Below are 56526 nucleotides of genomic sequence, written 5' to 3'. Positions count from 1 at the left end.
TAAACGCCCTTCGGGCCCGCCTTGCCGAACGGGGTGCGGACGCCGTCGACGAAGACGACGTCCCTGACGGTACGAGGCACGATGGCTCTCCTCCAGGGTGCGGGGTGGCACTGCTGCGGGGCGCGCCTAAGCGCGCGCTTGCTACGCCCATGCTACTTATGGGTAACCATGCTGCCCAGCCCCCACGACGACAGCGGTGAACGTCACACGGGGTTGAGTACTCCCGGCCGCTGCCCGGGGCACCCGGGTCTCCCCCATGCAGGGGAACCCGGGTCTCCGCCATGCCGGGGCGGCGGCGTCTGCGCGCCGCTGAGGCAGGGCAGAGGCCCGGGGTTCGCCCGGTGCCGGGGCGCAGACGAAGGCCCCTGCTCCTGAGGGGGCAGGGGCCGGGCCGTTCGGCAAGGGGCCGGACCGTTCAAGTGGTCAGGCCAGGGGTCAGGGCTTCGCCGTGAGTGCGCGGGTCAGGAGCGGGGCGACCTGGTCGATCTGCCAGGGGCGTGCGCCGTGGGAGGCCAGCGCCGTGCGCACCGCCTCGGGCGTCGGCTCGGCCGGCGGCTCCCAGCACACCCGGCGCACCGTGTCCGGCGTGATCAGATTCTCCTGCGGCAGTCCGAGCTCCTCGGCGAGCGCCGACACCGCCGCCCGCGCCGCGGAGAGCCGGGCGGCCGCAGCCGGGTCCTTGTCCGCCCACGACCGGGGCGGCGGGGGGCCGTTCAGGGGCTGGCCCGGCTGCGGCAGCTCCGCGTCCGGAAGCGCCTTCGCCCGGTCCACCGCGGCCTGCCAGTGCTCGAGCTGCCTCCGCCCCATCCGGTGGCCAAAGCCCGGCAGCCCGGTCAGCGCGTGCACGTTCGCGGGCATGGCGAGCGCCGCCTCCACGATCGCCCCGTCGCCGAGCACCTTTCCGGGGGAGACGTCACGCCGCTGGGCCACCTTGTCCCGCGCCGTCCACAGCTCCCGCACCACCGCCATCTGACGGCGGCGGCGCACCTTGTGCATGCCGGACGTGCGGCGCCAGGGGTCCTTGCGCGGCTGCGGGGGCGGCGCCGAGGCGATCGCGTCGAATTCCTGGCGGGCCCACTCCAGCTTGCCCTGCCGGTCGAGCTCCTTCTCCAGCGCGTCGCGCAGATCGATCAGCAGCTCCACGTCGAGCGCCGCGTACCGCAGCCAGGGGTCGGGCAGCGGCCGGGTGGACCAGTCGACCGCCGAGTGGCCCTTCTCCAGCGCGTACCCGAGGACGCTCTCCACCATCGCGCCCAGCCCGACCCGCGGAAACCCCGCGAGCCGTCCGGCCAGCTCGGTGTCGAACAGCCGGGAGGGGAGCATGCCTATCTCCCGCAGGCACGGCAGGTCCTGGGTAGCCGCGTGCAGGATCCACTCCGCGCCGGCCAGCGCCTCGCCCAGCCCGGAGAGATCGGGGCAGCCTACGGGGTCGATGAGCGCCGTGCCCGCGCCCGCCCGGCGGAGCTGCACCAGATAGGCGCGCTGTCCGTAGCGGTAGCCGGACGCCCGCTCGGCGTCGACGGCCACCGGGCCGCGGCCGCGCGCGAAAGCGGCGGTCGCCTCGTCCAGCGCCTCCTGCGTGGCGATCACCGGCGGAACCCCCTCGCGGGGCTCCAGAAGGGGGATGGGGGCCTCGGCGGCTGCGACGCCGTCGTCCGGAGGAGCGCCCCCGGCGGTTCGCAGTGCTGACTCTGCTGCGGTCTCTTGGGCGTCGGTCACGTGTCAAGGGTATCTGTGAACGGGAGGCGCCCGTCGACGGAACGTTCCGTCGACGGGCGCGGGGGCGGGGGCCGGGGTCAGTGGATGATGCCCGTGCGCAGTGCCACCGCGACCATGCCGGCCCGGTCGCCGGTGCCGAGCTTGCGCGCGATGCGGGCGAGGTGGCTCTTCACGGTCAGCGCGGACAGCCCCATCGAGACGCCGATGGCCTTGTTCGACTGCCCTTCGGCGACCAGCCGCAGCACCTCGACCTCGCGGCCGGACAGCTCGCGGTAGCCGCCGGGGTGGCTGGGGGCGCCCGGGGGGCGGCGGTGCATTCGGCCGGCCGCGGCGCCGATCGGGGAGACGCCGGGGCGGGCCGGATGCCCGATGTTGGTCCGGGTGCCGGTGACGACGTAGCCCTTGACGCCTCCGGCGAGGGCGTTGCGCACGGCGCCGATGTCGTCGGCCGCGGAGAGCGCCAGGCCGTTGGGCCAGCCCGCGGCACGGGTCTCGGACAGCAGGGTCAGCCCGGAACCGTCGGGCAGGTGGACGTCGGCCACGCAGATGTCGCGCGGGTTGCCGATTCGGGGACGGGCCTCCGCGATGGACGATGCCTCGATGACGTCACGCACTCCCAGCGCCCACAGGTGACGGGTGACGGTGGAGCGGACGCGCGGGTCGGCGACGACGACCATGGCCGTCGGCTTGTTCGGGCGGTAGGCGACCAGGCTTGCGGGCTGCTCGAGAAGAACGGACACCAGGCCTCCTGGGGAAGGTGCGGGACGGGCCGGCTCGGGGATGAAGCCGGGGCGAACCGTGCAGTTAGGGTCACTGACCTCTTCGGCACCAATCCCGGCGTCCTTTAGAGAATGATCACGATTTGGTGAGTAACAATCCGGGCAATTCGGACGGGTGATCGATCATCCTACGAGGAAGCCGTCCGGAGCAGCGCGCTTGGGTGATGCGTGCGCGCCCGAGTGCCCCGCCGCCCGAGGCGTGCGCGGCGCTTGCGCCCGGCGCGCATGGCCCCCGCCGGGACGCTCACAGAGGCTTCCCGCGTGGCCTGCCCGCCCGGCTGCCCTGCATGGCCTGCTTGCCCGGCTGCCCCGCGTGGCCTGCTTGCCCGGCTGCCCGGCTGCCCGCGTCAGCGTACGGGCCGAACACCCCGGGCGAAGTCCGCGAGATCGGCCGTCGAGCGCATGCGGGCACATCGTGGCCCGGCTGCGCCCACGCGGCGGAGCCGCCCGTCGATACCGCCCCGCGCCCCGTCGGGGCGTCGCCGGACCGCGTCGGCTCCGTCTCGGCCGCCGGCCGGCTGCTCCGGGGCAGTCTCCCTCCGCGCGTCCCGCACGGCGTGGCCTCAGTGCTGCTGGGGGCCGCGCCGCTGCGGCAGGGAGACCACGCCCGTGCCGGCGTCCCCGCCGGCCGGGGCGGGCGGCAGGCCGGCGATCTGGCACAGCAGATCGCACCAGGCCGTGAGGTGGGACGCCGTGTCCGGGACGCCGTGCGGCGACTCGGCCGGTGTCCAGGACGCGCGGATCTCGATCTGCGAGGCCGGACGCCGTTCCGCGAGTCCACCGAAATAGTGAGACCCCGCGCGGGTGACGGTCCCGCTCGGCTCCCCGTACTCCAGGCCCCTTGCCTCAAGCGCCCCCGTCAGCCACGACCAGCAGACCTCCGGCAGCAGCGGATCCGCCGCCATCTCCGGCTCCAGTTCCGCGCGCACCAGCGTCACCAGCCGGAACGTCCCCCGCCAGGCGTCGTGCCCGGCCGGGTCGTACAGCAGCACCAGACGGCCGTCCGCCAGGTCCTCCTCGTCCTGGACGACCGCCGCCTCCAGGGCGTACGAGTACGGTGCCAGCCGCTGCGGGGGACGTGTCGGGTCCATTTCGATCTCCGGGCGCAGCCGCGCGGACCGCAGCGCTTCGACCGCGAGCCGGAACGCGTGCGGGACCGACCCTCCTTCGTGGTCCCCCTCGTTCTCCGCCGCGCGACCGCGCCCGCTCTCGGAGCTGTTGGAATGATCGGAAAAGTGTCCCTGAGGCGCAGCCATGCGGGGAAGAGTAGGCGGAACGGGGGCATTGCGCAGGGAAGGACACCCGGGCCGAAGCGGGCACTTCACGAGCACGTGCGAAGATTCTGGGCGTGACCGCCAACGACAGCCCATCGGGCCGGCCGCCGGGCCCGCAGACGACGACGTACGACTCGACGTTCCTCAAGGCGTGCCGGCGCGAGCCGGTGCCGCACACGCCGGTCTGGTTCATGCGGCAGGCGGGGCGTTCGCTCCCCGAGTACCTCAAGGTGCGCGAGGGCATCCCCATGCTCGAATCCTGCATGCGGCCCGAGCTTGTCAGCGAGATCACCATGCAGCCGGTGCGCCGCCACAAGGTCGACGCGGCGATCTACTTCAGCGACATCGTCGTGCCGCTCAAGGCCATCGGCGTCGACCTCGACATCAAGCCGGGCGTCGGCCCCGTCGTCGCCGAGCCGATCCGGTCGCGTGCGGACCTGGCGCGGCTGCGCGAGCTGACCCCGGAGGACGTCTGGTACGTCACCGAGGCCATCGGGCTGCTCACCGGCGAGCTGGGCGAGACCCCGCTGATCGGGTTCGCGGGAGCCCCCTTCACCCTCGCCAGCTATCTCGTGGAGGGCGGGCCGTCCCGCAACCACGAGCACACCAAGGCGCTGATGTACGGCGACCCGCAGCTGTGGGCCGATCTGCTCGACCGCCTCGCCGCGATCACCTCGTCCTTCCTGAAGGTCCAGATCGAGGCGGGCGCGTCGGCCGTCCAGCTCTTCGACTCCTGGGTCGGGGTGCTGGCCCCGGCGGACTACCGGCGATCGGTGCTGCCGGCGTCCGCCAAGGTCTTCCAGGCCGTCGCCGAGCACGGCGTCCCGCGCATTCACTTCGGCGTGGGCACCGGGGAACTCCTCGGCCTCCTCGGCGAGGCGGGGGCGGACGTCGTCGGCGTCGACTGGCGGGTGCCGCTCGACGAGGCGGCCCGCAGGGTCGGGCCCGGCAAGGCGCTCCAGGGGAACCTGGACCCGGCCGTCCTGTTCGCCACGCCCGAGGCGGTCGAGACCAAGACCCGCGAGGTCCTCGCCGCGGCGGCGGGCCTCGAGGGGCATGTCTTCAACCTCGGCCACGGCGTCCTGCCGACGACCGACGCCGACGCGCTGACCCGACTGGTCGAGTTCGTCCACACCGAGACCGCACGCTAGGGGGGCGGGAAGGCCGGGAGGCGGGCTCAGCCTGCGTCGCGCACGGCGGCGGCCGCCCGCCTCGCCGCCACCAGGACCGGGTCCCACACCGGGGAGAACGGCGGGGCGTAGCCCAGGTCCAGCGCCGTCAGCTGCTCCACGGTCATGCCTGCCGTCAGCGCCGTCGCCGCGACGTCGACGCGCTTGCCCGCGCCCTCCCGCCCCACGATCTGCACGCCGAGCAGACGCCCCGTGCGGCGTTCGGCGAGCATCTTGACGGTCATCGGGGCGGCCCCGGGGTAGTACCCGGCGCTGTTGGTCGCCTCGATGGTCGCGGTGACGTACTTCAGGCCCACCGCCTGAGCGTCCTTCTCCCGCAGCCCGGTCCGCGCGATCTCCAGGTCGCAGACCTTGCTGACGGCTGTCCCCACCACCCCCGGGAACGTGCCGTAGCCGCCGGCGACGTTCGCGCCGATCACCTGGCCGTGCTTGTTGGCGTGCGTGCCCAGGGCGATATGGCGCTCCCGCCCGGAGACCAGGTCGAGCACCTCCACACAGTCGCCGCCCGCCCAGATGTTCCCGCAGCCGCGCACCCGCATCGACAGATCGGTGAGCAGCCCTCCGTACACCCCCAGGGGCAGGCCCGCCGCGCGGGCGAGGCCGGTCTCCGGGCGTACGCCGATGCCGAGCACCACCACGTCCGCCGGGTACTCCGCGTCCTTCACGGCCACCCCGCGGGCCCGCCCGTCGTCGCCGGTGAGGATCCCGACGACCTCGGCGCCGCTCACCGTCGTGACGCCCAGATCGTCCAGTGCGCCGCGCACCAGCGCGCCCATGTCCGGGTCCAGCGTCGCCATCGGCTGCTCGCGGCGGTCGACGAGCGTCACGGTGTAGCCGCGGCGCATCAGCGCCTCCGCCATCTCGACGCCGATGTACCCCGCGCCCACGACCACGGCGCGCCTGCCGTCCCGGCCTTCGATCTCTTCGAGGGCATCCAGCAGCGCCTGACCGTCGTCCAGGGTCTGCACCCCGTGTACGCCCGGCGCGTCGATGCCCGGGATGGGCGGGCGCACGGGCCGTGCCCCGGTCGCGATGACGAGCTTGTCGTAGCCGGTCCACGTCTGCGCCCCCGTCGACAGATCACGCGCACGCACCCGCCCGGCGGCCACGTCGATCTCGGTCACCTCCGTGCGCATCCGCAGATCGATGGCGCGCTCGCGGTGCTCCTCGGGCGTACGCGCGACCAGCGCGTCGCGGTCCGCGACCGCACCGCCCACCCAGTACGGAATGCCGCACGCCGAGTACGAGCTGAACCGCCCGCGCTCGAACGCCGTGATCTCCAGCTCTTCGGGGCCCTTCAGCCGGCGTGCCCGCGATGCGGCGGACATGCCCGCCGCATCGCCGCCGACGACCACAAGCCGTTCCCATTTCCCACCACTCGTACGACGCATACGACTCATGACGCACAACCTATGCGCCGTGACCACGTCTGCACGGGGTGATCGACGGGCAGAGCGGTCTGAGAGAGTGGACCGCATGAACGCGGACACAGGCACGGCTCACGCGGATGCGGCTCATGTCGTCGTCATCGGAGGCGGCATCGCCGGGCTCGCGGCCGCGCACCGGCTCGTAGGCTCCGGTGCGAGGGTCACGCTGCTGGAGGCTGCCAGCCGCCTCGGCGGCAAGCTGCAGACGGGAGAGATCGCGGGCGCGCAGGTCGACCTGGGCGCCGAGTCCATGCTCGCCCGCCGCCCCGAGGCCGTCGAACTGGCCAGAGCCGCGGGACTCGGCGACCGGCTCCAGCCGCCCGCCACCGCCTCCGCCTCCGTCTGGACCCGCGGCGCGCTCCGCCCGATGCCCAAGGGCCATGTGATGGGCGTCCCCGGCGACCCCGCCGCGCTCGCCGGGCTGCTCTCCGCCGAGGCCGTCGACCGCATCGCCCGCGAGCCGGAGCTGCCGCCCGCCGAACTCGGCGACGACGTCGCGATCGGCGCCCTTGTGGCCGAGCGGCTCGGCCGCGAGGTCGTCGACCGGCTGGTGGAGCCGCTGCTCGGCGGGGTGTACGCGGGCGACGCGTACCGCATCTCGATGCGTGCAGCCGTCCCCCGCCTCTTCGAGGCCGCCCGCGGACACGCCTCGCTGCTCGCCGCCGTACGGGAGGTCCAGGCCGAGGCCGCCGCGGCACAGCCGGGCGCCGGCCCGGTCTTCACAGGCATCGAGGGCGGCGTCGGGCTGCTGCCGGACGCGGTGGCCGCCGCCGTCCGCGCCCACGGAGGGCGGATCCTCACCGAGACGCCCGTCGTCGACCTCGCCCGCGCCGCCGGCGGCGGCTGGCGGATCCGCACCGACGAGCGCACGTTCACCGCCGACGGCGTGGTCCTGGCCGCCCCCGCCTGGTCCGCCTCCGCGCTGCTAGCCGACGAGTCACCGGCGGCGTCCGCGGAGCTCGCCCGCGTCGAGTACGCCTCCATGGCGCTGGTCACCCTCGCCTTCCGCCGCACCGACCTGGCCGGGGCGGGTGCGGGCCGGGGACTGCCGGACGGCAGCGGCTTCCTGGTGCCGCCCGTCGACGGCCGCGCGATCAAGGCGTCCACCTTCTCCACCCGCAAGTGGGGCTGGCTCGACCGCGCCGCCCCCGACCTGTTCGTGCTGCGCACCTCCCTCGGCAGATACGGCGAGGAGGAGCAGCTCCATCGCGAGGACCATGAACTGGTCGCGGCCTCCCTGGCCGACCTCGGCGAGGCGGCCGGCCTGGCCGCCCGGCCCGTGGCCGCCGAGGTGACCCGCTGGATCGGCGGCCTTCCGCAGTACCCCGTCGGCCATCCGGCACGCGTCGCCCGCATCCGCGAGGAGGTCGCCAAGCTGCCCGGACTCCGGGTCTGCGGGGCGGTGTACGACGGCGTCGGCATCCCCGCCTGCATCGCGAGCGCCCACCGGGCGGCGGACGAGATCCTCGCCATGCCCACCCTGGCGCGGAGCGCCGGACAGGACGCGGGACAATAGCCTCATGACCGCCCCCGAAAAGATCCCGAACGCCGGCAAGAAGGCCAAGGACCTCAACGAGGTCATCCGCTACACGCTGTGGTCCGTCTTCAAGCTGCGCGACGTGCTCCCCGCCGACACCGACCGCGCGGCGTGCGCGGCCGAGGTCCAGGAGCTGTTCGACAAGCTCGCCGCCAAGGACGTCACCGTGCGCGGCGCCTACGACGTCTCCGGGCTGCGCGCCGACGCCGACCTGATGATCTGGTGGCACGCGGAGACCGCGGACGAGCTCCAGGAGGCGTACAACCTCTTCCGCCGCACCGGGCTCGGCCGGGCGCTGGAGCCGGTCTGGTCGAACATGGCGCTGCACCGCCCCGCCGAGTTCAACAAGTCGCACATCCCGGCCTTCCTGGCCGACGAGACGCCCCGCAACTACGTCTCGGTCTACCCCTTCGTGCGCTCCTACGACTGGTACCTGCTGCCGGACGAGGACCGCCGCCGGATGCTCGCCGACCACGGCAAGATGGCCCGCGGCTTCCCGGACGTACGCGCCAACACGGTGGCGTCGTTCTCGCTCGGCGACTACGAGTGGCTGCTCGCCTTCGAGGCGGACGAGCTGTACCGGATCGTCGACCTGATGCGGCATCTGCGGGGCTCCGAGGCGCGGATGCACGTCCGTGAGGAGGTTCCCTTCTTCACCGGCCGCCGCAAGTCGGTCGCGGACCTGGTGGCCGGTCTGGCCTGAGGCCGCCTGAGCCGCCCTGCGGCCGCCCAAGGCCGCTTCAAGGTCGCTTCAAGGTCGCTTGAGTCCGCCTGCGGCTGCCGCCCGAGGCCGCTCGAGGCGTGGGGAACGCGACGGCCGGGGCGTCCGCCTTCACCGGCGGCGGCCCCGGCCGTCGGCAGGCCGACGGCCTGCCGGGGAACCCGGAAGATCAGACGGCTCGCGGAACCCTCCCGGTCTCCGCGTGCTGCTCCAGCGACACCGGGTCGGGCACCGGGTGCGGCGCGCACGCAGCGCGCCGCTCCGGCGTCTTCCCGGTCAGCAGATAGCGCTCCATGTGCGCGTTGACACAGGCGTTGGCGCCGCCCCCGATGCCGTGCGTGCCCGCTCCCAGCTCGGTGACCAGCGCCGAGCCCGCCAGCCGCCGCTGCAGCTCCAGGGCACCCGCGTACGGCGTCGCCGCGTCCCGCTCCGCGGCCAGGATCAGCGTCGGCGGCAGCTCGCCTTCCCCGGCGCCCACGTCGAGCGGCCGCTGCCGCGGCTCGGACCAGTAGGCGCACGGAAGGTTCATCCAGGCGTTGTCCCAGGTCTCGAAGGGCGCCTTCAGGGCCAGTTCGCTGTTGTCGCGGTCCCACACCTCCCACTGGGTCGGCCAGGACGCGTCATTGCACTCGATGGCCGTGTAGACGGCGTTGCCGTTCTCCCGGGCCTTCGCCGTCTCCGCCTTCGGCGCGGCCTGCTCGATCAGCCGCTCGTCGTTGCCCTTGAGGAACTCCGAGAGCGCCGTCGCCCGCCGCGGCCAGTAGTCGTCGTAGTAGGCCACTCCCAGCATCGCCGCATGCAGCTGACCGGGGCCGACCGTCCCGCCCGCGGGGCGGTACGCCAGCCGGGCCCGCACCTTCTCATAGCTGCGCGCCACCTCCTCGGCCGTCGAGCCGAGTCCGTAGACGTCGTCGTGGCGGGCGGTCCAGGTGCGGAAGTCCGCCCAGCGGGCTTCGAAGGCCAGCGACTGGTCGAGGTTGTTGTGGTACCAGATCTGCCGCGGGTCGGGGTCGACCGCCGAGTCGAAGACCATACGGTGGACCCGGGAGGGGTAGAGCGTGGCGTACAGGGCGCCGACGTACGTGCCGTACGAAGCGCCCATGAACGTCAGCTTCCGCTCGCCGAGCGCCGCGCGCAGCACTTCCAGATCGCGGGCGTTGTTGAGGGAGTGGTAGTGGCGCAGCGCCGGCCCGTTCCGGTGGGCGCAGCCGCGTGCGTACGCCTTCGCCTCGGCGATCCGCTCCTTCTTGTACGAGGGGGAGGGGTGCGACGGGGCCTGGGTGGGGGCCTTGGCGAAGTCGGCGGGGTCCTGGCAGGACAGCGGAGCCGAGCGGGCCACACCGCGCGGCGCATAGCCGACCAGGTCGTATGCCTGGGCGATCCCCTTCCACTCCTTGAGCCCGCCGAGCAGAGGGAAGTACATGCTGGACGCGCCGGGGCCGCCGGGGTTGTAGACGAGGGCGCCCTGGTGCTCGGCGGGCTCGCCGCGGGCCGTGATGCGGCTGACGGTCAGTTCGATCTGCTCGCCGGCGGGGTCGGCGTAGTCGAGGGGGACCGTGACGGCGCCGCACTCCACGGTCGCGGGCAGCTTCTCGTCCTTGTGGCAGCTGCCGAAGTCGACGCCGGAGACAGCCGCGTGGGCGGCGGCGATCTCGACGCCCGCGGCCTCCGCCCAGCCTGCCGCCTCCGCTGCGGTCCGCTGTGCGGTCTGGTGTGCGGCCTCGGGAGACGAGAGGGGTGCGCTGCCCGCGGGAGTGACGGCGACGGCGGTCAGAGCCAAGGAGGTGAGGCCGGCAGCGGCCCCCTTGAGCGCGGTTGCTCTCATCGCGTTCCCTTCGTGCGGGCGGCGGCTCCGCAGCCGTGGACACGCACACAGACACACAGACGCAGAGGCCATAGACGAAAGGATCATCAGCAGAGCGGTTTGGCGAAGTAAAGCACCGCGGCCCGGTGTCGGCGTCAATGACCCCGATGCGCCGTACGCCCCGGCGCGAGCGCCGCGCGCAGGGCGGGATCGTCGAGCGCGCGCACCCCCCGTACGGCAACGGCGGTCAGCACCTCGCGCTCGCCGTCGCGGCCCTCGCGCCCGCCGCGGGAGAGCGTCCCGAGCAGCCGCTGCCCGTCGGGGGAGGCCCAGGTGCTGTACGGGTGGACCTCGATGCGGGCGATGGCCAGACAGCCCAGGGTGAGGACGAGGGGCAGCGCGAACCAGCCGAGCACCGGCGCCCCGCCGCCGGGCCCCTGAGGGAAGGTCAGTTGTGCGACCGCGGCCAGCGCGACGGTGAGGGCGGCGGCGGCCCGTACGGTCCGCACCGCCGAGGAGACCTGCGCCCGCGCGGCTTCGGGGACGGCGAGCCCGGCGCGTACGAGGCCGTCGCCGAGGGCGCGCACCGCCCCTGCGGCGCACGCGGCGGCCCGTACGGCGGCGATCCGCGCCTGGCCCGCCGGTCCGATCGCGCCGATGACCGAGCGTTCCAGGTCGTCCCCGCCCTCCGGGTCCACGACGGTGGCCCAGCCGGTGTGCGCCAGCAGCAGCCGCCGGCGGCGGTGCAGCGAGACGAGCGTGAGGTCGGCGACCCGGTGCGGCCCGCCGGCGAGGAACGCCGCCTCGTACAGGCTCAGCGGCTGCGCCCCGCCGACCGTGCCGGGCTGCCCGTCCGGCGGGGCCGGCGGGGCGGGGCGCGCGGCGTCGACGGCGGCACGGCACAGCCGTACGCAGCTCAGCCCGGCCGCGGCCCAGGCCACCAGAAGCAGCAGAACCCAGAAGACATCCCCGTATATGCCGGAGTACATGTGCGAGTTGTACGCGAGGCGTCCTTGAGTGCGCCATGGGGCGTCCGCCGCAACGGACCGAGCGTTACCGCTTCGTGACATCGCGTCGCATGGTTCAGCGAATGGTGAGCGCGGCGCGGGCTGCCCGCACGAACCTGGTCGCCCGCAGCGGCGGGCGGGCGGCGGCTCGCTCGTCATGCCACAGCGTGAGCCGGCGGCGGACCCTCACGTCCGTGACACGTCCGGAGGCCAGCAGATGCGCGGCGAAGTCGAGGGCGTCGCGGCGGTAGCCGGAACGCATCGGGCGGTTCCTCGCGTAGGCGAGGAACGCGTCGCGATAGCCGCCGCCGAGGATCTCCGGCAGCTCGGGGGCGACCTTGGCGACGACGTCGGCCCGCTTGGCGGACAGCGCGCGGCTCTGCACCCGCATCCGCCGCGAGTCGAACCCTTCGGGCGCGGGGGTCCCGGCCACCAGCGCCGACAAGACGGCGGCCTGCCCGATCCCCAACCGCACCCGCACGGCGTCGTCGGCCTCGTCGGCGGCGTTCGCGGCGTTCGCGCGGGTCGCCGGCCCCGCCGCAGTGACTCCCGTCGTGGCCCGGCCGCGGCCGCTCCCCTCCGGAGCGCCGACGCCGTCCGCCGCCCGCCGCCCGGGCGCCGGGGCGAGCACGGCGGTCGTGAACGTGCCGTGCCGCTCCGGCCGATGGGGTGGGACGCGGCCGGCCGTCCGGGCCTCACCGTCGGAGTCACAGGACCGGCCGCGCGCCGGGGCCGGTGTGCCGGGAGGGGCCGCGTCCGCGGTTCGCGTTCCTGCGGTGGCGGGGGACCGGCGGCCGGTGGGTTCCGGCGTGCTCGGGCGGTGCGTGTCCGCGGTCCGCGCCGCGCACGCGGTGGCGGGCACTCGCTGCGGTCGCGCGCCGGACTGCCGGCGTCCGGCCGCCACGGCGGCCGGGTCCGCGGGCGTCGGCGACTCGCGGTGCGAGGCGGCCGTACCCGGTGCGGCGGCGGCCGGGATCTCGGTCTCGGTCTCCGCGTCGTGCGCTCGCGGCGGCGCAGGGGTGTGCCGGGGGGTGTCCCGGGCATCCGGGTGGGCCGGGTGCGCCCCCACCCGCAGCGCTTCCCGCGCCGCGCGGGCCAGGGTGGTGCGGATCGCCGTCAGTTCCGCGGCGAGCTCCTCCTTGGGCGGAAACGCGTCGTCGCGTTCCAGCAGCACCCCGGGCGGGTCCGTGCGGGAGCGGAGTTCGGCGAGGATGTCCAGCACCTCCGGCGGCACCGGATGGGCGTGGGTGTCATGCCACACCCCGTCGCGCGCCACCCCGCCCGCGACGTGCACATACGCGATCGACTCGACCGGCAGCAGGTCCAGGGCCCGCACCGGGTCGTGGCCGAGGTTGACGTGGTTGGTGTGCAGATTGGCCACGTCGATCAGCAGCCGGACCCCCGTCCGCTCCACCAGCTCGGCGAGGAACTGCCCCTCGGTCAACTCCTCGTCCGGCCAGGAGATCAGCGCCGCGATGTTCTCCAGCGCCAGCGGCGCCGGCAGGCTGTCCTGCGCGATCCGCACGTTCTCGCACAGCACCTTCAGCGCGTCCCGGGTGCGCGGCACCGGCAGCAGATGGCCCGCCTCCAGCGCCTGCGTCGCGGTCAGCCCGCCCCCGGCCCGTACGAACGCGATGTGCTCCGTCACCAGCGGCGCGCCCAGCGCCTCGGCACGCTCCGCCAGCGCGGTGAGCCGGTGCTCGTCGGGCCGGTCCGCGCCGCCCAGCCCCAGCGAGACGCCGTGCGGCACGATCCGTGTGCCGCGGGCGCGCATCCGGGACAGCGAGCCGGGCAGATGGCCGGGGCAGACGTTCTCGGCGACCACCTCCACCCAGTCGACGCCGGGCAGCCGTTCCACCGTGTCCGCAATCTCCGGCCGCCAGCCGATTCCGATCCCGAGCTCCATCTCGTCCCCCTCCTCCACCAGGCGTTTCCGTCGGCGGTTCCTCAGAGGTCTTCGCCCAGCCGGGCCGTGCTGAATCCGAACGGGGGACGTTCAGAGGTTTATTTGAGCTTCGCCCGGAGCCCTACGGGGCTTCCGGCTGGCCGCCCCCGGCCACCGGCGGGCGGTTGGTGTTGATCGCCGTAGGCGCTCCCGGCTGGGTCGAGGGCTGCGAGGTGAACGTCTGGCCGGGCCCCGGCGTCGCCGGGTTGGGCGCGGGCGGCAGGTTCCCGTTCGGCGGCGGCGGTCCGGTGGGGCTGGCCGTCGACCCGCCGGCCTCCTCGTTGGCGATCTCGTCGAAGTCCACGCGCCCGGTCTGCTCCAGCATCGTGATGTGGTCCAGCACCGTCTGGTTCGCATCCGACGCCAGCTGCCGGATCAGAGTGTTCCGCGTGTTGTGCCGCACCTTGGCGATCAGACCGAACACCTTCCCGTGCGACTCCCGCAGAATCTGCGCGAACTTGCGCTCGTACTCGACGCCCTGCGCCGCCGACAGCTCCCGCAGCCAGCCCTGCTGCTGCTCGGTGGGCTGGTTCGGCAGCTCCACACCGAGCTTCGCCGCCACGTCGCGGGCCCGCTTGTCCAGATCGGAGTGGCCCACGACCAGATGGTCCCCCGCGTCCCGGATCGCCTGGCTCGGGGCGCGCTCCATAGCCTGCTGCCCGGCCGGCAGCTCCCACAGCCCGGCGAGCCGCACCTTCACGAGGAAGTCGCGGTCGGTGGCCGAGAGCGGCCCCCACTGTGTGGCGACGGACGAGGCGTTGAGGTGGTCCTGTCCGGTGCCGGAGCGGTCGGCGTACGACCACACGGGGAATGCCAGTGCCCCTACCGTGGCGACGAGTGCCCCGGTGATCAATGCCGTCCCGTTGATGCGCCGCAACAATGTGCCTGCCTCCATAGCCGATGCGTTATCTGGCAACCAACAGCCGACCGACGGGCGTACTCAAGCCGCTCGACGGCAATGAGAGGTACGCAATGAACCGGCCGGGCGTTCAGCGGTCGGCCGTTCCAGCAGGCAGATTTTCGAAGTGGGGTCGATCGGGCGGCCCTGTCGTTCGGAGTCCCGGCGTTGAGAGACCTGCCGTTCAAAGCCCCCGCCGTTCAAAGCCCCCGCCGTTCAGAGTCCCGGCCTTCAGCGGCGGAACGCTCGGTCGTTCAGGGGCCCGCCCAGTGCGGGATGGTCCGCTACGACCGTGCAGCTGCCGGGTGCGATCTCCGTGTATCCGGCGTCCCGCACGACCGGGAGCCGTCCGTCGGCCGTCAGCGCACGCCACCGCGCGGGCGACGCCGTGCGCACCGACAGCCGGAAGCCGTTCTCCCGCCAGATCTTGCGCTCCGCCGCAGGCAGCGCAAGCCAGGCGAGCTGCGCCCCGTGACCCGCCTGTGCCATCGCCTTGCCCGCCGACATCTCCAGCTCGGGGCTCAGCCACAGCACCGGGTCCGCGGGGTCGGGCGCGGCCGGCGGCCCGGGGTCGTCCAGCTCCGTGCCGGAGACCTGGAGCTTGGCCAGCTCCTTGGGCCAGCCGTCCAGCGGCACCGGCGGGAAGACCCGCACCTCGGCCGTCTCGCCCGTCACCGTGACCCCGTCCAGCGCCGACGCTTTGCGCCACTCGGCTCCGCGCGCCCGCCGCACTACCTTGCGGATGCGGCCGTCCTGCCAGTCGCGCACGGCCCCCGCCCATGGGCCGTCGCCCGTCGAGCGCTCATCGGCCAGGATGTGCAGCACGGCGCGGGCCCCCGTCTCCAGGGCGTCCGTTCGGGCCGGAGGCGCGGCCTTCTCGATGCGCACGACCATCGGCAGCACGAACTGCGGGGCCAGATCGCGGGCCGTCGGCTCCTGCCGGAACGGACCGCCGGGGTTCTCTGCACGGGACTCTTCGCTGCTCACGCGCCCAGTCTGCCAGCGGCGGGGCAGCGCCGACCGCCCGGCGAGATCCCGGCGAGATCCCGGTGAGAGTGGCTAACCGTCCCGCATCAGCTCGGAGACCTTCACAAACCGGTAGCCGCGGGCGCGCAGCTCCGGAACGATGCGGCGCACCGCCTCCTCGGTGGCGGGCGCGGCGCTGCGGGTGCAGTGCAGCACCACCAGCGAGCCCGGCCGCACCCCGGTCAGCACCTGCGCGGCCACCGCCTCCGGGTCCGTGGCGAAGGCGTCTCCGCCGACGACGTCCCACTGCACCGCCGTCACCTCCGCGGGCGCGAGCGCCCGCAGCGCCGCGTCGTCGTAGCAGCCTCCGGGGAACCGGAAGTAGGGCACCGTACGGCGCACCCCGATCTCCTCGAAGACGGCGGACGCGCGCCGCACGTCCTGCAGCATCCCGCCCTCGTCGACCGTCGGCAGGCCGTAGCAGGGGGAGGTGAAGGCGTAGTGGCTGTAGGAGTGGTTGCCGACCTCGAAGAGCGGGTCGCCGCCGATCGCCCGCGCCTGGTCCGGGTACTCCTCGGCCCACCGCCCCGTCATGAAGACCGTGGAGGGCACCTTCAGCGCCCGCAGCGTCTCGATGAGCCCGGGATTGTCGAAACGCTCCCCGCGCGCCGCCCGCGGTCCCTGGCCGGCGGTCATATCGGCGTCAAAGCTCAGCGCCACCACCTTGCCGGCCGCCGCCCCCCGCTCGAAGACCGCCGTGAGCCCACCGGGTCCCGGTGCGATGGTGGGGGTGGCCGGAGCCGGCGTCGCGTCGGCGGAAGGAGCCGTGGAACGAACCGGGGAGGGAGCGGGGGCGGACGCCCGGGCGGAGCCCGATGGCGCGGAGCCTCCGGCGCAGCCGGTCAGCACGGCGCCGAGAGCGGCCAGGACCGCAAGCTTTCGCATGGAATGGGTCACTGGCGAAAATTATCTGACAGTCGGTTGATTCGAGCGGATCGGCGCACTCCGCGGGCCGGCGGTTCCCCTGAGTGGCCGCGGCGGCCGCGCCCTGCGGGGCCAACCGGCGGTTTAGTAATGTGACTTCTTCGTGGATGCGGCCGCGGAGGAGACCATCGACGTACGGGAGCAGAGCCTGACCGAGGTGCGGCCGGGCCCTGCCCGGCTGCCGCGGCAGGAGCCGGGGGCGGCGGCGGGCGGCCGCGGGCGACTCGCCTCGTTTCTGGTTCCACTCCTCGTCTCCACGGCTCTGGGGCTGTGGGGCATCAGCCGTCACGGCACGATGTGGCGCGACGAATCCGTCACCTACCAGGTCGCTCACCGCAGCGTCTTTGATCTCGTAGGGCTGCTGGACAGCGCCGACGCCGTGCACGGCCTCTACTACCTCCTCATGCACGCGCTATTCGGCGTCTGGGAGGGCGGCCTGCTGACGCTGAGAATTCCGTCGGTCCTGGCGACGGCCGTCAGCGCCGGGTGCGTCGGCCTCGTCGCATGCCGTCTGGCGGGCGTGCGGGCGGGGCTGCTCAGCGGCGTCGTCTTCTGTGTGCTGCCCGAGGTGCAGATGTACGCCCAGGAGGGGCGGTCCTACGCCCTGGTCTGCGCGTTTGTCGCCTTCGCCACCTATGTGCTCGTCAGGGCTCTCACGGGGGCGTCCCGGCCCTTGTGGGCGGTCTACGGCGCGGCGCTCCTGCTCGCCTGCTGGCTCCATGAGTTCGCGGTGCTCGCACTCCTGGGGCATGGGGCCGCCGTTGCACACGCGAGCGTGTCGCGGGCGGTCCGGCGTGCGTGGACCGCGGCGGCGGCCGTCGTGGTGGCCGGAGTGGCTCCCCTGGCCGTGTTCAGCATGGGGCAGTCCGCCCAGGTCTCCTGGATCGGCAGCCCGAAGCCGGGAGAGTGGCTGGGGATCGCGGCCGTCGCCGTGCTGGCGCTGCTGTGCGCACGCCGGCTGTCGAAGTACCGGGCCCCGGGTCTGCCGCACGGGCCTCTGCTGCGCCGCCTCGCCCTGCCGCTGGCGCTCGCCCCCACGGCCGCACTCCTCCTCACCTCCCTGCACGAACCCGTGTACGTGGACCGGTACGTCCTCTACGTCAACGTCGGTCTCGCCCTGCTCGTGGGAGCGGCGGCGGACGCGGTCCTCGCGGACACCCGCACATCCTTCCCGCCGCGCACCGGCGTGGGTCGTCGCGTTGCGCTCTCGACGCTGATCGGCGGTCTGGTTCTGGCGCTCCTTCCGGTCACGCTGCAGATGCGCACACCCGACAGCCGCAAGGACGACCTGGCTGCGATCGCCGAAGCGGTCGAACGCGTCTCCGGCCGGGGGGACGGCCTCGTCTTCACCCCGGCTCGCCGGCGGGAGTGGAAGCTCTCCTATGCCGAGTCCTACGGCGGGCTCGCCGATCTCGCCCTGAAGCGAAGCCCCGAGACCTCCGGAACCCTGCAGGGCGAAGAGCACTCGGCTCCGGAGATACGGCGGCGCATGCTCTCCGCGACGCGGATCGTCGTGCTCAGCGATCCGCCGGACCAGCCCGAGGACGCGGTCGGACAGGAGCTGACCAAGCGCGAAGTCCTGCGGCATCACTTCGAGCAGTGCGCGCGCACCCGGGTGAAGGGCGCACAGGTCACGCTCTACGCCCGGCCCGGAGCGTGCGGGCCGCCGTCCTGAAGCAGGCGGCGACGGCACTCCTCCACGTCGAAGTCCGCCGGAGGGTACCGGGGGTCCAGGGCCTGGAGATGTTCCAGGAGCAGCCGGCTGATCGCCCAGTTGCGGTACCACTTGCGGTCCGAGGGCACGAGCAGCCAGGGGGCCGCCTCGGTCGAGCAGCGTTCCAGGGCGATCTCGTACGCCCTCTGGTACTGCGGCCACAGCGCGCGCTCGTCGATGTCGCCGGGGCTGAACTTCCACTGCTTGTCGGGATTGTCCAGACGGGCGAGGAGACGGCGGCGCTGCTGCTCGTAGCTGATGTGCAGAAAGACCTTGACGATCGTCACGCCGTCCTCGGCCAGGGCCTCTTCGAAGCGGTTGATCCGGCCGTAGCGCCGGGCGATCTCGCGGCGGGGCGCCAGCTCGCGCACCCGGGCGATCAGCACGTCCTCGTAGTGCGACCGGTCGAAGATGCCGATCTCACCCGGCTGGGGCAGCGCCCGGCTGACGCGCCAGAGGAACGGATGCCTCTGCTCCTCTGGCGTCGGCGTCTTGAAGGCCCTGATCCGGCAGCCCGACGGGTTGAACTGGCCGATCACATGCTTGACCGTGCCGCCCTTGCCGCTGGTGTCCATGCCCTGGAGGATCAGCAGAAGTCTGCGGCGGTCGCCGGCCGTGCTCGCCGCGTACAGCCGCTCCTGGAGCGCGGCGAGGCGCTGCCCCGCACGGTCGACGGCCTCGCGCCCGGCCGCCTTGTCCCCGGGGCCGCCCGGGGTGGCCCCGGGGTCGTACGAGGAGAGGTCGACGCGCTCGCCCACGGGAAGGCGCAGCAGTTCGCGCAGCGGGGCCCGCCGCACCCCGTCGTCGCTCGCTTTTCTGCTCTTGCTCTCCTTCGCCATGGCGTGCGCCTCCCGCGTCCGGCCCCTGTGCCGATCATGCGGCGGACGGGGCCTTCCCGCGAACGCAGAGCAGCCCGCGGACCGGTCGTCCGCGGGCTGCACCCTGTTCCGCGCCGTCAGGCGAGGGACGCCGTGAGCGTGATCACCGTACCGGTGAGGGCCTTGCTCACCGGGCAGTTCAGCTTCGCGTCCTCGGCCGCCTTGACGAAGTCCGCCTCGTCGATGCCGGGCACCTCGCCCTCGACGGTGAGGTGCACGCCGGTGATGCCGGCGCCGGGCTGGAAGGTCACCTCGGCCTTGGTGTTCAGCCGGGTCGGTTCGTTTCCGCCCTTGGTCAGGATGTTCGAGAGCGCCATGGAGTAGCAGCTGGAGTGCGCGGCGGCGATCAGCTCCTCCGGGCTGGTCTTGCCGGGGGCGTCCTCGGCACGCGCCGGCCAGGAGACGGCGTACTCCCCGAGCTTGGAGTAGTCCAGGCTGACGGTGCCCGCACCCTCCAGGAGGCTGCCTTCCCAGACCGTGTGCGCGTGACGCGTGGTGGCCATGATGCGTTCCCTTCTGACGGTAAAGGTGTTACGCACCGAACCTACTGGTCCGCGAGGGCCTTTGCGTCACGCGCCAGCGCGGTGAGACGGGAGATCGCCCTGAAGTACTTCTTGCGGTACCCGCCGTTCAGCATCTCGTCGCTGAACAGCCGGTCGAAGGGCACCCCGGAGGCCAGCACCGGCACCTCCCGGTCGTACAGCCGGTCGGCCAGCACCACCAGGCGCAGCGCGGTCGACTGATCGGGCACCGGCGTCACGTCGGTGAGGCATACGGCGCGCACGCCCTCCGTGAGCGCCCCGTACCGGCTCGGATGCACCTTCGCCAGATGCTCCAGCAGCTGCGGGAAGGCGTCGAGGGACGCGCCGTCGGCGGCGTACGCGGTCTTGGCGACGACCTCGTCGGAGTACGGGGGCGGGGCCTCGGGGAGCCCGCGGTGCCGGTAGTCCTCGCCGTCGATGCGCAGCGGCCGGAAGTGCGCGGAGAGCCCCTGGATCTCGCGGAGGAAGTCGGCGGCGGCGAACCGGCCCTCGCCGAGCTTGCCGGGCAGCGTGTTGGAGGTGGCGGCGAGTGCGACGCCCGCCTCGACCAGCTTGCCCAGCAGCGTGGAGACCAGCACCGTGTCTCCGGGGTCGTCGAGTTCGAATTCGTCGATGCACAGCAGCCGGTGCCCGCTCAGCGTGCGCACCGTCTCCTGGAAGCCCAGCGCGCCCACCAGATTGGTCAGCTCCACGAAGGTGCCGAAGGCCTTGAGGGACGGGGCCGCGGGCGTGGCGTGCCACAGGGAGGCCAGCAGATGGGTCTTGCCGACGCCGTAGCCGCCGTCCAGATAGACCCCGCGGGGGCCGGCCGGCGCCGCGGGTTTCCGCGCGAACCAGCGCCGCCTGCCCGCGCCGCTCGCATGCGCCCCGCCCAGGCCCCCGGCGAAGCCGCTCAGCACGGAGACCGCCTCGGCCTGGCTGGGCTGGGCCGGGTCGGGGACGTACGTGTCAAAGCGGACCGCGTCGAAGCGCGGCGGCGGAACCATCTCGGCCACCAGCCGGTCGGCGGGGACGAAGGGCTCGCGGGCGCACAGGGACAGCGGCGCGGCTTCACTCGCGGCGTCACTCATGGGACTCGTGGGGCTCGTGGGTGTCGTCGGCACACTTCTCACTCTATGCGCCGTGCCAGACTGCACGGATGCGACGCCTGTTCCCTGTGACCGACCAGACAGCCGAGCCGTCAGCCGGCCCGACTGCCGGCCCGGCCGCCGTCCCGTCAGCCGAACGGTCGGTCCTCGTGGACCGCGAGTGGTCCCTCGACGAGCTGGCCGACGCCTATGCGTATCCCAGGGTGGGGGAGGAGGCGATCCGGGGCGGCGCCGCCGCCGACCCCCACGCACCCGGTCCGGCCGCGGAGCCAGGGCGCCCGCGGGTCTGGCTGCGGGCCAACATGGTCTCCTCCCTGGACGGCGCCGCGCAGCACGACGGCCGCTCCCAGCCCATCTCGTCCGCCGCCGACATGCGGATCTTCGGCACCCTCCGGGGGCTCGCGGACGTGATCGTGGTGGGCGCGGAGACGGTACGCCAGGAGGGCTACCGGCCCGCGCGGGCGCGGGAAGCCTTCGCGGAGCGGCGGGCCGCCGCGGGGCAGACCCCCGCGCCCGCGATCGCCGTGGTCAGCGCCTCTCTGGATCTGGACTTCTCACTGCCGCTGTTCACCGAGCCCAAGACGCCGACCCTGGTGCTGACCGGCGCGGCCGCCCCCCGGGACCGGCTCCGCGCGGCCCGGGACGCGGGCGTGGAGACGGTGATCGCCGGGGACGGGCCGGGGATCGACCCCGCACGGGCGGTGGCGGCTCTGGCCGAGCGCGGGCTGGTGCGGCTGCTCACCGAGGGCGGTCCGAGGCTGCTGGGGCAGTTCATCGCGGCAGGGGCGCTGGACGAGCTGTGTCTGACCGTGTCCCCGATGCTCACGGCCGGTGACGCCCAGCGGATCGCCGGCGGCCCTTCGCCGACGGCGCCGGAGCGTTTCGCGCTGGCCTCGGTGCTGGAGGAGGCGGGGTTCCTTTTCACCCGCTACCGTCGCATTTGACAATCAGCGGAATTAGTCGTTCCGGTTAGCTGCGGCCGGGCACACTTACTCTCGCAGACCCCGTGGGCGCAGACCCGTGCGGGCACGGGGAAGGATGGTTTCCGCAGAAGGGCTCCTGACGTGTTCAAAAGCGTACTGATGATCGAGAAGCCCCTGACGTCCGAAGACGTGGAATTCGTCACCACCCTGCACGGAGACGAGAAGATCTCCTTCATCGTGCTGATGCAGCCGCGCGGAGATCAGGCCGACGTACTGCTGCGCGCCATCGACGACGTGGCGCTGGGCGAGCTGAAGGAGGCCGTGCACGAGGCCGACCGGCCCGAGAAGCCCGCCGAACTCGCTCTGGAGCACTCGCTCGCCGCCCTGCGCGCCGCGGGCAGCGAGGCGGTCGGGCATGTCATCGAGGACCACCCGATGGACAAGTTGAAGGCCGTCGTCGACGAGTCCCGCGCGGACGAGGTGATCGTGCTGACCGCGCCGCACTACGTGGAGGAGTTCTTCCACCGGGACTGGGCCTCGCGCGCCCGGCACAAGGTCGGCGTCCCGGTGCTCAAGCTCTTCGCGCACAGCGAATAGGCTGGGTGCCGGACCCTCGCCGTCCGCTGTCCGCACGCACCGTCCCCAGGGGAGACACACGCATGGCATCCGCCGTTCCCAGCGCCGTACCCAGCGCCATGGAGCGCCCGCACTTCATCGGCATCGGCGGCGCCGGAATGTCGGGCATCGCAAAGATCCTCGCCCAGCGCGGCGCGAAGGTCGCGGGCAGCGACGCCAAGGAGTCCGGCGCCGCCGACGCCCTGCGTGCACTGGGTGCGACCGTGCACATCGGACACGCGGCCGGACACCTCGCCGACGACGCCAGCTGCGTCGTCGTCTCCAGCGCCATCCGACCGGACAACCCCGAGCTGGTGCGCGCCGCGGAGCTGTCCGTCCCGGTCGTCCACCGCTCCGACGCCCTCGCGGGGCTGATGACCGGGCTGCGCTCCATCGCAGTGGCCGGCACCCACGGCAAGACCACCACCACGTCCATGCTGGCCGTCGCCCTGACCGAGCTGGGCCTCGACCCCTCGTACGCGATCGGCGGCGACCTGGACGGCCCCGGAACCAACGCCCGCCACGGCGCGGGCGAGATCTTCGTCGCCGAGGCGGACGAGAGCGACCGCAGCTTCCAGAAGTACGACCCCCAGGTCGCCATCGTCCTCAACGTCGAGCTGGACCACCACGCCAACTACGCCTCGATGGACGAGATCTACGAGTCCTTCGAGACCTTCGTCGGCAAGATCGTGCCCGGCGGCGCCCTGGTGATCGCCGCGGACCAGCCGGGCGCGGCCGAACTGACCGCCCGGGTGCGCCGCGGGCCGTCCGCGCCGAAGGTCGTCACCTACGGCGAGTCCGCCACGGCCGACGTACGCATCGACACGGTCACCCCGCGGGGGCTGACCAGCGAGGTCACCGTCCTCCTCGACGGCCGGCCGCTGACCTTCACCGTCTCCGTCCCCGGCCGCCACTACGCCCACAACGCCGTCGCCGCGCTCGCCGCCGGCGTCGCCCTCGGCATCCCCGCGCCCGAACTGGCCGCCGCGCTCGGCGCGTACACCGGAGTCAAGCGCCGCCTCCAGCTCAAGGGGGAGGCCGCGGGCGTCCAGGTCATCGACTCCTACGCCCACCACCCCACCGAGATGACCGCGGACCTCGAGGCCATGCGCGGCGCGGCGGCCGGCTCCCGGCTCCTCGTCGTCTTCCAGCCGCACCTGTTCTCCCGCACCCGGGAACTGGGCGCGGAGATGGGCCAGGCGCTCGCCCTCGCCGACTCCTCCCTGGTCCTCGACATCTATCCCGCCCGGGAGGACCCGATCCCCGGCATCACCAGCGACCTGATCGTCGACGCCGCCCGCGCGGCCGGGGCCGAGGTCGCCGCCTGCCGCGACAAGGCCGCCGTGGCGGGCGTCGTGGCGGGAATGACCCGGCCCGGTGATCTTGTTCTCACCATGGGCGCGGGCGACGTCACGGACCTCGGCCCGGCCATCCTGGCCCGTCTGTCGAACTGAGGAGCGCACGATGCCGTACGAGGTCGAGAAGCCCGACCACCAGTGGCGCGAGGAGCTCACCCCCGCCGAGTACCGGGTGCTGCGCCAGGCCGGCACCGAGCCCGCCTTCACCGGTGAGTACACGGACACCAAGACCGCCGGGGCGTACTCCTGCCGCGCCTGCGGCGCGGAGCTGTTCTGCTCCGACGCCAAGTTCGAGTCCCACTGCGGCTGGCCGTCCTTCTACGACCCCAAGGACTCCGACGCGGTCGAACTGATCGAGGACCGCTCCCACGGCATGGTCCGCACCGAGGTGCGCTGCGCCCGCTGCGGCTCCCACCTCGGGCATGTCTTCGAGGGCGAGGGCTATCCGACCCCGACCGACCAGCGGTACTGCATCAACTCGGTCTCCCTGCGGCTCACCCCCGACGAGGGGTGACGTCCGGCGCCTCCCGGGCCGGCCGACGGCGTGCGAACGCAACGGGGCCTCGAGTAACGCCGGGTGCGGCACATCTGGTCGCCCCCGCCCCCAGGGCTTCGCCGCCCCCAGGGCTTCGCCGCCGCCGGGCGAGGGGCGGGGCCGCACGCCGTCACTGCCCGGGAGCCGGCGCGCCCGTGGAAGAATGCGTCCGTGACACCCGCCGTCGCCTCCTCCCTCGTGGACCGTGCCCGCGCCCTTGCCGCCGACGGACGGCGGCGGCTCCTGGGCATCGCCGGAGCGCCCGGCGCGGGCAAGTCCACCCTCGCCGGCCAGATCGTCGACGCCCTGGACGGACTGGCCGCCCTCGTCCCCATGGACGGCTTCCATCTGGCCCAGAGCGAACTGGACCGGCTCGGCAGGACGGCCCGCAAGGGCGCGCCGGACACCTTCGACGCCGCCGGCTACACCGCGCTGCTCACCCGGCTGAGAACCCCCCGGGAGCCGGCGGTCTACGCGCCCGCCTTTGACCGGGAGATCGAGGAGCCGGTCGCGGGCAGCATCCGCGTCGCGGCGGACGTTCCCCTTGTGGTGACCGAGGGCAACTACCTGCTGCACGACGAAGGCGAGTGGGCCGCCGTCCGGCCCCTGCTGGACGAGGTGTGGTTCGTCGACCTCGACGACGCCGTTCGGGTACCGCGGCTGATCCGCCGTCATATGCGTTTCGGGAAGGAGCGCTCACACGCCGAGCGCTGGGTCCGCGACTCCGACGAGCCCAACGCCCGGCTGGTGAGCCGCGGCCGTGCCCGCGCCGACCTCGTGGTGCGCCCCGGCTGACGCATGCGCCCGACGAGTTTTCCACAGGGCTCGCGGCGTATCTGATCCGGCGGCAGCATGGAGCCATGTCCACAGATCCCGCAGCCCCCGCCGCCCCCGCAGACCTCTCGGGTTCGGCGGGCCCCGCCGCCCCCGCCCCCTTCACCGCCGACGAGTACCGCGCCCGGATGGCCCGCGCCGCGGAGTCCGCCGCCGAGGCGGGGCTCACGGGCCTGCTCATCGCTCCCGGACCCGACCTCGTCTATCTGACCGGCTACCGCCCTCCCACCGATCTCGAGCGGCTCACCCTGCTCGTCCTCGCCGCCGGACGCGACCCGGTGCTGGTGGTCCCGGCCCTGGAAGCCCCCGACGCCCACCAGGCCCCCGGCGCGGCGGCGTTCACCGTGCTCGACTGGACCGACGGAAAGGACCCCTACGCGCTCACGGCCCCGCTGCTCGCGCCCGACGGCCGCTTCGCGGTCAGCGACAACACCTGGGCGCTGCATCTGCTGGGCCTGCAGAGCAGACTGCCCGGCAGCGGGTACACGGCGCTGACCGACGCGCTTCCGATGCTTCGCGCCGTGAAGGACGCTCGGGAGGTGGAACTGCTCCGGGCGGCGGGCGCCGCCGCGGACGAGGCGTACGGCGAGATTCTGAAGGTGCGCTTCGCCGGGCGGGCGGAGAGCGAGGTCGCCGCCGACCTCGCCGCCCTGCTCAAGCACTTCGGGCACTCCCAGGTCGACTTCACCATCGTCGGCTCCGGACCGAACGGCGCGAATCCCCACCACGAGGCCGGCTCCCGCACCATCGCCGACGGCGACATGGTGGTCCTCGACTTCGGCGGCCTCAAGCACGGATACGGCTCCGACACCACCCGCACCGTGCACGTCGGCGAGCCGTCCGCCGAGGAGCGGCGCGTCCATGACGTCGTACGGGAGGCGCAGCAGGCGGGGTTTGAGGCGGTGCGGCCGGGGGCGGCCTGCCAGGACGTCGACCGGGCCGCCCGCCAAGTGATCGCCGACGCCGGGTACGGCGAGTACTTCCTCCACCGCACCGGCCACGGCATCGGGGTGACCACACATGAGCCGCCCTATCTGGTCGAGGGCGAAGACCGGCCGCTCGTCCCCGGCATGTGCTTCTCCATCGAGCCGGGCATCTATCTGCCGGGCCGCTTCGGCGTCCGCATCGAGGACATCGTCACGGTGACGGAGGAAGGCGGCCGCCGACTCAACACCACGGGGAGGGAGATGGCGATCGTGGAGTAGCACGGACGTGGATCAGGAACCGCCCGGGTCGTGGTGGCTCAGACGCGCCAGCATCTCGTACGGATAGGGCAGCGGGCGCTCGCTCGCCGCATCAAGTCTCGCGCGGTGCTCGGCCGACAGCTCCCAGCCCACCGCACCGAGGTTCTCCGTCAGCTGCTCGGCCGTGCGGGCTCCGATGATCGGGGCGGTGACCCCGGGCCGCTCCATCAGCCAGCGCAGGGCGATCTGGGAGGGAGTGCGGCCCGTCTCCCCGGCGACCTCGTACAGCGCGTCCAGGACCTGCCAGGTCTCCTCTGCGTCCCGCTCCCGCCAGCCCTCCCGTCCCGACTGCTCCTGGAAGCGGGCCTCGCGTGAACCGGCCGGCACGGAGGTCATTCCACGGCGGTACTTGCCGGTCAGCCAGCCGCCCGCGAGCGGGCTCCAGGGGATCACGGCGACGCCCTGCTCCTCGCACTGCGGCAGCAGTTCCCACTCGAGCTCGCGCCGGAGCAGGTTGTAGAGCGGCTGCAGACAGACATACGGCTCCCAGCCGCGGGCCCGCTGGAGGTCCAGGGAGCGCTGGAGCTGAGAGGGGGTGACATTGCTCGCGCCGACATACCGGACCTTGCCGGACGCCACCAGCGTGTCCAGCGTGGCGAGGGTCTCCTCCACCGGCGTGGTGGGATCCCAGATATGGGTCTGGTACAGATCGATGTAGTCCGTGCCGAGTCGTCTCAGGCTCGCTTCGACGGCGGCGAGGACATGCTTGCGGCTGAGCCCGCCGTCGTTCGGCGCATCGCCCATCCGGCCCCACACCTTGGTGGCGATGACGAGGCCGTCGCGCCTGCGGCCCTTGAGCCAGCGGCCGAGGATCTCCTCCGAGGCGCCGCCCGCGTACATGTCCGCGGTGTCGATGAAGGTGCCGCCCGCCTCGGTGAAGGCGTCGAGGACCCGATGGCCGCCCGCGTCGTCGGCGAAGGCCATGGTGCCCAGGCACAGCTCGCTGACGCGCACACCGGTTCTGCCGAGATTGATCTGCTTCATGGCCCCAGACCGTAGGAGGTGGAGTGCACTCGAAGGCAAGGCCGTTGCCGGCCGGTCGCCTTCCCTGTCTCAGGTCTTCGTTCTGTCTCAGGTCTCCGCCACCACGGCGCAGGACTGCGGCGGCAGCCGCAGCACCCCGTCCGCGCCCGGCGGCTCCACCGGCTCCCATGCCGCGAGGATCCGGGCCCCGCCGTCGCCGCCCCCCTCGCCGGCGCCCCGGGGCCGGGCCCCGCCGAGCGGGATCGCGGCCGGGACGTCGGCGAAGTTGAGGGCGATGCGCAGGTCGCCGCGGCGGAAGGCGAGCCAGCGCGCCTGTTCGTCGTAGGCGGTGCGGACGGCGGCCAGGTCCGGGTCGGCCAGATCGGGCTGCTCACGGCGGAGCGCGATCAGCTCACGGTGCCAGGCCAGCAGCCGGGCGTGCCCGGGCCGCTCACGCTCGGCACGGTCGAGACAGGAGCGTTCCCGGGTGGCGGGGTCCTGCGGATCGGGGATCTCCTCGGCCGCCCAGCCGTGCGCCGCGAACTCCCTGCGTCTGCCCTCCCGTACCGCGCGCGCCAGATCCGGGTCGGTGTGGTCGGTGAAGAACTGCCAGGGCGTGCGCGCCCCCCACTCCTCGCCCATGAACAGCATCGGGATGAAGGGCCCGGTCAGCACCAGCGTCGCGGCGCAGGCCATCAGCCCGGGGGAGAGCATGGCGGAGAGCCGGTCGCCGAGCGCCCGGTTGCCGATCTGGTCGTGGGTCTGGGCGTAGCCGAGGAAGCGGTGCGCGGGAGTGCGGACCACGTCGACCGGGCGGCCGTGCGTGCGGCCGCGGAAGGTCGAGTAGGCGCCGTCGTGGAAGAAGCAGCGGCTCAGGGTCTTGGCGAGCGCGGCCAGCGGGGCGCGGGCGAAATCCGCGTAGTAGCCGTGTGACTCCCCGGTCAGCGCCGTGTGCAGCGCATGGTGGAAGTCGTCGTTCCACTGGGCGTGCAGACCGAGGCCGCCCTCCTCGCGCGGGCGGGTCGTCCGGGGGTCGCACCGGTCCGACTCGGCGATCAGGAAGAGCGGCCGGTCCAGCTCCGCCGACAGCTCGTCGACGGCGGAGGACAGCTCCTCCAGAAAGGTCAGCGCGCGGCTGTCGGCGAGCGCGTGGATCGCGTCCAGCCGCAGCCCGTCGATCCGGTAGTCGCGCAGCCAGGCCAGCGCGCTCCCCAGCAGATAGGCCCGGACCTCGTCGGAGCCGGGCGCGTCGAGGTTGACTGCCGCGCCCCAGGGCGTGTGGTGGGCTTCGGTGAAGTACGGGCCGAAGGCGGGCAGATAGTTCCCGGAGGGGCCGAGGTGGTTGTGCACCACGTCCAGCACGACCCCCAGACCATGGCCATGGGCGGTGTCGACGAAGCGTTTGAGTGCCTCCGGCCCGCCGTACGGCTCGTGCACCGCCCACGGGGACACCCCTTCGTACCCCCAGCCGTGTACCCCGGGGAACGGGCAGAGGGGCATCAGCTCGACATGCGTGATGCCCAGTTCCGCGAGTTCGCCGAGGTGGTCTGCGGCCGCGTCCAGGGTGCCGGCGTGCGTCCAGGTGCCGATATGCAGCTCGTACAGCACCGAGTCCCCGGTCAGGGGCCGGCCCGCCCAGTCGCAGCGCCAGCTGTGGCCGTCCTGGTCGACCACCGCGCTGGGCCCGTCGGGACCGTCGGGCTGGCGGCGTGAGCGGGGGTCGGGCAGCACCGGCCCGCCGTCCAGGCTGAAGCCGTACCGGGCCCCCGCCGCGGCCTGCGCCTGGACGTTCCACCAGCCCTCCAGGCCGCCCGTATCGCGCTCCATCGGGAGCTCGACGCCCTCCAGCCACAGCGACACCCGCTCCTCGGCCTTCGGCGCCCACACCTCGAACAGCACAGCCGGGTCCCCTCGTCGTCGAGTCTTCGGCTTCCATCCGGCGACGGACAGCTCCATCCTGGCAAGTCCGCGGTCTTCAGGCGTGTCGTTGCGGCCATTAAGGTCACGGCCCATGACACAGCCGCCGCTTCCCGCCTTCCCGCCCGGCTTCCTCTGGGGGGCCGCCGCCTCGGCCTTCCAGACCGAGGGGGCCGCGGACGCCGATGGAAAGGGCCCCTCCGGATGGGACGCCTTCGCCGCCCGGGGCCGGATCAAGGACGGCGCCGACACCGCCCGCGCCACCGGCTTCTACGAGCGCTACCGCGAGGACGTCGCCCTCCTCGCCGGACTCGGCGCGGACGCCTTCCGTTTCTCCGTCTCCTGGCCGCGGGTGGTCCCCGGCGGCAGCGGGCCCGTCAACGCCCGCGGACTGGACTTCTACGACCGGCTGGTCGACGAGTTGTGTGCCCACGGCATCACCCCCGCCCCCACCCTCTACCACTGGGACACCCCCCTCCCGCTGGACGAGGCGGGCGGCTGGCTGGAGCGGGACACCGCCTACCGCTTCGCCGAGTACGCCCGGGCCGTCGCCGAGCGGCTCGCCGACCGCGTACCGATGTGGATCACCGTCAATGAACCGGCGGAAGTCACTCTCCTGGGTTATGCCCTGGGGGAGCACGCCCCCGGGCGGCAACTGCTCTTCGACGCCCTGCCCGCAGCCCACCACCAGCTCCTGGCGCACGGCCTCGCCGTACAGGCGCTGCGCGCCGCCGGGGCGCACGACATCGGCCTCGCCGTCTCCCACTCACCCGTGTGGGCCGCGGGCGAGGGCGAGGAGGACCGGTCGGGGGCCCGGCTCTACGACACGATTGCCAACTGGATGTACGCAGACCCCCTGCTCACCGGCCGCTACCCGGACGAGAACCTCGCCGCCCTGCTGCCCGGCCCCGTCGCCGACGACCTCGCCGTGATCGCGACCCCGCTGGACTGGTACGGGGTGAACTACTACCACCCCATGCTCGTCGGCGGCCCGTCCCGGCACGCCCTCGGAGCGTTCGCCGGAGTCGGCATGCCCCCGGAGCTCCCCTTCGGGCTGCGGGAGATCGAGACCGGGGAACGCACCGACTTCGGGTGGCCGGTGGTCCCGGACGGGCTGCGCGAACTGCTCGTCTCCCTGAAGGAACGCTTCGGCGAACGGCTGCCGCCGCTGTTCGTCACCGAGAACGGCTGCTCGTACGACGGCCTCGACGACCGGCGTCGCATCGCCTTCCTCGACGCCCATCTGCGCGCGCTCCACCAGGCGATCGAGGAGGGCGTCGACGTGCGGGGCTACTTCACCTGGTCGCTCACCGACAACATCGAGTGGGCGGAGGGCGCCTCCCAGCGCTTCGGCCTGGTGCACATCGACTACGAGACGCTCACGCGCACGCCCAAGGCCTCGTACCGCTGGTACCGGGACGTCATCAGGGAACAGAAGTCCACACGGCCGTCACGGCACTGAGCGGATCTTCCACACGAGCAGCCCGCCGAGCGCCGTAACCGCGGTCGCGGCCAGATACAGCCCCGAGTATCCGCCGGCGTACGCCACGACCGGCGCGGCCAGCGCCGGGCCCAGGACCTGTGGCGCGGAGTTCGCGACATTGATCACGCCCAGGTCCTTGGCCCGGTCGCCCGCCGTCGGCAGCACCTGCGTGATCAGCGCCTGGTCGACCGCCACATACCCCCCGAACCCCAGCCCCAGGAGCGTCGCCGCCGCCATCGCCACCGGCCAGGAGTGCCAGAACACCAGCAGCGAGGATGCCGCCGCCATCACCGCGGAGCTCACCGCCACCAGCGCCTTCCGCTTCCCCAGCCGGTCGGAGACCACTCCGCCCGCGACCGCGGTGACGACGACCCCCGCGGTGTAGAGGAGCGTCAGGATCAGCACGCCTTCGTCCGGGTCGGGGTACCCCACCGCGTCCTTGAGGAAGTACAGCAGGTACAGCGTGCCTACGGCGTTGCCCAGCATCACCAGGAAGCGGGTCAGCCAGGCCCAGCCGAAGTCCGGGTGACGCCGCGGGTCCACCCAGAAGTCGGCGAGCCGCACGGGCTGCCGCCTGCGCTGCGCAGGAGGCGCCGGCGGGTCCCGGGTCAGCAGCACGAACGGCAGCGCGCACGCCACCACCAGGACCGCCAGCAGCAGATACCCGGCCGTCAGCCCGGTTGCGGCCACGGTCACCAGCAGCGCCCCGACGACCAGTCCCAGCGTCTGCGGAATCCCGATGAAGCCCGACACCGCCGCACGCTGACGGACCGGCACCTGGTCGGGCACGACGGCGTTCGCCCCGGCGAGCATCGCGTTCAGACCGAACTGGGCCAGGCACCAGCCGACCGCCACCCCGGCCACGGTCGACTGCGCCGCCGTCGCCGCCAGGCCCGCGGCCCCGGCCAGCGCCCCGCCCAGCATCCACGGACGCCGCCGCCCGAAGCGCCCGCCCGTACGGTCGGAAAGCGCACCCGCGAGCGGATTGGCGACCACCGCCACCAGCGCACCCGCACCGGTCACCCAGCCGAGCGCGACCTCTTTGCCCACCGGGTCGATCGCCTCGATCTGCTCGGCGAGCAGCACCTGGATCGGGGTGAAGAAGGCCATGTAGAGCCCGAGATTGGCCAGCACGAGACCTGCGATCCAACCACCGCCGACACGCACCCGCGGCTCGGCGTGCAGCCCCTGCCCCCGCCCGTGCGCCGTGTCTCCTCGCGCGTCTTCGGTTGTCATGTACCGCTCGCCATCAGCTCGGGGGTGCCCGGAGCCTACGGACCCCCCTCAACGGGAGCAATACCTGATGTGCAATCAGATTCGAGCTGACGTCAGGACCATTCGGCTTGTTCTGGACACGTTCGACCCGGCGGGCCGACAATTCCCTGTGTGACGTCCTCCCATGAGTTCCAGACCGAGCCCGCCCGGCTCTCCGACGCCGAGCGCGACCGCGTCCTCGGGGTGCTCAGAGAGGGGGCGGCGCAGGGGAAGCTGTCGCACGACACCTTTGTGCACCGTATGGAGCTGGCGCTCGCGGCCCGCCACAGCGAGGAGCTGCGCGCCCTCACCGCCGATCTGGACGGTGAGAGCCGCTGGTCGCAGTGGGTGTACGGCACGGTGGGGCGGGTGTCGGCGTTCTCGGTGCGGCTGCGCCGGGCCTGGCAGGCGGAGAAGCTGCCCCCGCTGCTGCTCCCCGAGCCCGGCCCCCACCCCCTGCGCATCGGCCGCGATCCGGGCAACGGCCTCAGGCTGAGCCATGACACGGTCTCCCGGATGCACGCCGAGCTGAGCCGCCAGGGCAGCCTGTGGGTGCTGCGCGACCTCGGCTCCACCAACGGCACCACGGTCAACGGCAGCCGCGTCGTCGGCTCGGTGGTCGTCCACGACGGCGACATGGTCGGCTTCGGGAGGATGAACTTCCGTCTCACGGCGCGCTGACGGACGCGCGCTCCACCACACGCTCCAGCACGCACGATCGACTACCCGGACTGCGCCGCGGACGCCGCCCGGTCCCGCTCCCCGGCATCCCGGACCAGCAGCGCCACCGGGCGGTCCGCGAACAGCTCCCCCAGCGCGAGCGGGCCGCCGCGAAAGACGCGTCCCGGTGCGAGCGCGTCCCGCCAGCGGCCGTCCGGCAGCGGCAGCGCCGTGTCCCCCCAGCCGCCGGACCGGGCCAGCCGCCGCGACAGCCGCGTCACGGCCGTGACGACCGAGCCCTCCGCGGCCGCTTCGGCCGAACGGAGGAACGCCAGGCACAGATGGGCCGCGGGCCCCGAAGCGTACAGCGGGGCATACGACGACCCCGGGCCGAAGACCCCGGGGCGGTCCCGGCGCAGCCGCAGCGCGGCGGCGGTCAGGGCCAGCTTCTCCGCGGACAGACCGCGCGGCCGGGCCTGGTCGTCGGGCCGGGCCTGCGCGGAGGTGGGAAAGCGCGCGGGGGTGCGGTTGTCGGGATCCACAAGCGCGAGATACTCGCGCTCCGCGCCCTGGTACACCTCCGGCACCCCCGGCATCGTCAGCTGCACCAGCGTCGCGCCCAGCACATTGGCCCGTACATGCGCGTCGATCCCGCGGCGGAACAGCGCCGTCGTGCGCATCGGCGGCCCGGCCGGACCCGCCGCGACGAAGTCGGCGACCGCCTGCTCATACGCCGCGTCGGGCTCCGTCCAGCTGGTGTGCACCCCCGCCTCGCGCACCGCTTTCAGCAAGGCGTTCCGCAGCCTCTCCTCGTACGGGAAGCCGAACCCCAGGGCGGTCTGCCAGGCCGTCCACGCCAGATGCGCGTCGGGCGCCCGGCCGCCCTCCAGCCGCGCCGCCCGGACGCCGATCTTCTCTGTGAACTCCGCCCACTCGCCCGGGAACTGCGACAGCACCGCGATCGCGGCCCGCACGTCGGCGCTGCGCTTGGTGTCATGCGTGGTCAGCACCGTGCCGGAGGCGGGCCAGTCGCGAGCCGTCCGCGCACAGTGCGCATGGAAGGCGTCCGGGCCGACCGCCGGACGGCCCGGCTCGCCGCCCACCTCGTTCGCCGACAGCAGCGGCGTGTACCGATAGAACGCCAGGTCCTCCACGGACTTGGCGCGCAGCGCCGACGACGTCTGCGCGAACCGCGCCCGGAATGCCTCGTGCAGCGGCCCGTCGCCGCCCCGCCCCAACGCCAGATCGCGTACCGCGTCGACGGCCTCCGCCTCCTTGGCGACCGCGAACGCCGCCTTCGCCTGCCGGGCCGCCTCCGCCGTGAGCACCTCCGCTCCGCCCTCGCGGTACGGGCGGTAGACCGGCACCCGCACCAGCAGCTCCCGCACCGCCCGGTGCAGCGCCCACGGTGCATGGTCGCGCCGCGCGGAACCGGCGGCGCACAGGCGCTGCGCCATCCGGGTGAGCGCCGCGGCCTCCGCGGCCAGATCATGAGTGATCACCTTGTAGGCGGCACGGCGTGCCGTCGCCTCCCAGGAACCTCCCAGGTCGTCGGCCGCACCCGTGAACTCCCGGTAGCGGTGGGTCAGCTCGTCCAGCCCGTCCGGGTCGATGAACAGGCCGTCGATGCGGCGCAGCGCGTCGTACCCGGTCGTTCCGGCGACGGCCCAGCTCCCGGGCAGCCGCTCGTCCCCGGTGAGAATCTTCTCCACCACGATCCAGCAGCGACCGCCGGTCGCCCCGGCCAGCCGCCGCAGATACCCCTCCGGGTCCGCGAGACCGTCCGGGTGGTCCACCCGCAGTCCCTGGACCATCCCCTCCCGCACCAGCCGCACCACCGTGGCGTGGGTGGCGTCAAAGACCTCCGGGTCCTCCACCCGCACCCCGATCAGCTCGGAGACGGTGAAGAACCGGCGGTAGTTCAGCTCGGTGCGCGCCAGCCGCCACCAGCACAGCCGGTACCACTGGGCGTCCAGCAGCTCTCCGAGGTCCGTCAGGCCGGCGGTCCCCGTGCGCAGCGGGAAACGGTGCTCCCCGTAGTGCAGGACCTCGCCCTCCACGCGGAGCTCGCCCAGTTCGTCCCCGAGGCGACCCGCCAGGACCGGCAGCAGGATCTTTCCGCCGCCCGCCTCCCAGTCGACGTCGAACCAGCGTGCGTACGGGGAGGAGGGCCCCTCCCGGAGCACCTCCCACAGTGCGCGGTTGTGGCGCGGCACGGCGGCCATATGGTTCGGCACGATGTCCAGCACCAGCCCGAGGCCGTGCTCGTGCGCCGTTCGGGCGAGCTGCCTCAGGCCGTGCTCGCCGCCGAGTTCCTCCCGCACCCGGCCGGGGTCCACCACGTCATAGCCGTGCGCCGACCCCGGCACGGCCTCCAGCACGGGTGACAGATGCAGATGCGAGACGCCGAGGGAGGCCAGATACGGCACGGCCGCGGCCGCGGCGGAGAAGGGGAAGCCGGGCTGGAGCTGAAGCCGATAGGTGGCAGTCGGAGTATCGGTCATACAAACGTACGTACCCCGTGGGGGCGGGGCCGGCCCCGCCATCCGCCCGACCGGCCGAAGCGACCGGTCCAAGCGGTCGGCCGAAGCGGCCGGTCCAAGCGGCCGGCCCAAGCCCCCTGGGGCTGCTACGCGGGTCTGCGCAGCACCGCCAGGCTCCGCCCGGCAAGCCGCACCCGTTCCCCGGCCGCCACCTTCGGCCCCTGCCCCGGAGGAACCCCCTCCGGCTGCCCCGTGTCCACCACCACCTCCCATTGGCGGCCGTGGTTCACCGGCACGGTGAAGTCGAGATCCTGCGCGCTGGCGTTGAACATCAGCAGAAACGAGTCGTCGGAGATCCGCTCCCCGCGGGGCCCCGGCTCCGAGATGGCGTGTCCGTTAAGGAACACCGTCAGCGCCCGGGCATGCGCCGCCTGCCAGTCCCGCTGCGTCATCTCCTCCCCCTTGGGGGTGAACCAGGCGATGTCGGACAGCTCGTCATGTGTGCCCTCCACCGGGCGGCCGTGGAAGAACCGCCGCCGCCGGAAGACGGGATGGTCCCGGCGCAGCCACACCATCTGCTGGGTGAAGGCCAGCAGCGAGCCCTCCTCCCGGCTCCCCGCCTTCGGCCAGTGCACCCAGGAGAGCTCGTTGTCCTGGCAGTACGCGTTGTTGTTGCCGCGCTGGGTGCGGGCGAACTCGTCGCCGTGGCTGAGCATCGGCACGCCCTGGGAGAGCATCAGCGTGGCGATGAAGTTGCGCATCTGCCGCTCGCGCAGCGCCAGCACCATGGAGTCTTCGGTCTCGCCCTCGGCCCCGCAGTTCCAGGACCGGTTGTGGCTCTCCCCGTCGCGGTTGCCCTCGCCGTTCGCCTCGTTGTGCTTCTCGTTGTACGAGACGAGATCGTGGAGCGTGAAGCCGTCATGGCACGTGGTGAAGTTGATGGAGGCCAGCGGCCGCCGTCCGTCGTCCTGGTAGAGGTCGGAGGAGCCCGTCAGCCGTGAGGCGAACTCCGCAAGCGTCCGCGGTTCTCCGCGCCACAGGTCGCGCACCGTGTCGCGGTACTTGCCGTTCCACTCCGTCCACAGCGGCGGGAAGTTCCCCACCTGGTAGCCGCCCTCGCCGACGTCCCAGGGCTCGGCGATCAGTTTGACCTGGCTGACCACCGGGTCCTGCTGCACCAGGTCGAAGAAGGAGGACAGCCGGTCCACCTCGTGGAACTGCCGGGCGAGTGTCGCCGCGAGGTCGAAGCGGAAGCCGTCGACGTGCATCTCGGTGACCCAGTACCGCAGCGAGTCCATGATCAGCTGGAGGACGTGGGGGCTGCGCATCAGCAGCGAGTTCCCGGTCCCCGTGGTGTCGGTGTAGTAGCGGCGGTCGGCGGCCAGCCGGTAGTACGAGGCGTTGTCCAGCCCCCGGAAGGAGAGCGTGGGCCCCAGATGATTGCCCTCTGCGGTGTGGTTGTAGACCACGTCGAGGATCACCTCGATGCCCGCCTGGTGCAGCGCCTTGACCGCCTGCTTGAACTCCAGCACCTGCTCGCCGCGGTCGCCCCAGGAGGCATAGGCGTTGTGCGGGGCGAAGAAGCCGATCGTGTTGTAGCCCCAGTAGTTGCTCAGCCCCATGTCCGCCAGGCGGTTGTCGTGGACGAACTGATGCACCGGCATCAGCTCCAGCGTGGTGACGCCCAGCTCCGTCAGATGAGAGATCACCGCCGGGTGGGCCAGCCCCGCGTAGGTGCCGCGCAGCTCCTTGGGCAGCTCCGGATGGAGCATGGTCAGGCCCTTCACATGGGCCTCGTAGATCACCGTGCGGTGGTAGTCCGTGCGCGGCGGGCGATCGTCGCCCCAGTCGAAGTACGGGTTGACCACCACCGAGGTCATCGTGTGCGGCGCGGAGTCCAGATCGTTGCGCGAGTCGGGGCGGCCGAAGTGATAGCCGTACACCGACTCGTTCCAGTCGACGGACCCACAGATCGCACGTGCGTACGGGTCGAGGAGGAGCTTGGCGGAGTTGCACCGCTGCCCGCGCTCCGGGGCGTACGGGCCGTGGACGCGGAAGCCGTACCGCTGCCCCGGCATCACACCCGGCAGATACGCGTGGCGCACAAAGGCGTCGGTCTCCCGCAGCTCCACCGCCGTCTCCGAGCCGTCGTCGTACAGCAGGCACAGCTCGATACGCCGTGCGGCTTCCGAGTACACCGCGAAGTTCGTGCCGGCGCCGTCGTACGTCGCGCCCAGGGGATACGCCTGTCCCGGCCAGACCTGCATAGATATGACTCTTCCACTTCTGATCCGGGTGCTGGGGGCCCTCGGCCCGGATCGTCCCCGCAAGTATCGTCGCTCACGCCTCGATCCCGCTGCCGACAGGCGTGGACGGCGCGGTCAACATCGGTTTCCCTCCATCGCCCGGGGGTGCAATCCCTATGAATCCGCTCACGTGGGCAGACATCGCCGACGGGAAACCGGAAGCAGCTTAAGGGAGTTGGGAAACGTCCCGGTGGATACGCTGCATGGCGTCCCACAGGCGGAGTACCCTTCCTTGATCGTTGGAGGGGGCACGGAAGGCGGTGCGCGGGTGAGCTCGGGAGGGCTGGAGCTACCCCCCGGTGAAGCGGGTCACGAGGGGGGCTCCTCCGACGTACCGCCCGGGGCGGTCTCCCTCGCCAGACCGGTGGAGATCGGGGCGGAGCTGGACTGGGGCGCGGACGCCTGGAGCGAGGTGCGCACCCGCGCCCAGCGCGCGGGACGTGCGTACATCTGGCTGAATCTGGTCGAGCAGCGGCTGCGGGCGGTGGTGGCCGCGGTGCTGCGGCCGGTGTACGAACCCGTCCACGGCGACGACTGGGTGGTCGCCGCGGCAGGTCCCGCCGGGCAGGAATGGGTGCAGCGCGCGGTCGCGGTCCGCGAGGTCTCGCGGCGCAAGGGCTATCTGCTGGACCCGGCGGACGACAACGTCCTGTCGTTTCTGACGCTGCCCCAGCTGCGGGAGCTGATGGTGCAGCACTGGCCCTGCTTTGAGCCGTACTTCGACGACCGGCGGGACGTCGAGCTGGCGCTCGACGAGCTGGAGGTCGCCCGGAACATCGTCTCCCGCAACCGGGCGCTGAACGAGGCGGTGCTCGCCCAGGCGGAGCGGGCCTCGGCGCGGCTGCTGGAGATACTGGGCGGCGGGGCCGGCGTCCCCTCGGCGGACCGGCTCCCCGTCGACGCCGTGGAGGATCTCGTCGGCGACCGGTACGCGGACGTGGTCTCCGTCCACCCCGACCGGGTGCGGCTGCTGCGTCAGCTCCCCGCCGAGGACTTCTTCGGCGGCGCACGCCGCCTCGACGCGATCGGCATAGGCCTCAATCTGCTGGTGCAGAACTTCTCCGGCCGCCGGCTGGTGCGGCTGGCCGAGTCCGGCTGCCGGGTGCGGCTGCTCTTCCTCAACCCGGCGAGCAGCGCCGTCAAACGGCGCGAGCGCGAACTGGGCCTCAAAAAGGGCGAGCTGAGCCGCACGGTGGAGATGAACATCCTCCATATGCGCCGGGTCCGCGCCCGGCTGCGCGATCCGGGCGCGTTCGAGATCCAGGTCTTCGACGAAACCCCCCGCTTCACCGCCTATCTGGTGGACGGAGACGGCCCCGACGGCGTGGCGGTCGTCCAGTCCTATCTGCGCAAGGCGCGCGGGATGGAGGCGCCGGTGCTGGTCCTGCGGGGCGGCGGGCGTGCCGTGGTGCAGGCGGGCGTCGATCCCGACAACGGGCTGTTCCAGACCTATCGCGAGGAGTTCGAGTCGTTCTGGGCGGATTCGCGCCCGGTGTCCTGAGACAAGGTCGCAGCCCGGCGTTGTCAGTGGCGCGTGCCAGGGTGGAGACCGGTGGGGAACCGGCAGGGGAGCCCCACGTGCACAAGGGGGGAACATGGCCTGGCACGCTGAGCCGCTCGTCGGCTTCGACCTGGAGACGACCGGCACCGAGCCGCTCGAGGCGCGGATCGTGACGGCGGCGATCGTCGAGGTGGGGCCACGGGGCGTCGCGCGGCGTACCTGGCTGGCCGACCCGGGCGTGCGGATTCCGCCGCAGGCGTCCGCGATCCACGGCATCAGCAGTGAGCGGGCGGCGGCGGAGGGGCGGCCGGCGCGGGAGGTCGCCGACGAGATCGCGGAGGCGCTGACGGGCTGCTGGCGGCGCGGTGTGCCGGTGGTCGCGTACAACGCGGCGTTCGATCTGACGCTGCTCAGTGCGGAGTTGCGACGGCACGGGCTGCCCTCGCTCGCCGAGCGCGGATACGCGACGGCCGGGACCGGCCCGGTGATCGACCCCTACACGATCGACCGTGCCGTCGACCGCTATCGCAAGGGCAAGCGCACCCTTGAGGCCGTCTGCGCCGAGTACGGCATCCGGTTGGACGACGCCCACGAGGCGGGCGCGGACGCGCTGGCCGCCGTGCGGGTGGCTCGGGCGATAGCCGGGCGGCACAAGGCCGTGGCCGCGCTGACTCCTGCGGAGCTGCATGAACGTCAGATTCACTGGTACGCCCAGTGGGCGTCGGACTTCCAGCGCTTTCTGCGCCGCAAGGGGGACGCGGGCGCGGTGGTCGACCCGTCCTGGCCGCTGCGCGCGCTGCCGCCGTCTCCTGCTGCGCCGCCCCTCCCGGAACCGGGGCTCCGCCCCGGGCCCCGCGTCTCGGATTCCGCCGGACTTCGCCCGGGGGCGCCTGCAGGCGGGGTTTGATCGAGGCCTTGAGTCTTGGGTTCCGCCGGGTTTCGCCGGGCTCCGCTCCGGGGTGCCCGCTGGCGGGGTTTGACTTCGGGGCCCTTCGCCCTGGGGTTCCGCCCCGGGCCCCCGCGCTCCGGTCGCCGGCGGGGCCTGCCGGCCCTCCGTTCAGGCCGACCGGAGTGCCCCCGGGCGTGAGGCGCCCCGCCCCCGCATCTCCGGACCACGGACTCCCGGACCACGGACACGATCCGTGCCTCGATGTTCCCCGGCCGTCTCCTCCCGTACCTCGGCAGGTGCTCAGGGGCACCTCCAGGGAGCTGCCCCCAAGGGGCAGGAACGTGGCTCCGGTCCTCAGGCGCCGGGACGGCCCGAGCCCAGCCCGTCCGGCGCCTGAGGACGCACACGGCCTTCAGGCCACAGAGGACAGAGCCTTCAGGCTTCGCGCCGTGGGCCACGGCGCGAAGCGGTCGAGCCCCGGGCAGGGGTGTGGGGCCGCCGGTCTGGCGGCGGGGAGGCTGGGGGCTTGCCCCGGCCAGGGGAAGGGGGGCAGGGGGACGCACCCCTCGCCGCGGCAGCGGCGATGCGTCAGAAGGCGTGCCAGCGGACCCGTGTGTCGCCGTCGCGGAGGGACGCCACCCGGCGGCGGAACTCCGCCAGGGCGCGCGGGTTCGCCGGCGCGTGCTGGGCCACCCAGGCGCAGCTCGCCGTCTCACGGGCGTCGCGGAGGACCTCGCAGCCGGCCCAGTCGCGTACGTCCCATCCGTAGGCCGACACAAACGCCGCATAGGCCTCGGGAGACAGCCCGTAGCGGTCGCGGGCGAGGGCCATGACCACCAGGTCGTGCTCGCGGGCGTCCGAGGAGAAGGTCTCCAGGTCCAGCAGCACGGGGCCGTCCGGGCCCACATGGACGTTTCGGGGGAGCGCGTCGCCGTGGACCGGGCCGGGCGTCAGCCTCGGCGCGAGTCCGGCGGTCGCCGCACGGAGGCGGTCGGCCCGCTCGCGCAGATATACGGCGTCGGCCGGGTCGACCGCGTCCCCCGCAAGCCGCAGCCACCGCTCCACCCCGCCCAGCAGTTCCCGCCGCGGCAGGGCGAAGGGCGCGGCGGGCAGTGCGTGCACCCGGCGCAGCAGTACCGCCAGATCCTCCGGTGCGGCGGGGCGTACGGCGTCGGGGAGCCGGTGCCACACCGTCACCGGGCAGCCCAGGGCCTGCCGCGGCTCCGGCTCCGCCGCCCGTACCGCGGGAACGCCCGACTCCGCGAGCCAGGCGGCGACGGCGAGCTCCCGCTCGGCGCGGGGCGTCAACTCGGCGCTCCGGCCGACCTTGACGACGAGCTCACCCGTCTCGAACACGGCGTTCTCGCCGAGGGCCAGAAGCTTCGCGCCCTCCGCGGGCAGTCCGGTCGCCGTCAGCAGCCGTCGGGCCTGTGCCTCGTCCATCACGCGGCACAGTCTCGCATCGTGTCCTCCGCGTGATCGAATCCCAGAAGAAGTCTCCGAAGCGTGCCCATGTCGCCATGTTCTCCATGGCCGCCCACGGGCAGGGGGCCCGGTCCTCGAACGGCAGGGTCCTGACGCGGTGCGGTCCGGCCGGATTTCCGCGGTCCTGTTGCGTAAGCTTGTGGAGCAGATCACGGCTGTATGACGCACTTGATCCGGGCGCGTCAATCAGACAGGGTTTTCCACCGGAGGCCCCGCACGGCCTCCCGCCCCGTCGGCCTTCCGCCGCGCGCGGCCGCCGTGCCCTCCCCCACGGGGCACGGCGGCCGTCATATGGTGTGACGATGACGACGAGGTATGCGGCGCTGCTGCGCGGGATCAACGTCGGGGGCCGCAGAAAGGTCCCGATGGCCGCTCTGCGTGAGGTCCTCGCCTCACTGGGCCACACGGACGTCGGCACCTATCTGCAGAGCGGGAACGCCGTCTTCTCCAGCGAGTCCGCGGATGAGCAGGCGCTCTCGGCGGAGTTGGAGAAGGCCGTCGAGGACCGCTTCGGGTTCGACGTGGACTGCCTGGTGCGCGGCGGCGACTATCTGCGCGCGGTCATCGACGCCTGCCCGTTCCCCGCCGCCTCGCTGGAGGGGAAGCAGCTCCATGTCACCTTTCTCTCCGAGGCCGTCGACCCCGCCGGGCTCGCACCGGTCGACCCACAGGCCTTTCTCCCCGAGGAGTTCCGTCTCGGCGACAGGGCGCTGTACCTCTACCTCCCCGAGGGCATGGGCCGTTCCAAGCTCGCCGAAGCGCTTGCCAGGCCGTCCCTGTTCAAGGAGGTCACCGCCACCAGTCGCAACTGGAACACCGTGGTCAAACTGGCGGAGCTGACCGATGCCGACTGAGCCCGCGGACCCCGTCGGCGCCGCCATGGAGGCGGAGCTCAGGCTGCTCGACCCGGCCGTGCGCGTCTCGCCCCAGCAACTCGCCGAACTGCTGCACCCGGACTTCTGCGGGATCGGCGCCTCCGGCCGCACCTGGAACCGCGACACCGTCACCGCAGCCCTCACCACGCGCCTCGAATCCGCGCAACGCCCCGTCACCGCCTCGCATATGAGAGGCGTCCGGCTCGCTCCCGACGTGGTGCATCTGACCTTCGACACCGAGTCAGGAGCCCAGCGCACCCACCGCAGCTCGCTGTGGCGGCTGACGGAGGGACGCTGGCTGCTCTACTTCCACCAGGGCACGCACTTCGGCGCTCGCGCCGACGCAGGGTGAACCCGTCGCGGAACCGGCCCACGCGCAACAGGCCCACGCGCAACAGGCCGGACGGGCCCGGACTTCCGGGCCAGTCGGACCGGCCCGGACTTCCGCAGTCGGACCCTCGTGGGCCACGCCGACTTCCTCGAACTCGAGCGGACCCGCACCGGCAGCCTGCGGCTCAGCCGACCGCCGCCAGCAGATCCTCACTCCGCGCGGAGGCGTCATAGCGCCGGAGCAGCAGCCGGGCCAGCTCCGGGGCCGGGCCGAGGACGTCGGCCAGTACATCCGCCCCGGCCTCACTCGCCCCGGCGGCGATGCGGTCCGGCAGCCGGCCCGGTGCGATCACATACGGCGCGACGGCGACGCGCCGGACGCCTTCGGCGCGCAGCGCCCGTACCGCCTGCCCGGTCCGTGGAAGAGCAGCGGAGGCGAACGCAGGCCGCACGGCGCACCAACCGGTGTGCCGCAGCTCCCGCGCCATTTCAGCGATCACTGCGATCGCCTCCGGGTCGGTGGAGCCCGCCGAGGCCAGGACCAGTCCGGTGTCGGAGCGGTCGCGGGGGCCGAGGCCGGCTTCGAACAGTCGGCGCTCCAGCGCGCCGCGCAGCAGCGGCGAAGGGCCGAGCACCTCCGCCTGGCGGATGCGCAGCGCCGCCGGAGCGGCCCGCAGCACCGAGGGGATGTCCGCCTTTGCATGGAAGGCGCGGGTCAGCAGCAGCGGCAGGGCGACCACATCGCGTGCTCCCTCGTCCGCCAGCCGCTCCAGCACCCGCGGTGCGGACGGGGCGTTGAAGTCCAGAAACGCGGTCTCCACCCGCAGCCCGGGACGCAGTTCGGCAGCCTGGCGCACGAGGGCGTGCACGGTCGCGGCGTGCCGCGGATCGCGGCTGCCGTGCGCGATGACCAGCAGCACGGGTCGCCGCCCGGCAGGACTGTTGATGTGGTGGCGCATGACAGTGCCTCAGCTCCTGGCCAGCAGACCGCGGCTGCGCAGCACCCAGCGCTCCAGCGGGCTGAAGATCAGCAGGTCGATGGCGATGCCGACGATCAGGATCAGCAGGATGGCGAGGAACACGCCGGGCATGTCGAAGTTGTTCCGGCCGTTCTCCAGCAGCTGCCCCAGGCCCAGACCCAGCTCCGGCGAGGAGGCGATGATCTCCGCGGCCATCAGGGACCGCCAGGAGAACGCCCAGCCCTGCTTCAGTCCGGCCAGATAGCCGGGAAGCGCCGCCGGCATCACGATGTGCAGAGTGCCGCGCAGCCCCGTCGCGCCGAGCGTGCGCCCGGCCCGGAGATACAGCGGCGGCACCTGGTCCACACCCGACACCAGGCCGTTGGCGATCGACGGCACCGCGCCCAGAAGGATCACCGCGAACATCATCGCGTCATTGAGACCCAGCCAGATGACCGCGGGCGGCACCCAGGCCACGGACGGCAGCGACTGAAGTCCTGACAGGATCGGCCGGATCGCGGCGCGTACGAACGCCACCCGCGCCACGAGCAGTCCGAGCGGGGTGCCGATGGCCAGCGCCAGCAGAAAGCCCAGCAGACCTCGGGAGACCGAGGTCCAGACGACCTCGTGGAGCGTGCCCTGCAACCACATCTCGGACAGGCTGTCCCACACCGCGGATGGAGCGGGCAGCTTGTACTCCTCGGTGACCTTGACCCACACCAGGAGCTGCCACACCACCAGCACCAGTGCCACCGCAGTCAGCGGCGGCAGCACCTTCTTCAGCAGCACCTCGCGCACCGGTGTACGGCGCGTCTGCACCGACTCCAGCGCATCCAGGCCCGCCTCCAGACCGGCCAGATCATCGCTCTTGGCGACGGCGGCCGCGGCGGCGTCGGCACGCGTCCCGGTCGTACCCGTATCAGTGCCGGCCATGACGGCGGATCTCCCCACGCAGCTCTTCGGTGATCTCGACGGACAGCTCCGCCACCGCGGCATCCTCGATGCGGCGCGGCTGGTCGATGTCCACCGTCCACTCCCGGGCGATCCGGCCCGGCCGCGACGACAGCAGCACCACACGCTGCGCCAGCCGCACGGCCTCACGGACGTTGTGCGTCACGAACAGCACCGAGAGATCCGTCTCCCGCCAGATCCGGGTCAGCTCGTCGTGCAGCACATCCCGGGTGATCGCGTCCAGCGCCGCGAACGGCTCGTCCATCAGCAGCAGCCGGCTGTCCTGCGCCAGTGCCCGCGCCATCGCCACGCGCTGCCGCATGCCGCCCGACAGCTCGTGCACCCGCTTGCCGTACGCGCCGCCCAGCCGGACCAGCTCCAGCAGCCGTTCGGCCTCACCGCGCCGGTCCCGCTTGGGCACCCCCCGCAGCTTCAGCGCCAGCTCGACGTTCTTGCCCGCGGTCAGCCACGGGAACAGGGCATGCTCCTGGAACATCAGGGCCGGCCGGCCGTCGGTGGTGATCGAGCCGGCGCTCGGGCGGTCCAGGCCCGCCACCAGGTTCAGCAGCGTCGACTTGCCGCAGCCGGACGCCCCCAGCAGGGTGACGAACTCACCGGGCGCCACATCGAGGGAGATGTCGTCCAGGACGGGCTGCGCCCCCGCGGGCCCGGCGAAGGACTTCGAGACATGCTCGATGCGGGCCGCGTACGGAGCGGCGGCGGGAGCGAGGGCGGAGTCCGTCGTCGAACGGTCCCCGGCCCGGCGCACCGTGTCCTTCGTCAGGGTCTGCGCGGTCTGGGCCATGGTCGTCACCTCCTGAGTCCTGCTGTGGGTCGAATTGCGTACACGGCTACCGCCTGCCGACGCCGAGGCCGTCGTCGGCGACGGCGGGTCTGCCCTCTGCGGCGAGCACCTTGTTCAGCGGCCCCAGGTCGTAGATCCCGGTGATCTCGGCGAGGGCAGTCTCGTCCAGCAGCCCCGCCTGCACCGCGTGCCCGGCCTGCGCCCGCAGGGTCGCGGCCAGCGGATCGTCGGTGAAGCGGATCGAAGGCCACGCCGGGTCGATCACCTCGGCGGGCAGCGGCTTGCCGGTCAGCTTCGCCAGCCGCGCATTGGCGGACCGCTTCGCCTTCTCCGGGTTGGCGTTGATCCACTCATTGGTCTTCACCGCGCCCCGCAGCACCGCCTCCACCACATCGGGGTGCTTGTCGAGGAACTTCTGCGACACGATCACATTCGTGATCGTGAACTTCTTCCCGGGCCACAGCGAGGCCTCGTCGAGCAGCACCTTCGCGCCCTTCGCGACCAGCTGAGATGCGGTCGGCTCGGGCACCCACGCCCCGTCGACGGAGCCGGAGGCAAAGGCGTCCGGGGTCACCTTGTTGTCGGTGCGCAGCACGGAGACGTCGCCCTTGCCGCTCTGCGGGTCGACCTTCCAGCCCTGCTGGGCGATCCAGTCGAGGAATGCCACGTCCTGGGTGTTGCCCAGCTGGGGAGTGGCGATCCGCTTGCCCTTGACGTCGCCCGGGGTCCTGATCTTCTCCGGGTCGACCACCAGCTTCACCCCGCCGGAGGCCGCACCCGCCACGATCCGCAGATTCCGCCCCTTCGCCTTGGTGTAGCCGTTGATCGCGGGGGAGGGGCCGATGAAGCCGATGTCGAGGGAGCCTGCGTTCAGCGCCTCGATCTCCGAGGGGCCCGCATTGAAGCTCGCCGTGGACACCCGGGTGCCGCCCAGCTCCTTCTGGAAGAAGCCCTCCTGGTCCCCGACCAGCGCCGTGGCATGCGTCAGATTGGGGAAGTACCCGATCCGCACCGTGTCGGCCGACAGCTTCTTCCCCCGGGCGACCGGCACGGCGTCGTCGTTCTGCTGCGCCTGGGAGCCGTAGCCGCACGCGGTCAGCGCTGCGGCGAGCAGCGGCAGCGCCGCCGCGAACGCCAGAGCGCGGCGTAGGGCGACGGTGCGCGTGCGGGTGCGTCGCGGGGAGGTGCGAGGGGCTGGCACGGGAGGGGTTCCTCTCGTCGGCCCGGCTCTCACATCACCTCGGATCGCCGGGTGACGCGGCCGGGTTGGCGGCGGGTTCGGGTCTTCGACTGCGCGGCGGGCAGTACGGCGGGCAGGTCAGCGCCCACATCGCGCCACCCCGCCGGCCCCCGCGCCGAGGGCGCCTCCGCCGACGCGGCCGCCCTCCTTGGCGAAGGTCCCGAAGAAGTCGTCGGCCATCAGAAGTCCCAGCCGTCGTCATCCGCCGCCGCGGCCTCGGCGGCTTCGGCGGTGGCGGCGAAGGACGTTCCGGCCATGCCGGCCGCCAGCGTCGTGCCGTCGGCCGGATCGATCAGCAGGAACGATCCGGTGCGCCGGGAGTCCGCGTACGCGTCGATCGCCAGCGGCTCCGCGGTGCGCACCACGACCCGGCCGATGTCATTGGCGACCAGCTGCCCCGGGTCCGGATGCTGGGACAGGTCGTCCAGCGTCAGACGGGACGGGATCTCCTTCACGATCGCCTTGACCGTGCGGGTGGTGTGCTTGAGCAGCACCCGGTGGCCGACCCTGAGCGGTTCGTCCGCCACATGGCAGACGGTGGCCTCGACATCCTGGGACGTCGCCGGGGCGTCGCCGCTCGGCACGATCAGATCGCCGCGGGAGACGTCGATGTCATCCTCGAGCAGCAGCGTGACGGACTGCGGGGTCCAGGCGATGTCCACCGCCTCGCCGAGCAGGTCGATGCCCTTGATCCGGCTGGTGCGGCCGGAGGGCAGCACGGTCACCTGCTCGCCGACCCGGAACGCGCCCGCGGCGATCTGCCCCGCGTAGCCACGGTAGTCGGGGTGCTCCGCGGTCTGCGGCCGGATCACATACTGCACCGGCAGCCGGGCGTGGCAGCCGGTCAGGTCATGGCTGACCGGCACCGTCTCCAGATGCTCCAGCACGGTCGGCCCGGAGTACCAGCCCATGTTCGCCGACGCCTCGACCACGTTGTCCCCGGCGAGCGCCGAGATCGGGACGGCCGTGACCTCGGGGACGCCCAGCTCGGTCGCGTACGCCGTGAACTCCTCGGCGATCGCGGCGAAGACCTGCTCCTCGTAGCCGACCAGGTCCATCTTGTTGACCGCCAGCACGACATGCGGCACGCGCAGCAGCGCGGCGATCGCGGCATGGCGCCGGGTCTGCTCGACGACCCCGTTGCGGGCGTCGACCAGGATGACCGTCAGCTCGGCTGTGGACGCGCCCGTCACCATGTTCCGGGTGTACTGCACATGCCCCGGGGTGTCGGCGAGGATGAACCTGCGGCGCGGGGTGGCGAAGTAGCGGTACGCCACGTCGATCGTGATGCCCTGCTCACGCTCGGCCCGCAGCCCGTCCGTCAGCAGCGCCAGGTCAGGGGCCTCCTGGCCGCGGGAGCGGGAGGCGTGCTCGACGGCCTCCAACTGGTCGGCGAGCACCGACTTGGAGTCGTGCAGCAGCCGGCCCACCAGGGTGGACTTGCCGTCGTCCACCGAACCGGCGGTGGCGAAGCGCAGCAGGGTGGTGGCCGACAGCAGCCCGTCGGACGCGGCGGACGCGGCGGAGGGGGTGGTTGTGCTCATGTCTAGAAATACCCTTCGCGCTTGCGGTCTTCCATCGCCGCCTCGGACAGCTTGTCGTCGGCGCGGGTGGCGCCGCGCTCGGTGAGCCGGGAGGCCGCGATCTCGGCGATCACCGCGTCCAGCGTGGTGGCGTCGGAGTCGACGGCGCCGGTGCAGGACATGTCCCCGACCGTGCGGTAGCGGATCATCCGCTTCTCCGTCGTCTCGGTCTCCTTGGGGCCGCCCCACTCACCTGAGGTCAGCCACATGCCGTTGCGCCGGAACACCTCGCGCTCATGGGCGAAGTAGATCTCGGGCAGCTCGATCTGCTCCCGGGCGATGTACTGCCACACATCCAGCTCGGTCCAGTTGGAGAGCGGGAAGACGCGGACGTGCTCGCCCGGCGCGTGACGGCCGTTGTAGAGCTGCCACAGCTCCGGCCGCTGCCGGCGCGGGTCCCACTGCGAGAACTCGTCCCGCAGGGAGAACACCCGCTCCTTGGCCCGGGCCTTCTCCTCGTCGCGCCGCCCGCCGCCGAAGACGGCGTCGAAGCGGTGCTGCTGGATCGCCTCGGTCAGCGGCACGGTCTGCAGCGGGTTGCGGGTGCCGTCCGGGCGCTCCTTGAGAGCCCCGCGGTCGATGTAGTCCTGTACGGACGCGACATGCAGCCGCAGCCCGTGCCGGGCGACCGTGCGGTCGCGGTACTCGATGACCTCCGGGAAGTTGTGCCCGGTGTCCACGTGCAGCAGGGAGAAGGGGACGGTCGCGGGGGCGAACGCCTTCAGCGCCAGATGCAGCATGACGATGGAGTCCTTGCCGCCGGAGAAGAGGATCACCGGCCGCTCGAACTCGCCCGCCACCTCGCGGAAGATGTGCACGGCCTCGGACTCGAGGGCGTCCAGGTGCGAGAGCGCGAACGGACTGTCCGTGTCTTCCTGCAACGTGTCGTCCACGGTGGTCGTCATGCCAGGCCTCTTTCGGTCAGCAGCGCGTACAGCGCCTCGGCGGACTCCTGCACGGTCTGGGTGTGGGACTCGATCCGCAGATCCGGGCTCTCGGGCGCCTCGTACGGGTCGTCGACCCCGGTCAGCCCGCTGATCTCGCCCGCCGCCTGCTTGGCGTACAGGCCCTTCACATCCCGCTCGGAGCACACCTCCACCGGAGTGGCGACATGCACCTCCAGATACGGGGTGCCCTCGGTCTGATGGCGCTTGCGGACCGCCTCGCGGCTGTCCGCGTACGGGGCGATCACCGGGACCAGCACCGTCACGCCGTTCGAGGCGAGCAGCTCGGCGACGAAGCCGATCCGCTGCACGTTGACATGCCGGTCCTCGCGGCTGAAGCCGAGGCCCGCGGAGAGGAACTCGCGGATCTCGTCCCCGTCCAGCACCTCTGCCCGGCGGCCTCCGTCGCGCAGCCGTCCCGCCAGTTCGTTGGCGATGGTGGTCTTGCCCGCGCTGGGCAGTCCGGTGAGCCAGACAGTGGCCCCAGTCACGTGCGTCTCCCGCTCGTCGTGCTCTTCTGTGGTCGTCGTGGTCGTCATCAGCCGTGCAGCCCGCATTCCGTCTTGGCGCGCCCGGCCCAGCGGCCGGCCCGCGCGTCCTCGCCCTGAAGGACCCGGCGGGTGCAGGGCGCGCAGCCCACGGAGGCGTAGCCGTCCATCAGCAGCGGGTTGGTCAGCACGCCGTGTTCCGCGACATAGGCGTCCACGTCGTCCTGCGTCCAGCGGGCGATCGGCGACACCTTGACCTTCTGCCGCTTGGCGTCCCAGCCGACGACCGGGGTGTTCGCCCGGGTCGGGGACTCGTCGCGGCGCAGGCCCGTCGCCCAGGCGTCGTACCCGGCCAGGCCCTCTTCCAGCGGCCTGACCTTGCGCAGCGCGCAGCACAGGTCGGGGTCGCGGTCATGCAGCTTCGGCCCGTGCTCCGCGTCCTGCTCGGCGACGCTCCGGCGCGGCGTGAGCGTGATGAGGTTGACGTCCATGACGGCGGCGACCGCGTCCCTGGTGCCGATGGTCTCCGGGAAGTGGTAGCCGGTGTCGAGGAAGACGACGTCCACGCCGGGGCGGGCGCGGGAGGCGAGATGGGCGACCACCGCGTCCTCCATGGAAGAGGTGACGCAGAACCGGGGTCCGAAGGTCTCTGCCGCCCAGCGCAGGATGTGCAGCGCGGAGGCCTCCTCCAGCTCCCGCCCGGCCCGCTCGGCGAGCGTCTTCAGCTCCTCCGCGCTTCTCGCCGCGCCCTGAGTCGCTGTCATATCCGGTCCCCTCCGCCGTCGTTGTGGGAAACCCCGCGGGCCAGCAGCCCGAGGAACTTCAACTGGAAGGCCCGATTGCAGGCCGCGCACTCCCAGGCGCCGTGGCCCTGCTCGCTCGGACGCAGGTCCTCGTCACCGCAGTAGGGGCAGTAGAAGGGGGCGGCACGCTCGCTCATACGTCGCCCCCGGTTTCGCTCGCTCCGCTCATGACAGGGCCTCCTCGCTGGCGCGGGCCGCCCAGGAGGCGAACCGCTCGCCGTCCTCGCGCTCCTCCTGGAAGCGCTTGAGGACCCGCTCGACGTAGTCGGGCAGCTCGGCGGAGGTGACCTTCAGCCCGCGGACCTTGCGGCCGAAGCCGGCCTCAAGCCCCAGGGCGCCTCCCAGGTGGACCTGGAAGCCCTCGACCTGGTTGCCGTCCTGGTCCAGCACCAACTGGCCCTTGAGGCCGATGTCCGCCACCTGGATGCGGGCGCAGGCGTTGGGGCAGCCGTTGACGTTGATGGTGATCGGCTGGTCGAAGTCCGGCAGCCGGCGCTCCAGCTCGTCGATCAGGGACGCGCCGCGGCCCTTTGTCTCGACGATGGCGAGCTTGCAGAACTCGATGCCGGTGCAGGCCATGGTGCCGCGCCGGAACGGCGAGGGCTTGACCCGCAGATCCAGCGCCTCCAGTGCCTCCGTCAACGACTCGACCTGCGACTCCTCCACATCGAGCACGATCATCTTCTGCTCGACGGTGGTCCGGAGCCGGCCGGAGCCATGGGCCTCCGCCACCTCGGCGATCTTGGTGAGGGTGGCGCCGTCGACACGGCCGACGCGGGGGGCGAAGCCCACGTAGTAGCGGCCGTCGCGCTGCCGGTGCACCCCGACGTGGTCGCGCCACTGGGTCACCGGCTGCTCGGGAGCGGGCCCGTCGATCAGCTTCCGCTCCAGGTACTCGTCCTCGAGGACCTGGCGGAACTTCTCCGCGCCCCAGTCGGCGACCAGGAACTTCAGCCGGGCGCGGGTGCGCAGCCGGCGGTAGCCGTAGTCACGGAAGATCGAGATGACGCCCTCGTAGACGGCCGGGACCTCGTCCAGCGGGACCCAGGCGCCGAGCCGTACGCCGATCTTGGGGTTGGTGGAGAGCCCGCCGCCGACCCACAGGTCGAAGCCGGGGCCGTGCTCGGGGTGGTTCACCCCGACGAAGGCGATGTCGTTGATCTCGTGCGCCACGTCCAGCAGCGGGGAGCCGGAGATCGCCGACTTGAACTTGCGGGGGAGGTTGGAGAAGTCCTTGTTGCCGACGATCCGCCGGTGGATCTCGTCGACGGCCGGTGTGCCGTCGATGATCTCGTCCTCGGCGATGCCGGCGACCGGCGAGCCGAGGATGACGCGCGGGGTGTCGCCGCACGCCTCGGTCGTGGACAGGCCGACGGCCTCCAGCCGGTTCCAGATCTCGGGGACGTCCTCGATGCGGATCCAGTGGTACTGGACGTTCTGCCGGTCCGTGATGTCCGCGGTGCCGCGGGCGAACTCCTGTGAGATCTCACCGATGACCCGCAGCTGCCGGGTAGTGAGCCGGCCGCCGTCGATGCGCACCCGCAGCATGAAGTACTCGTCGTCCAGCTCCTCCGGCTCCAGGATCGCGGTCTTGCCGCCGTCGATCCCGGGCTTGCGCTGGGTGTACAGGCCCCACCAGCGCATCCGGCCGCGCAGATCGTTCGGGTCGATGGAGTGGAATCCGGCCTTGGAGTAGATCGTCTCAATGCGTGTCCGCACATTGAGACCGTCGTCGTCCTTCTTGAACTGCTCATTGCCGTTGAGGGGCGTGAAGTGGCCCACGGCCCACTGGCCCTCGCCGCGGTGGCGTCCGGCCTTGCGGCGCGACGCGGCGGAGGCGGGCTTCTCAGGGGTGGCGGCCATGTCGATACGTCCTTCGAGACTGCAGGAGGGCGGCTCTGACCTGCACACTCGCGCGGATGCGCGGCGTGGGGCAGGAGGGGCTCAGGAAGGTGGGAGAGCTCGTGCTGTACGGGGAGGTGCTGGGCTGTCAGCAGGCCCGACAGATGGCGCTGGACATGCGGCCGAGGTCGACGTGCCGCCGACTCACCAAGGCAATTCCAGCTCGAGACATGACGGAAGCGTGTCACGGGGGTCGGAGGCCAGTCCACTGCTATCCATAATGCGGACAAGAATGTCTCGACTGGCGGGACAGTGTGGGGTGGGTCACTCGGTTGCCCGCCCGGGCCGTGGGCTCCGGCGTGGACCGGTCATGGGCCGGTCATGGGCCGGTCGTGGACCGGTCATGGACCGGCGCCGACCGGCTGTGGGCCTCGTCGGGACCGGCGGCAGATCGGTCGCGGGTCGGCGCGGGTCGGCGCGGACCGGCTGTCGGCTTCGTCGGGACCGGCGGCAGACCGGTCGTGGACCGGCGCCGGCTCAATCGCGGCTCAGTCGTGGGCGCCGGCCCAGGGGCCGGGTGTGACGGCGTCCGGCTCCTCCTCGACCTTGGTGTCGAAGAGCGTGAAGCCCCGGCGGAGGTAGTTGTCCATCGCGTGCTCGCCGTCCTTGGAACATGTGTGCAGCCAGACCCGCTCGGTCGGCGGAAGGCCCGGCCAGCGGTCGGCGAGATCCCATGCGCGGGCGGTGCCGTACGACAGCAGATGTCCGCCGATCCGGCGGCCCCGAAAGGCCGGGATCAGCCCAAAGTACGCGATCTCCACCACGCCCTCCGGCTGCGCCTGGAGTTCCACGTAGCCGGCGGGCGTCCCCTTCTCATACGCGACCCAGGTCTCGGTTCCGGGGCGGCCGAGCGTCTCCTGCCACTGGGCGTAGGTCAGGGCCAGGCGGTCGGTCCACAGGATGTCGCCGCCGACGGCGGTGTAGAGGAACCGGCTGAACTCCGGCGAGGGCGTTTCGGCGCGGACGACCGTGACGTGCTCCGAGGGGGCGGGGACGGCCGGCAGGCCGTCGGGGCTCGTCTGCTCGAGGGACCAGGTGGTGACGCGCATGCGCCCAAGGGAACCATGCCCCCGGCCCTCCCCCAAGCGGGGGACCCCCGCACCCCCTGTCCGCCGGGTGCGGACGCAGGGCCCGCACCCCCGGCCCCGCCGGGCGCGGGCCCTGCCGCACGGGAGGGCTCCGGCGCAGGGGAACCCCTTGCACCCTCAGACCTCCGCCCGCGCCCGCTCCACCACGGCCGCCAGGTCCAGTGAGTGCGGCAGCGTGCCGAAGGCCGCCCCCCAGTCGCCGCCGAGACGCGACGCGCAGAACGCGTCCGAGACCTCCGGCGGCGCCCACCGCACCAGCAGCGAGCCCTGCAGCACCAGCGCCATCCGCTCCACCAGCCGGCGCGCCCGCGCCTCGATGCCCTCCAGGTCGGCCAGCTCCGTCAGCAGATCCTTGATCGCGCCGTCCAGCCGGTGGTCCGCGCCCCGAGCCTTGCCCACCTCCGCCAGAAAGGCGTTCAGCGCCTGCGGCTCCCTCTGGAGCGCCCGCAGCACATCGAGGGCCTGGACATTGCCGGAACCCTCCCAGATCGAGTTCAGCGGCGACTCGCGCAGCAGCCGCGGCATGCCCGACTCCTCCACATAGCCGTTGCCGCCCAGGCACTCCAGCGCTTCGACGGCCACCGGGGTGCAGCGCTTGGTCACCCAGTACTTGGCGGCCGGCACCGCGAGCCGCAGAAACGCCCGCTCCTCCTCCGTGTCCGCGTCGTACGCCGCCGCCAGCCGCAGCGCCAGCGTCGTCGCCGCCTCCGACTCCAGCGCCAGATCGGCCAGCACATTGCGCATCAGCGGCTTGTCGATCAGCAGCCCGCCGAAGGCACTGCGGTGCCCGGCGTGGTGGACCGCCTGCGCCACGCCCTGCCGCATCAGCGCGGCCGACCCCAGTACACAGTCGAGCCGGGTCGCCGCCACCATCTCGATGATGGTGCGCACCCCGCGGCCCTCCTCGCCGACCCGGCGAGCCCATGTCCCGTCGAACTCCACCTCGCTCGACGCGTTCGAGCGGTTGCCCAGCTTGTCCTTGAGCCGCTGGATGCGGAACACGTTCCGTGTGCCGTCCTCCAGCACCCGGGGCACCAGAAAACAGGTCAGCCCCTCCGCCGCCTGGCCGAGCACCAGGAAGCCGTCCGACATGGGGGCGGAGCAGAACCACTTGTGCCCGGTCAGCTCGTACTCGCCCTCGCCCGCAAGCGCTTTCGCCGCCGTCGTGTTGGCCCGTACGTCGCTGCCGCCCTGCTTCTCCGTCATGCCCATCCCGAACAGCGCCCCGGGCTTGGACGCGGCGGGCCGCAGCCCCTGCTCGTACACCCGGGAGGTCAGCCGGGGCTCCCACTCGGCCGCGAGCTCCGGGTCGGCGCGCAGCGCGGGCACCGCCGCATGGGTCATCGAGACGGGGCAGCCGTGACCGGCCTCCGCCTGCGTCCACACCATGAACCCGGCGGCCCGCCGCACATGCCCGGCCGGCCGGGACCAGGCGGCGGTCAGGCCCGCGGAGACGGCCCGCCCCAGCAGCCGGTGCCAGGCCGGATGGAAGTCGACCTCGTCGATCCGGTGGCCGTACCGGTCGTGGGTGCGCAGTCTCGGCGGGTGCTCATTGGCCTGCACCCCCCATTCCTGGGCCTGCGCGGAGCCCGCCGCGCGGCCGAGCTCGCCGAGCTCCTCTCGTACGCCGTCGAGGAGTTCGGGCGCGACATGCCGCTCGACCCCCTCGGTCAGGGCCCGGTCGCACGCATAGACGTCGTACCCCACCAGGGGCGGAGCCTGGTTGGTCACTGTGTGGGTGGTGGCTGCCATGCGGATACGGTAAGGAGGTGCAGGCAGCAAATGAAACACCCCAGAGGCCCCCGGGCAGGCTCCACCGGGCCCGGGTCCTCTACCGCAATGTCTCAAAGCGGAAGATGGCCTGGCTGCTGCTGAAGGACACGGTCAACTCGTGCATCGAGTACCGCATCCTCGGTCTCGCGGCAGAGGCCGCGTTCTTCACCCTGCTGTCCCTGCCGCCGCTGCTGCTCGGAATGATCGGCCTGCTGGGCTATATCGACGCGTGGACCGACACCACCACCGTCGCCTCCATCGAGTCCAACATCCTCAGCGCCGTGGGCACGGTCCTGTCCGAACGCGGCGTCGACGAGATCGCCCGGCCGCTGCTCGACGACATCACCAAGGGCGGGCGGCCCGACATCATCTCCATCGGCTTCGCGATCGCCCTGTGGTCGGGCTCGCGCGCGGTGAACGTCTTCATCGACACCATCACCGTGATGTACGGCCTCGACGGGCAACGCGGCATCGTCGCCACCCGGCTGCTCGCCTTTCTGCTCTACCTCGTCGCCCTGGTGATCGGAGCGGTGGTGCTGCCGCTCGCCGTGGTCGGCCCGGACCGGGTCGTGGAGATCGTCCCATGGGGCATGGAGGTCGTCGCCGTCCTGTACTGGCCGATCGTCATCCTGCTGTCGATCGCCTTCCTCACCACGCTCTACCACGTGTCCGTGCCGGTGCGCTCCCCGTGGATCGAGGATGTGCCTGGCGCGCTGGTGGCGCTCGGGATGTGGGTGCTCGGCAGCTTCCTGCTGCGCATCTACCTCACCAACACGGTGGAGGGCCCGACGATCTACGGCTCCCTCGCCGCGCCGATCGCCGTCCTGCTGTGGATCGGCATCTCCGCCTTCGCGGTGCTCGTCGGCGCTGCCGTCAACGCGGCGATCGACCGCGTCTGGCCCTCGGTCGCCACCGCCGCGGCCCGCGCCGCGAACGAACGCGTTCGCGCCGCCGAGGCCGCGGCGATCGTCGCCCGCGCGAAGGCCGAGGAGGAGGCGGAGGACGACGACGAGGGCGGCGCGGACATGCCGTCGGAGTTCCCCGAGCGCTGGTCGAAGTTCCTGCCGCCGGAGGACGTACGCGGCCGGCTGCACACGGGCCGCGAGAACGGCCGCGAGAACGGCCGGGCGAACGGCAGGGACAACGGCCGCGAGAACGGCCGCGAGTACGGCAGGGACAACGGCCGCGAGAACGGCCGGGCGAACAGCGGTGAGAACAGCCGGGACAACGGCTCGGCCCCGGGCAAGGGCAGCGACAGCGACAGCGACAACCGCTCCGCCCATGGCAACCATGAGAGCCGCAACGGCGGGAACCACCGCGGCTGAGCGCATCGCCGGAGCCGCGGCGCCGAGCCTGCGGGCCGCCGGCGGCTCGTCGCGCAGTTCCCCGCGCCCCTCAGGCCCCCCGTACCGCAGAGGGCTTCGCCGGGGCCTGTTTCCGCGACCGGCGATGTTCGCCCGTCAACGAGCGTCGTCCGGTGCTTGGGCCGCACCCGAAGGGCTGCGAGGGGGGAGACGGCAGGGCGGCCGGGAACCCTCGTAGCGGAGCTGCTCGGGCTGTTGGCCGGCGCAGCGTGGGGCGCCATCCCGGGCCCGCAGGGCCCAGGGGCTGGGGGTCCCGCCCACGCCGGAGCCTGTGGGGGAGCGTGCAGGGCGGCGCGACAGGGCAGAGCCTGCCGGGGGAGGGGCACTAGTAGTGCTTGGTCAGATCCGTAGCGGTGCGGGTATGTCGCGATGGCAGGTGGGGCAGGCACCGGTCCAGAGAGCGAGGAGTGTCTGCAGCTCGCGGACGACTTGGTAGAGGCTCAGGCCGGCGCCGCGTCTTTTGGGGCCCGGGCCAGTCGTTGCAGGGTGCAGAAGGCG

50 protein-coding genes (1 of these 50 only partly in view) are annotated in these 56526 nt (G+C 72.6%); 17 read left to right on the top strand and 33 right to left on the bottom strand.

Annotated features, from left to right (window positions below):
- The 4 genes from QCN29_RS20300 to QCN29_RS20285 form a co-directional block, all read right to left on the bottom strand.
- Positions 1-80, bottom strand: the 5' end (the start) of a protein-coding gene (locus QCN29_RS20300; RefSeq protein WP_279929806.1) for a thiolase family protein. It extends 1141 nt beyond the left edge of the window; only the first 80 of its 1221 coding nucleotides appear in the window; the start codon lies at positions 78-80; its stop codon lies off the left edge, out of view.
- A gap of 355 nt (positions 81-435) precedes the next feature.
- Positions 436-1719, bottom strand: coding sequence for a ribonuclease D (locus QCN29_RS20295; protein WP_279929805.1), 1284 nt, complete (start codon positions 1717-1719; stop codon positions 436-438).
- 77 nt (positions 1720-1796) lie between these two features.
- The gene (locus tag QCN29_RS20290) at positions 1797-2459 is read right to left on the bottom strand and encodes a response regulator transcription factor (RefSeq protein WP_240136704.1); all 663 of its coding nucleotides are present in this window, start codon (positions 2457-2459) and stop codon (positions 1797-1799) included.
- A gap of 602 nt (positions 2460-3061) precedes the next feature.
- Positions 3062-3754, bottom strand: a complete 693-nt coding sequence (locus QCN29_RS20285; RefSeq protein ID WP_240136703.1) for a DUF3000 domain-containing protein — start codon at positions 3752-3754, stop codon at positions 3062-3064.
- Between the two features lie 92 nt (positions 3755-3846).
- Here QCN29_RS20285 and hemE point away from each other — a divergent pair, with 92 nt between their 5' ends.
- On the top strand, positions 3847-4923 hold the full coding sequence (hemE, locus tag QCN29_RS20280) for a uroporphyrinogen decarboxylase (protein WP_279929804.1): 1077 nt from the start codon (positions 3847-3849) through the stop codon (positions 4921-4923).
- A 26-nt stretch (positions 4924-4949) separates the two neighbouring features.
- Here hemE and QCN29_RS20275 read toward each other — a convergent pair whose 3' ends face one another.
- Positions 4950-6362: an FAD-dependent oxidoreductase gene (locus tag QCN29_RS20275; protein WP_398859551.1), complete on the bottom strand. Its 1413-nt coding sequence runs from the start codon at positions 6360-6362 to the stop codon at positions 4950-4952.
- Between the two features lie 76 nt (positions 6363-6438).
- Between QCN29_RS20275 and hemG the strand changes: the two genes are divergently transcribed.
- Both hemG and hemQ read left to right on the top strand, forming a co-directional pair.
- Positions 6439-7905, top strand: a complete 1467-nt coding sequence (gene hemG, locus QCN29_RS20270) for a protoporphyrinogen oxidase (RefSeq protein WP_279929803.1) — start codon at positions 6439-6441, stop codon at positions 7903-7905.
- A gap of 4 nt (positions 7906-7909) precedes the next feature.
- Positions 7910-8629: a hydrogen peroxide-dependent heme synthase gene (gene hemQ / locus QCN29_RS20265; protein WP_279929802.1), complete on the top strand. Its 720-nt coding sequence runs from the start codon at positions 7910-7912 to the stop codon at positions 8627-8629.
- Between the two features lie 187 nt (positions 8630-8816).
- Here hemQ and QCN29_RS20260 read toward each other — a convergent pair whose 3' ends face one another.
- The 6 genes from QCN29_RS20260 to QCN29_RS20235 form a co-directional block, all read right to left on the bottom strand.
- Complete coding sequence (locus tag QCN29_RS20260) at positions 8817-10472, bottom strand: alpha/beta hydrolase (protein WP_279929801.1); 1656 nt, start codon at positions 10470-10472, stop codon at positions 8817-8819.
- A 134-nt stretch (positions 10473-10606) separates the two neighbouring features.
- Positions 10607-11440, bottom strand: a complete 834-nt coding sequence (locus tag QCN29_RS20255) for a TIGR04222 domain-containing membrane protein (RefSeq protein WP_279929800.1) — start codon at positions 11438-11440, stop codon at positions 10607-10609.
- 94 nt (positions 11441-11534) lie between these two features.
- On the bottom strand, positions 11535-13364 hold the full coding sequence (locus QCN29_RS20250) for a multinuclear nonheme iron-dependent oxidase (RefSeq protein ID WP_279929799.1): 1830 nt from the start codon (positions 13362-13364) through the stop codon (positions 11535-11537).
- Positions 13365-13485: 121 nt separating this feature from the next.
- Entirely contained in the window at positions 13486-14280 is a 795-nt protein-coding gene (locus tag QCN29_RS20245) for a DUF4142 domain-containing protein (protein ID WP_279929846.1), read from the bottom strand.
- A gap of 252 nt (positions 14281-14532) precedes the next feature.
- The gene (locus tag QCN29_RS20240; protein ID WP_279929798.1) at positions 14533-15288 is read right to left on the bottom strand and encodes a peptidyl-tRNA hydrolase; all 756 of its coding nucleotides are present in this window, start codon (positions 15286-15288) and stop codon (positions 14533-14535) included.
- Positions 15289-15360: 72 nt separating this feature from the next.
- Positions 15361-16212: a polysaccharide deacetylase family protein gene (locus QCN29_RS20235; RefSeq protein ID WP_279929797.1), complete on the bottom strand. Its 852-nt coding sequence runs from the start codon at positions 16210-16212 to the stop codon at positions 15361-15363.
- Positions 16213-16354: 142 nt separating this feature from the next.
- Between QCN29_RS20235 and QCN29_RS20230 the strand changes: the two genes are divergently transcribed.
- Entirely contained in the window at positions 16355-17926 is a 1572-nt protein-coding gene (locus tag QCN29_RS20230) for a glycosyltransferase family 39 protein (RefSeq protein WP_279929796.1), read from the top strand.
- Here the strand turns inward: QCN29_RS20230 and QCN29_RS20225 are convergent.
- The 3 genes from QCN29_RS20225 to zapE form a co-directional block, all read right to left on the bottom strand.
- Positions 17890-18804: a PPK2 family polyphosphate kinase gene (locus tag QCN29_RS20225; protein WP_279929795.1), complete on the bottom strand. Its 915-nt coding sequence runs from the start codon at positions 18802-18804 to the stop codon at positions 17890-17892. The two genes, QCN29_RS20230 and QCN29_RS20225, sit on opposite strands and share 37 nt — an antisense overlap.
- A gap of 116 nt (positions 18805-18920) precedes the next feature.
- On the bottom strand, positions 18921-19346 hold the full coding sequence (locus tag QCN29_RS20220) for an OsmC family protein (RefSeq protein WP_240138271.1): 426 nt from the start codon (positions 19344-19346) through the stop codon (positions 18921-18923).
- 41 nt (positions 19347-19387) lie between these two features.
- Complete coding sequence (zapE, locus tag QCN29_RS20215) at positions 19388-20455, bottom strand: cell division protein ZapE (protein WP_279929791.1); 1068 nt, start codon at positions 20453-20455, stop codon at positions 19388-19390.
- Positions 20456-20523: 68 nt separating this feature from the next.
- Between zapE and QCN29_RS20210 the strand changes: the two genes are divergently transcribed.
- The 6 genes from QCN29_RS20210 to QCN29_RS20185 all read left to right on the top strand — a co-directional run bounded on the left by QCN29_RS20210 (position 20524) and on the right by QCN29_RS20185 (position 25943).
- Positions 20524-21417, top strand: coding sequence for a pyrimidine reductase family protein (locus tag QCN29_RS20210; RefSeq protein ID WP_279929790.1), 894 nt, complete (start codon positions 20524-20526; stop codon positions 21415-21417).
- Between the two features lie 120 nt (positions 21418-21537).
- Positions 21538-21993, top strand: coding sequence for an indole-3-glycerol phosphate synthase (locus QCN29_RS20205; RefSeq protein WP_279929788.1), 456 nt, complete (start codon positions 21538-21540; stop codon positions 21991-21993).
- 62 nt (positions 21994-22055) lie between these two features.
- Positions 22056-23465: a UDP-N-acetylmuramate--L-alanine ligase gene (gene murC / locus QCN29_RS20200; RefSeq protein WP_279929786.1), complete on the top strand. Its 1410-nt coding sequence runs from the start codon at positions 22056-22058 to the stop codon at positions 23463-23465.
- A gap of 10 nt (positions 23466-23475) precedes the next feature.
- The gene (gene msrB, locus QCN29_RS20195; protein WP_279929785.1) at positions 23476-23883 is read left to right on the top strand and encodes a peptide-methionine (R)-S-oxide reductase MsrB; all 408 of its coding nucleotides are present in this window, start codon (positions 23476-23478) and stop codon (positions 23881-23883) included.
- Between the two features lie 192 nt (positions 23884-24075).
- On the top strand, positions 24076-24699 hold the full coding sequence (locus tag QCN29_RS20190; RefSeq protein ID WP_279929784.1) for a nucleoside/nucleotide kinase family protein: 624 nt from the start codon (positions 24076-24078) through the stop codon (positions 24697-24699).
- A gap of 65 nt (positions 24700-24764) precedes the next feature.
- A complete protein-coding gene (locus tag QCN29_RS20185) occupies positions 24765-25943 on the top strand; it encodes an aminopeptidase P family protein (protein WP_279929783.1) in 1179 nt (392 codons plus the stop codon).
- Positions 25944-25955: 12 nt separating this feature from the next.
- Here the strand turns inward: QCN29_RS20185 and QCN29_RS20180 are convergent, their stop codons facing one another.
- The gene (locus QCN29_RS20180) at positions 25956-26966 is read right to left on the bottom strand and encodes an aldo/keto reductase (RefSeq protein WP_279929782.1); all 1011 of its coding nucleotides are present in this window, start codon (positions 26964-26966) and stop codon (positions 25956-25958) included.
- A gap of 87 nt (positions 26967-27053) precedes the next feature.
- Positions 27054-28844, bottom strand: coding sequence for a malto-oligosyltrehalose trehalohydrolase (treZ, locus tag QCN29_RS20175; protein ID WP_279929844.1), 1791 nt, complete (start codon positions 28842-28844; stop codon positions 27054-27056).
- Between the two features lie 112 nt (positions 28845-28956).
- Here treZ and QCN29_RS20170 point away from each other — a divergent pair, with 112 nt between their 5' ends.
- Positions 28957-30324, top strand: a complete 1368-nt coding sequence (locus QCN29_RS20170) for a GH1 family beta-glucosidase (RefSeq protein ID WP_279929781.1) — start codon at positions 28957-28959, stop codon at positions 30322-30324.
- On the opposite strand, the gene QCN29_RS20165 is transcribed toward QCN29_RS20170, so the two are convergent.
- Positions 30313-31581 (bottom strand): MFS transporter, encoded by a 1269-nt coding sequence (locus QCN29_RS20165; protein WP_279929780.1) that lies wholly within the window; start codon positions 31579-31581, stop codon positions 30313-30315. The genes QCN29_RS20170 and QCN29_RS20165 overlap by 12 nt on opposite strands.
- Before the next feature lie 150 nt (positions 31582-31731).
- Between QCN29_RS20165 and QCN29_RS20160 the strand changes: the two genes are divergently transcribed.
- Entirely contained in the window at positions 31732-32280 is a 549-nt protein-coding gene (locus tag QCN29_RS20160; protein WP_279929778.1) for a DUF1707 and FHA domain-containing protein, read from the top strand.
- A gap of 41 nt (positions 32281-32321) precedes the next feature.
- On the opposite strand, the gene treY is transcribed toward QCN29_RS20160, so the two are convergent.
- Positions 32322-34763 (bottom strand): malto-oligosyltrehalose synthase, encoded by a 2442-nt coding sequence (treY, locus tag QCN29_RS20155; protein ID WP_279929777.1) that lies wholly within the window; start codon positions 34761-34763, stop codon positions 32322-32324.
- Positions 34764-34888: 125 nt separating this feature from the next.
- Complete coding sequence (gene glgX, locus QCN29_RS20150) at positions 34889-37009, bottom strand: glycogen debranching protein GlgX (RefSeq protein ID WP_279929776.1); 2121 nt, start codon at positions 37007-37009, stop codon at positions 34889-34891.
- A gap of 307 nt (positions 37010-37316) precedes the next feature.
- Between glgX and QCN29_RS20145 the strand changes: the two genes are divergently transcribed.
- Both QCN29_RS20145 and QCN29_RS20140 read left to right on the top strand, forming a co-directional pair.
- The gene (locus QCN29_RS20145; RefSeq protein WP_279929775.1) at positions 37317-38549 is read left to right on the top strand and encodes an SAV2148 family HEPN domain-containing protein; all 1233 of its coding nucleotides are present in this window, start codon (positions 37317-37319) and stop codon (positions 38547-38549) included.
- Positions 38550-38643: 94 nt separating this feature from the next.
- Complete coding sequence (locus QCN29_RS20140; protein WP_279929774.1) at positions 38644-39456, top strand: 3'-5' exonuclease; 813 nt, start codon at positions 38644-38646, stop codon at positions 39454-39456.
- Between the two features lie 570 nt (positions 39457-40026).
- On the opposite strand, the gene QCN29_RS20135 is transcribed toward QCN29_RS20140, so the two are convergent.
- Positions 40027-40881 (bottom strand): phosphotransferase enzyme family protein, encoded by an 855-nt coding sequence (locus QCN29_RS20135; protein ID WP_279929843.1) that lies wholly within the window; start codon positions 40879-40881, stop codon positions 40027-40029.
- Positions 40882-41225: 344 nt separating this feature from the next.
- Between QCN29_RS20135 and QCN29_RS20130 the strand changes: the two genes are divergently transcribed.
- Complete coding sequence (locus QCN29_RS20130) at positions 41226-41777, top strand: DUF1697 domain-containing protein (protein WP_279929773.1); 552 nt, start codon at positions 41226-41228, stop codon at positions 41775-41777.
- A complete protein-coding gene (locus QCN29_RS20125) occupies positions 41767-42150 on the top strand; it encodes a nuclear transport factor 2 family protein (protein ID WP_279929772.1) in 384 nt (127 codons plus the stop codon). The genes QCN29_RS20130 and QCN29_RS20125 overlap by 11 nt, the downstream gene beginning before the upstream one ends.
- 163 nt (positions 42151-42313) lie before the next feature.
- Here QCN29_RS20125 and QCN29_RS20120 read toward each other — a convergent pair whose 3' ends face one another.
- The 13 genes from QCN29_RS20120 to QCN29_RS20065 all read right to left on the bottom strand — a co-directional run bounded on the left by QCN29_RS20120 (position 42314) and on the right by QCN29_RS20065 (position 54643).
- Positions 42314-43087 (bottom strand): sirohydrochlorin chelatase, encoded by a 774-nt coding sequence (locus QCN29_RS20120; protein WP_279929770.1) that lies wholly within the window; start codon positions 43085-43087, stop codon positions 42314-42316.
- 9 nt (positions 43088-43096) lie between these two features.
- Positions 43097-44020, bottom strand: coding sequence for an ABC transporter permease (locus tag QCN29_RS20115; protein WP_279929768.1), 924 nt, complete (start codon positions 44018-44020; stop codon positions 43097-43099).
- The gene (locus QCN29_RS20110) at positions 44007-44843 is read right to left on the bottom strand and encodes an ABC transporter ATP-binding protein (RefSeq protein ID WP_240138292.1); all 837 of its coding nucleotides are present in this window, start codon (positions 44841-44843) and stop codon (positions 44007-44009) included. Before QCN29_RS20110 ends, QCN29_RS20115 begins: the two co-directional genes overlap by 14 nt.
- A gap of 46 nt (positions 44844-44889) precedes the next feature.
- The gene (locus QCN29_RS20105) at positions 44890-46044 is read right to left on the bottom strand and encodes an ABC transporter substrate-binding protein (protein ID WP_279929766.1); all 1155 of its coding nucleotides are present in this window, start codon (positions 46042-46044) and stop codon (positions 44890-44892) included.
- A 218-nt stretch (positions 46045-46262) separates the two neighbouring features.
- The gene (locus QCN29_RS20100; RefSeq protein ID WP_279929764.1) at positions 46263-47627 is read right to left on the bottom strand and encodes a sulfate adenylyltransferase subunit 1; all 1365 of its coding nucleotides are present in this window, start codon (positions 47625-47627) and stop codon (positions 46263-46265) included.
- A gap of 2 nt (positions 47628-47629) precedes the next feature.
- On the bottom strand, positions 47630-48571 hold the full coding sequence (cysD, locus tag QCN29_RS20095; protein ID WP_279929763.1) for a sulfate adenylyltransferase subunit CysD: 942 nt from the start codon (positions 48569-48571) through the stop codon (positions 47630-47632).
- A complete protein-coding gene (gene cysC / locus QCN29_RS20090; RefSeq protein ID WP_279929762.1) occupies positions 48568-49149 on the bottom strand; it encodes an adenylyl-sulfate kinase in 582 nt (193 codons plus the stop codon). Before cysC ends, cysD begins: the two co-directional genes overlap by 4 nt.
- The gene (locus QCN29_RS20085; protein WP_279929761.1) at positions 49149-49862 is read right to left on the bottom strand and encodes a phosphoadenylyl-sulfate reductase; all 714 of its coding nucleotides are present in this window, start codon (positions 49860-49862) and stop codon (positions 49149-49151) included. The genes cysC and QCN29_RS20085 overlap by 1 nt, the downstream gene beginning before the upstream one ends.
- A complete protein-coding gene (locus QCN29_RS20080; RefSeq protein ID WP_240138298.1) occupies positions 49859-50038 on the bottom strand; it encodes a hypothetical protein in 180 nt (59 codons plus the stop codon). The genes QCN29_RS20085 and QCN29_RS20080 overlap by 4 nt, the downstream gene beginning before the upstream one ends.
- Before the next feature lie 28 nt (positions 50039-50066).
- Positions 50067-51764, bottom strand: a complete 1698-nt coding sequence (locus QCN29_RS20075; RefSeq protein ID WP_279929760.1) for a nitrite/sulfite reductase — start codon at positions 51762-51764, stop codon at positions 50067-50069.
- A 127-nt stretch (positions 51765-51891) separates the two neighbouring features.
- The gene (locus QCN29_RS37140; protein WP_398859568.1) at positions 51892-51975 is read right to left on the bottom strand and encodes a putative leader peptide; all 84 of its coding nucleotides are present in this window, start codon (positions 51973-51975) and stop codon (positions 51892-51894) included.
- 316 nt (positions 51976-52291) lie between these two features.
- Positions 52292-52852 (bottom strand): GNAT family N-acetyltransferase, encoded by a 561-nt coding sequence (locus tag QCN29_RS20070; RefSeq protein ID WP_279929759.1) that lies wholly within the window; start codon positions 52850-52852, stop codon positions 52292-52294.
- Between the two features lie 156 nt (positions 52853-53008).
- A complete protein-coding gene (locus QCN29_RS20065) occupies positions 53009-54643 on the bottom strand; it encodes an acyl-CoA dehydrogenase family protein (RefSeq protein WP_279929758.1) in 1635 nt (544 codons plus the stop codon).
- A gap of 17 nt (positions 54644-54660) precedes the next feature.
- Here QCN29_RS20065 and QCN29_RS20060 point away from each other — a divergent pair, with 17 nt between their 5' ends.
- On the top strand, positions 54661-55989 hold the full coding sequence (locus QCN29_RS20060) for a YihY/virulence factor BrkB family protein (protein ID WP_279929757.1): 1329 nt from the start codon (positions 54661-54663) through the stop codon (positions 55987-55989).
- Positions 55990-56526 lie beyond the last annotated feature (537 nt).

This window comes from Streptomyces chengmaiensis (genome assembly GCF_029846775.1).
Classification (GTDB): Bacteria; Actinomycetota; Actinomycetes; order Streptomycetales; family Streptomycetaceae; genus Streptomyces; species Streptomyces chengmaiensis.
Note: the sequence above shows the minus strand (reverse complement) of the source record. Positions and strands in the feature narration are given on the sequence as shown.

Excerpts from the sequence above, each read along its gene's own strand:
- QCN29_RS20120 (WP_279929770.1), bottom strand. The coding sequence starts at position 43,087 with ATGCGCCACCACATCAACAGTCCTGCCGGGCGGCGACCCGTGCTGCTG.
- QCN29_RS20275 (WP_398859551.1), bottom strand. The coding sequence starts at position 6,362 with ATGAGTCGTATGCGTCGTACGAGTGGTGGGAAATGGGAACGGCTTGTG.
- QCN29_RS20065 (WP_279929758.1), bottom strand. The coding sequence starts at position 54,643 with ATGGCAGCCACCACCCACACAGTGACCAACCAGGCTCCGCCCCTGGTG.
- QCN29_RS20285 (WP_240136703.1), bottom strand. The coding sequence starts at position 3,754 with ATGGCTGCGCCTCAGGGACACTTTTCCGATCATTCCAACAGCTCCGAG.
- cysD (WP_279929763.1), bottom strand. The coding sequence starts at position 48,571 with ATGACGACCACCGTGGACGACACGTTGCAGGAAGACACGGACAGTCCG.
- QCN29_RS20130 (WP_279929773.1), top strand. The coding sequence starts at position 41,226 with ATGACGACGAGGTATGCGGCGCTGCTGCGCGGGATCAACGTCGGGGGC.
- QCN29_RS20125 (WP_279929772.1), top strand. The coding sequence starts at position 41,767 with ATGCCGACTGAGCCCGCGGACCCCGTCGGCGCCGCCATGGAGGCGGAG.
- QCN29_RS20220 (WP_240138271.1), bottom strand. The coding sequence starts at position 19,346 with ATGGCCACCACGCGTCACGCGCACACGGTCTGGGAAGGCAGCCTCCTG.
- QCN29_RS20250 (WP_279929799.1), bottom strand. The coding sequence starts at position 13,364 with ATGGAGCTCGGGATCGGAATCGGCTGGCGGCCGGAGATTGCGGACACG.
- QCN29_RS20260 (WP_279929801.1), bottom strand. The coding sequence starts at position 10,472 with ATGAGAGCAACCGCGCTCAAGGGGGCCGCTGCCGGCCTCACCTCCTTG.
- QCN29_RS20100 (WP_279929764.1), bottom strand. The coding sequence starts at position 47,627 with ATGAGCACAACCACCCCCTCCGCCGCGTCCGCCGCGTCCGACGGGCTG.
- murC (WP_279929786.1), top strand. The coding sequence starts at position 22,056 with ATGGCATCCGCCGTTCCCAGCGCCGTACCCAGCGCCATGGAGCGCCCG.
- QCN29_RS37140 (WP_398859568.1), bottom strand. The coding sequence starts at position 51,975 with ATGTCTCGAGCTGGAATTGCCTTGGTGAGTCGGCGGCACGTCGACCTC.
- QCN29_RS20165 (WP_279929780.1), bottom strand. The coding sequence starts at position 31,581 with ATGACAACCGAAGACGCGCGAGGAGACACGGCGCACGGGCGGGGGCAG.
- hemQ (WP_279929802.1), top strand. The coding sequence starts at position 7,910 with ATGACCGCCCCCGAAAAGATCCCGAACGCCGGCAAGAAGGCCAAGGAC.
- msrB (WP_279929785.1), top strand. The coding sequence starts at position 23,476 with ATGCCGTACGAGGTCGAGAAGCCCGACCACCAGTGGCGCGAGGAGCTC.
- QCN29_RS20080 (WP_240138298.1), bottom strand. The coding sequence starts at position 50,038 with ATGAGCGAGCGTGCCGCCCCCTTCTACTGCCCCTACTGCGGTGACGAG.
- treY (WP_279929777.1), bottom strand. The coding sequence starts at position 34,763 with ATGACCGATACTCCGACTGCCACCTATCGGCTTCAGCTCCAGCCCGGC.
- QCN29_RS20170 (WP_279929781.1), top strand. The coding sequence starts at position 28,957 with ATGACACAGCCGCCGCTTCCCGCCTTCCCGCCCGGCTTCCTCTGGGGG.
- hemG (WP_279929803.1), top strand. The coding sequence starts at position 6,439 with ATGAACGCGGACACAGGCACGGCTCACGCGGATGCGGCTCATGTCGTC.
- zapE (WP_279929791.1), bottom strand. The coding sequence starts at position 20,455 with ATGAGTGACGCCGCGAGTGAAGCCGCGCCGCTGTCCCTGTGCGCCCGC.
- QCN29_RS20140 (WP_279929774.1), top strand. The coding sequence starts at position 38,644 with ATGGCCTGGCACGCTGAGCCGCTCGTCGGCTTCGACCTGGAGACGACC.
- QCN29_RS20110 (WP_240138292.1), bottom strand. The coding sequence starts at position 44,843 with ATGGCCCAGACCGCGCAGACCCTGACGAAGGACACGGTGCGCCGGGCC.
- QCN29_RS20075 (WP_279929760.1), bottom strand. The coding sequence starts at position 51,764 with ATGGCCGCCACCCCTGAGAAGCCCGCCTCCGCCGCGTCGCGCCGCAAG.
- QCN29_RS20180 (WP_279929782.1), bottom strand. The coding sequence starts at position 26,966 with ATGAAGCAGATCAATCTCGGCAGAACCGGTGTGCGCGTCAGCGAGCTG.
- QCN29_RS20225 (WP_279929795.1), bottom strand. The coding sequence starts at position 18,804 with ATGGCGAAGGAGAGCAAGAGCAGAAAAGCGAGCGACGACGGGGTGCGG.
- QCN29_RS20070 (WP_279929759.1), bottom strand. The coding sequence starts at position 52,852 with ATGCGCGTCACCACCTGGTCCCTCGAGCAGACGAGCCCCGACGGCCTG.
- QCN29_RS20115 (WP_279929768.1), bottom strand. The coding sequence starts at position 44,020 with ATGGCCGGCACTGATACGGGTACGACCGGGACGCGTGCCGACGCCGCC.
- QCN29_RS20135 (WP_279929843.1), bottom strand. The coding sequence starts at position 40,881 with ATGGACGAGGCACAGGCCCGACGGCTGCTGACGGCGACCGGACTGCCC.
- glgX (WP_279929776.1), bottom strand. The coding sequence starts at position 37,009 with ATGCAGGTCTGGCCGGGACAGGCGTATCCCCTGGGCGCGACGTACGAC.
- QCN29_RS20185 (WP_279929783.1), top strand. The coding sequence starts at position 24,765 with ATGTCCACAGATCCCGCAGCCCCCGCCGCCCCCGCAGACCTCTCGGGT.
- QCN29_RS20210 (WP_279929790.1), top strand. The coding sequence starts at position 20,524 with ATGCGACGCCTGTTCCCTGTGACCGACCAGACAGCCGAGCCGTCAGCC.
- QCN29_RS20255 (WP_279929800.1), bottom strand. The coding sequence starts at position 11,440 with ATGTACTCCGGCATATACGGGGATGTCTTCTGGGTTCTGCTGCTTCTG.
- QCN29_RS20235 (WP_279929797.1), bottom strand. The coding sequence starts at position 16,212 with ATGCGAAAGCTTGCGGTCCTGGCCGCTCTCGGCGCCGTGCTGACCGGC.
- QCN29_RS20085 (WP_279929761.1), bottom strand. The coding sequence starts at position 49,862 with ATGACAGCGACTCAGGGCGCGGCGAGAAGCGCGGAGGAGCTGAAGACG.
- cysC (WP_279929762.1), bottom strand. The coding sequence starts at position 49,149 with ATGACGACCACGACGACCACAGAAGAGCACGACGAGCGGGAGACGCAC.